Raw genomic sequence first — 47129 nt, forward strand, 5'->3', positions numbered from 1 at the left:
GGGGGGGGGGGGGGGGGGGCGGGGGGGGGGGGGGGGGGGGGGGGGGGGGGGGGGGGGGGGGGGGGGCGCCCCCCCCCAGCGCGGTGCCCCAACTTCCCGCACCCAGGACGGCGACGCGCAAGCGCGGCTCAGTGGGATTGTTCATCGGGGCGCGGCGTGCTTATTGGCGGGTGGCGCTGGGGGGCAGGATGATGCCCGAGTCGCTACCGGCGCCATTGCCGTTGGCGGCGCCTTGCTGCTGTTGCAGCTCGGCCAGGCGTTGCTCGTACAGGGCCTGGAAGTTCACTTCCGTCAGGTGCAGCGGCGGCATCGAGGTGCGGGTGATCGCGTCGGCGATGTTGGCGCGCAGGTACGGGTACAGCATCGTCGGGCAGACAATGCCCAGCAGCGGATCCAGCTGCTCTTCCGGGATGTTGGCGGCTTCGAAGATGCCGGCTTGCGTGCCTTCGACCAGGTACACGACCTTGTCGTTGATGCGGGTGGTGACGGTGACGGTGACCGTGGTCTCGAACACGGTTTCGGCCAGACGCTGGCCGCCCACGGTGATGCTCACTTCAACCTGGGGCGCTTCTTGCTCCAGGAAGACGTGGGGCGCGTTCGGCATTTCCAGCGAAAGGTCTTTCAGGTAGACGCGTTGCAGATTGAACGAGGGCGCGTCGTTGCCGCCTTCTTGCTGGGTGTTTTGGTCTTGATCAGCCATGAGTGTTTCCGTTGGTGGGAGGGGGCAAAAATGAGGCGATTAGCCGTTGAGCAAGGGGGCAAGGCCACCCGAGCGGTCCAGGGCCATCAAGTCGTCGCAACCGCCGACATGGGTATCGCCGATGAAGATCTGCGGCACGGTGCGCCGGCCGGTACGTTCGATCATGACATCGCGCTGGGACGGGTCCCGGTCGATCTGGATGATCTCCAGGTCGGTCACGCCGCGTTGCTCGAGCAGCGCCTTGGCGCGCGCGCAATAAGGACAATAGTCCTTGCTGTACATGACAACTTTATTCATAGGCGCTCCTGCGATTCGGTAGGGAAAGGGAAGGGGACGGGCGCCCCGGTTCAACCCTTCTGGGTGACCGGCAGGCTGGCGGTCGACCAGGCGCGCATGCCGCCATCCAGCGGCACCACGTCGGCGAAGCCTTGCGCACGCAGCTTGGCGGCGGCGCGGGCGGAATCACGGCCATTGTCGCAAACCACGACCAGCGGCTTGTTCTTGGGCAGCGAGGCGGCCTTCTGTTCGATGTCGGCGGCCGGCACGTTGCGGGCCTGAGCGATGTGGCCGGCCTGGAATTGCTCGGCGGGGCGCACGTCGACCCAGACGGCGTTGCGCTGGTTGACCATCTGGATGGCTTCGCCGGTGCTGACGGCCGAGCCGGTACGTCCCTTGCGCAGGGCCGGAATGGCCAGCATCACGCCGGAGATGACGGCGACGGCGACGATGAAGACGTTGTTTTTATCGAGCAAGAATTGCAGAAGATCCACGGGGCATCCTGAAGTACGGCGACAAGCCTGGTAGGGGCGAACCCTTGGCCTTCCCTTAGGTGCCGCGCCAGGGAAATGGACGGGTGCGCCGGGGCAAAATCAAGGGCAAAATCACTCAATTATAAAATGAGCGCATTCTTTAACCATCCCTTAACTTTAACCCGCGCGGAAAGCGTGCCAAACCATGCATAAACTTGTTCTGATGCGCCACGGCGAAAGCCAGTGGAATCTGGAAAACCGCTTCACCGGCTGGACGGACGTCGACCTGACCGAAACCGGCCGTGAACAGGCCCGCAAGGCCGGTGAATTGCTGAAGAAAGAGGGTTACACCTTCGATCTGGCCTATTCGTCGCTGCTCAAGCGCGCCATCCGCACCCTGTGGATCGCGCTGGACGCCATGGACGCCATGTACACCCCGGTGGGCGTGAACTGGCGCCTGAACGAACGCCACTACGGCGCCCTGCAGGGCTTGAACAAGGCTGAAACCGCCGCCCAGTACGGCGACGAGCAGGTGCTGATCTGGCGCCGCGCTTACGCCATCGCCCCGGAACCGCTGTCGCTGGACGACAAGCGCCATCCGCGTTTCGACAGCCGCTACGCCAAGATCCCGGCCGACCAGCTGCCGGCCACCGAGTGCCTGAAAGACACCGTGGAACGCGTGCTGCCGTTCTGGAACGATTCCATCGCCCCGGCCATCCGCGCCGGCCGCAAGGTTCTGGTCGCCGCCCACGGCAACAGCTTGCGCGCCCTGATCAAGCACCTGGACAATGTGTCCGATGACGACATCGTCAACCTGAACATTCCTACCGGCCAGCCGCTGGTCTACGAATTGGATGATGACCTGCGTCCGATCCGCCACTATTATCTGGGCGATGCCGCCGAGATCGAGGCGGCCATGGCAGCGGTAGCCGCCCAGGGTAAGGCTAAGAAGGACTGATATTTCTATGCGTCGCACGGCAGGGGTGTTGTTGGCGGTCATGTTGACCGGTGGGGTGCTATCGGCTCGCGCTGCGCCCAACGACCTTGCCGGACGCCAGTCCGACGCCGAACGTCAGCAGGCCGCCTTGCGGGACCGCATCGAAAACCTGCAAAAGGATATCGACGGCCGCGAGGCTGCCCGAAAGGAAGCGGCCGACGCGCTCAAGCAGTCGGAATCCTCCATTTCCAAGATCAACCTGCGCTTGCGGGAGCTGGCCGAGGCCAACCGCCAGGCGCAGGCCGACCTGACCGGCCTGGAAAAGCAGATCGGCGCGCAAGAGGTGGTGCTGGCAAAGCGCCGCGCGGAGCTCGCCGACCAGTTGCGCACCCAGTACACCAGCGGCTTGTCGCCCTGGACGGCGCTGCTGTCCGGCGACGATCCTCAGGTGCTGGGCCGCAATCTGGGCTATCTGGACTACGTGTCCCAGGCCCGTGCCAACGCCGTGCAGGCGCTACGGGCCGACATTGAACGCCTGGCGGCGCTGCAGACCCGCGCCGACGCGCGTCGCAGCGAGATTGAAAAAGTCGTGGCCGAAACGTCCGAGCAGAAGACCGCGCTCGTCGGCCAGCAGAAGGAACGCGCTACGCTGCTGGCGCAGCTGGAAGGGCAGATCGCCGCCCAGCGCGCCGAAGCCAACAAGCTAGGCCGGGACGACCAGCGCCTGTCGCGCCTGATTACCGACCTGGACGCGGCGATCGCCAAGCAGATCGAAGAGGCGCGTAAAGCCGAAGAGGCGCGCAAGAAAGCCGAGGAAGCCCGCCGGGTGGAAGAAGCCCGGCGCGCCGCCGAAGAGGCCAAAAAGCGCGCCGAGGCGCAACGCCGCGCGGACGACGCCCGCAAGAAGGCCGAGGCGGACCGCAAGCTGGCGGCCGACGACGCCGCCCGGCGTGACCGCGACAGCCGCGATGCGCGCGAAGCCGCCCAGGCCCGCGAACAGGTGGAAGCGGCGTCGCGCCAAAACCGCGGCCCGGTCGCCGTGGCCGACCCGGATGCCGCCGGATTACGTCCGGCTGAACAGCGGCACACCCGCCTGACCGACCCGGCCGACACGCCGGCCCCGGCAAAACCCGCGGATCCCCCCAAAAAGGCGGAACCAGTCGAAGCCGAAACCACTCCAACCCGCAGTGCATCGGCCCAGCAGGCCTCCCGTGCCACCCCGCTTGGCGGCGGCAACGGCTTGAAGCATGGCCTGGCCATGCCGGTGCGCGGGCAGGTGCAGGGCCGTTTCGGGGTAGACCGCCCGGATGGCGGCGTCTGGCGGGGCGTGGTGCTGCGCGCGCCGGAAGGCACCCCCGTCAAGGTGGTGGCGCCAGGCACGGTCGTTTACGCGGAATGGCTGCGCGGCTTCGGCAACCTCATCATTGTGGATCATGGCCAGCAATACCTGACCGTCTATGCTTACAACCAAAGTCTGCTCAAGCGAGTGGGAGATTCGGTGACAGGTGGCGATACTATTGCTACGGTAGGGGCAACCGGCGGCCAAGTGGAATCCGGCCTATACTTTGAAATTCGCCATCGTGGCGCTCCTGTGGATCCGGCCCAGTGGCTGGCCCAGTAAGGGGCATTGGCAAAATTGTCGTTGGTAAAAAACCGTTGGTGAATTACCAAACCCCATCGGCGAAAACAAAATTCGGGAAGTGTGCATGGGCACTCGTAAGTTTCGCGGTTTCGGTCTGATTGCCATCGGCGCGGTGGCTGGCGTATTGCTTAGTGTTGGCGTGACAGCCGTCGCCCAGCGCGGCAGTCCCTTGCCCCTGGACGAGCTCAGGCAACTGACCAGTGTTTTCGCGGCCATCAAGAACAACTATGTCGAAGCGGTCGACGACAAGACCCTGATCGACAATGCCATTTCGGGCATGGTCTCCAACCTGGATCCGCATTCCGCCTATCTGGATGCCGACGCCTTCCGCGAAATGCAGACGGCCACGCAAGGCGAGTTCGGCGGCCTGGGCATCGAGGTCGGCGCGGAAGACGGCTTCGTGAAGGTGATCTCGCCGATCGAAGGCACGCCCGCCGCGCGCGCTGGCGTCATGGCCGGCGACCTCATCATCAAGATCGACGACACGCCCACCAAGGGCATGACGCTGAACGACGCGGTCAAGCTCATGCGCGGCGCACCCAAGTCGCCGATCACGCTGACCATCATGCGCGCCGACCGTCCCCAGCCCATCGTGCTGAAGATCGTCCGCGACATCATCAAGGTGCGCAGCGTGCGCAGCAAGATGCTGGACAACGGCGTGGGCTACATCCGCGTCGCGCAGTTCCAGGAAAAAACCGGTTCGGACCTTGCCAAGGAACTGAAGGAATTGGGCGCCAAAGAGCCGCTCAAGGGCCTGGTTCTGGATCTGCGCAATGACCCGGGCGGCCTGTTGACCAGCGCCATCGGCGTGTCCGGCGCCTTCCTGCCGGCCGACGCCCTGGTGGTGTCCACCGACGGCCGCACGCCCGATGCTCGCCACAAGTACCTGGCCACGCCGTCGGAATACGCCCGCGGTGAAAGCAACTACCTGGCGGGCCTGCCGGCCTGGACCAAGACGGTGCCGATGGTGGTGCTGGTGAACGTCGGTTCGGCCTCGGCTTCCGAGATCGTGGCCGGCGCGCTGCAGGACCACAAGCGCGCCAAGGTGCTGGGCAACCGCACGTTCGGCAAGGGCTCGGTGCAGGTCATCCTGCCGCTGTCGGAAAGCACCGCGGTCAAGCTGACCACGTCGCGCTACTTCACCCCCAACGGCCGTTCCATCCAGGCCACGGGCATCGAACCGGACTACGTCGTTGCCGATACGGCCGACGGCGACCTGTTCCGCCTGCCGCGCGAAGCCGACCTGCAACGCCACCTGTCCAACCCGGGCACGTCGAACGAAGTGAAGTCCAATTCTGACCAGGACAACGTCGACGTTCCGACCAAGGTGTTCGAATTCGGCGGCAAGGACGACTTCCAGCTGCAGCAAGCGCTGAACGTGCTGGCCGGCAAGCCGGTGCAAAAGGGTTCGGCCCGCGCGCAAGCCAAGGCTGACGCCAAGGCCGGCGGCGGCACGCCCACGCGCATGAAGATCACGCCGACCGGAGTCGAGCCCAGCAAGGACAAATGAACGACGAGCAACTGCTGCGCTACGCCCGCCACATCCTGCTCGACGAGCTTGGAATCGAAGGGCAGGAAAAACTGCTGGCGGCGCGTGTGCTCATCGTGGGGGCGGGTGGACTGGGTTCACCCGCTGCGCTCTACCTGGCCACCGCCGGCGTGGGCGACATCACCCTGGCTGACGACGACGTAGTCGAGCTCAGCAACCTGCAACGCCAGATCCTGCACACCACCGCCAGCGTCGGCCGCCCCAAGGCCGAGTCCGGGCGCGACATGCTGGCAGCGTTCAACCCGCAAGCGCAGGTCCATGCCCGCGTCGAGCGCCTGAAAGACCAGGCGCTGTCCGACGCCGTCGCCGCAGCCGACCTGGTGCTGGACTGCACCGACAACTTCACCACCCGCCACGCCATCAATCGCGCCTGTGTGCAGCATCGCAAGCCGCTGGTGTCCGGCGCGGCGATCCGCTTTGACGGGCAGGTCAGCGTCTATGACCTGCGCGACGACAACTCGCCCTGTTACCACTGCCTGTTCCCGGAAGCCGACGACGTCGAGGAAGCCAACTGCGCCACGATGGGTGTGTTCGCGCCGGTGGTCGGCATCATCGGCAGCATGCAGGCGGCCGAAGCGCTCAAGCTGTTGTCCGGCGTGGGCGAAAGCCTGTCCGGGCGCCTGCTGTGGCTGGACGTGCGCACCATGCAATGGCGCAGCGTCAACGTCCAGCGCGACCCGGAATGCGCGGTCTGCGGCCATCGCGGGCACTGACCCAGCCGTCTCACGCCAAGCGAAAATTCGTCTCACGCCGTGGCCTTATTGCCCTCGGGGACAATATTAAAGGCTTGAAATACCTGCTATAACGCCAGCCAGCCTACTTAATTCTGGTGATGGCGATGGACGTGACGGTGTGGAAACAGGACTGAAGTTCAGCTTGCCCCGGTGGCGCCTGACGCGGTGGTTGACGCACGCCGGGCAAGACACGCCTCCCGATATCCGCGCGGCGCTGATCGCCAGCCTGTTCGGCACGCTTCCCATCTTTGCCGGCGGGGTCATCAATACCCTGATGATTTCCGGCGTGGTCACCTGGCGTCGCCCTGAACCCCTGTACATCTCGTGGCTGGTACTCGAGCTGGTGCTGGCCATCATCCGGGTCACGATCCTGCGGTCCGCCTTGCGCGCCGCGCCCAAAGGCGGCAACACCCATACCGATCTCTACATCCTGCTGGCGCTGCTGTGGGCGTTCAGCGTGGGCTACGGCGTGTTCATCACCTTCCTCAATGGGGATTGGCTGGCCGCCACGCTGGCGGGCGTGTCCTGCGGCGCGATGGCCGGCGGCATCTGCTTTCGTAACTACGGCGCGCCCCGGCTGGTCGGCGCCATGATCTTCCTGAGCCTGGGGCCCATGTGCCTGGGCGCCTTGTTCACGGGCGAATACGTCACGGCCATCGTCTTCATCCAGATCCCGTTCTATCTGGTCAGCATGAGCATCGCCTCGCATCGCTTGAACCGCATCCTGGTGTCCACCATGCTGGCCGAGCGCGACAGCGAGCGCCGCGCCAGCGAAGACGCGCTGACGGGCCTGGCCAACCGCAGCGGCCTGCAGGTGGCGTTGGAGCGGGTGTGCGCCAGTGCGCGCGGGCACGACAGCCACGCCGCGCTGCTGTACATGGACATGGACGATTTCAAGCGGATCAACGACACCTATGGCCATGCCGCGGGTGACCAGGTGCTGACCACCATCGCCCAGCGCATGCGCGGCATGCTGCGGGTGGATGACGTGGCGGCCCGGATCGGGGGCGACGAATTCATCGTGCTGGTGACCGGCATCGACGCCACGGCGGCGCTGCGCTTGGGTGAACACTTGCTGCGCGACGCCTCCCAGCCGATTGCGCTGGCGGACGGCACGCGGGTCAGCGTGGGCCTGTCGATCGGTATTTCGATCATTTCGGCGGCCAATCGCAGCCCGCAGGCCGCCCTGGATTCGGCGGACGCCGCCTTGTACCGCGCCAAGGCGCGGGGCGGCCGCTGCTGCGAGATCGTCGGGGGCGCCGAAGTCGAAGACGCCACGCTTTCCAGCGGCAACGGAGAGCCTGCCACGGCTTGATAGGCGCGGCCGGGCAGGTCATCAGTGGCTTTTTTGGCCTAAAGTTATCAGATAACCTGAAAAGTAGCCCTATAATCGATCCATGCTGACCAAGACCCTGACCCTGACCGAACAGGTCGCCCGCCAGATCGCGACAGACATCGCCGACGGCGTGCATCCCGTGGGCGCCAAATTGCCGCCTGGTCGTATCCTGGCCGAGCAGTACGGCGTCAGCGCCGCCGTGATCCGCGAAGCGACCGAACGCCTGCGCGCCCAAGGGATGATCCAAAGCCGCCAGGGTTCCGGCAGCACGGTGGTGTCGCGCACGGGCGCCCAGGGCTTCCAGGTGTCCAGCGGCATCGGCGTGGACCGCGCCCAGCTGGCCAACGTCTACGAATTGCGGATGGAACTGGAGGGCGGCGCGGCCGCGTTGGCGGCCCTGCGCCGTAACGCCACCGATCTTGCCGCCATGGCCGAGGCGCTGGCCGCCCTGGAGGCCCATCTTGAACATCCCGAACAAGGGGTGGAACACGACGTGGCGTTCCACCTGGCCATTGCCGCGGCGACGCACAACAGCACTTATCAAGAACTGCTGCAGTACCTGAACCTGCAACTGCGGCTGGCGGTACGCACTGCGCGGTCCAACAGCCGTTTGCAGGACGGCCTGACCGCGACCGTGCATCAGGAGCACGTCGCCGTCTTCGAGGCCATCCGCGCCGGCAATCCCGAACAGGCCCGCCAGGCGGCGGTCTTCCATTTGCAGCAGGCGGCCAGCCGCCTGCAACTCGATCCCCTCTTTTCCGCGGCAACGCAGACACCATGAGCGCATCCGATTTCACTCAACGCCTGACCCAGGCCCTGGGCCCTGACACCGTCTACACCGCCGACGCGGACATCGCGCCCTGGCTGTCCGACTGGCGCGGCCTGTACAACGGCCACGCCCAGGCAGTCGTGCGTCCGCGCACCACCGCCGACGTTGCCGCCTGCCTGGCCTTGTGCCAGCAAGAGGGCGTGCCGGTGGTGCCGCGCGGCGGCAATACCGGCCTGTGCGGTGGCGCCACGCCGGATGGCAGCGCGAAAAACGTGGTGCTTAGCCTGGACCGCATGAACGCCGTGCGTTCCATCGACACGGTAGCCAACACGATGGTGGCTGAAGCCGGCGCCATCCTGGGCAACCTGCGCCGCGCGGCGCAGGACGCCGGACGCCTGCTGCCGTTGAGCCTGGCGGCGGAAGACTCCAGCCAGATCGGCGGCAACGTCGCCACCAACGCCGGCGGCGTGAACGTGGTGCGCTACGGCATGGCGCGCGAACTGGTGCTGGGCCTGGAGGCGGTGTTGCCCACGGGCGAGATCTTCAACGGCCTGCGTACGCTGCGCAAAGACAACACCGGCTACGACCTGAAGCAGTTGCTGATCGGCTCCGAAGGCACGCTGGGCGTGATCACGGCAGTGGCGTTGCGCCTGTTTCCGCGTACCGATGTGCGTTCGGTGGTGCTGACGGCGGTGGAGTCGCCCGCGCAGGCGCTGCAGTTGTTCGAGATCCTGTTCGAACAATGCGGCGCGCGGCTGCAGGCGTTCGAATACTTTTCGGGCGACTGCCTGGACCTGGTGCTGACGCATGCGGAAGGCGTGCAAGAGCCGTTCGATCAGCGCTACCCGGCCTATGTGCTGGTGGAGCTGGCTGATACGGCGGACGAGGCGGGCCTGACGACGCTGCTGGAAAACGTGATCGGCACGGCGCTGGAACGCGGCCTGTGCCTGGATGCTGCGGTGTCGGCGTCGTTGTCGCAACTGCAAACGCTGTGGAAGTTGCGCGAAGAAATCTCGGAAGCCCAACGCGCCGACGGCCCGCACTTGAAGCACGACGTGTCGCTGCCGATCGAGCGCATCCCGGATTTCATGGTGTCGGCAGAAGCGCGCGTGCGCGCGCTGTACCCGGATATCCGCCCGTTCATCTTCGGCCACTTCGGCGACGGCAACTTGCACTACAACCTGTCACGCCCGGCAGGCGCCGATCGCGACTGGGTGGCGGTGAATGGCGCGGCGATCACGGATGCGGTTCTTGATGAAGTGAATCGCTATGGCGGCAGCATTTCCGCGGAACACGGGATCGGGCAGCTGAAGCGGGAACATTTCCTACATAGCAAAGATGCCGTGGAGTTACGGTTGATGCGTGAGATCAAGAAGGTGATGGATCCGGCGGGGATCATGAATCCGGGGAAGTTGCTGTAGGGGTGTTGTCGGTTGCTGCTTGGGGGTTCGTCGCGTTGTCGTGGCTTCGTGGGACGCTCGTCGTCGGGGTCGGGTGGGTGGCGCGCGCCCGCGATTGCGGTCCGGAGCCTTCGCTCCGGACGGCCCCGTCGTCATCTTCGTCCAGGCCTGCGGCCTTCCCTTCAGATTCCCTCGGGCGCATCAAGGTTGCGCGCCACCCACCCGACCCCGGCGACGAGCTGCGCCGTCTGAGTTCGATGCGCTGCTGGAGCGCTGTTTACTGACGAGATTTTCGGGGCCCGCCGAATGCGTCCGCGCGGGCGGCCGCATTCGGCATACGCGTCGTTGATGCGTCGGGGTGGTAGTCGCTTGCGCGCGGGGGGCGAGTGGTTTTCTATTGGCCCCGCGGTGGGGGGGGTGGAGCGACGGGTGGCGCACGGCGGATAGCTGTTTGCTTGTCCAGACCTGTACGCGCGCAACCCATCGTGTCGGCATGCGTCGATGATGGGTTACGTGCGGCATGCCTTGCGTGTACTTGCGTAAACCGGAACGCACTCCACCCATCCTACAGAGCATGATCCGCATCCTTGCACCCACACGCGAAGCGAAACACGCGACGGCGCAAGACGATGCGTAAGCGCCCGAAGGCCGCCCGCGCGCCACCCGTCTAAATGGGAGGCCGGTGATGGGATCCGGCGATGTGTCGTTCCTCTGACGAATTGCTCGTCAATCGTAGGATGGGTGGAGCGCGGCAAATGCGGCATAAGAATCAGGACGCATGCCGCGCGCAACCCATCGTGTCGGCATGCATCGATGATGGGTTACGTGCGGCATGCCTTGCGTGTACTTGCGTAAACCGGAACGCACTCCACCCATCCTACGGAACATGATTCGCATCCTTGCACTCACACGCGAAGCGGAACACGCGACGACGCAAGACGATGCGTAAGCGCCCGAAGGCCGCTCGCGCGGCCGGCCGGGAGCGGGCACCGCAAGATCTTCCACCACGCCCCGCCGTGGAGAAGAACCTTAAGCACGCCGATCTCCCCAGCCGCCATGAGATTTCGGCTAGTGGAGTCCGGTGTGTTGGGGGTCTGGGGTGCGAGGGGCGTCGATAAGCCCGAGGGAATCTGAAGGAGCTGCCGCAGGCAGTGACGAAGATGACGACGGGGCAGTCCGGAGCGAAGGCTCCGGACCGCAATCGTTGCCCCTCGTACCCCAGACCCCCAACGCGACGGACGCCTAAAGAACTCGACCCCCGCCGCACGCCATCACCAACAAAAACCCTACTGCCGCTGATAAACCTCAGTCCCCTTCTTAACGAACTCCACTGACTTCTCCTGCATTCCCTTCTGCAACGCATCCTTCTCACTGACCCCTTGCGCCGCCGCGTAATCCCGCACGTCCTGCGTGATCTTCATGCTGCAGAAATGCGGTCCGCACATCGAGCAGAAGTGCGCCACCTTCATGGAGTCCTTCGGCAGCGTCTCGTCGTGGAACTCCTTGGCGGTGTCCGGATCCAGGCCCAGGTTGAACTGGTCGTCCCAGCGGAATTCGAAGCGCGCTTTTGACAGGGCGTTGTCGCGGATCGCGGCGCCGGGGTGGCCCTTGGCCAGGTCGGCGGCGTGGGCGGCGATCTTGTACGTGATGATGCCGTCCTTCACGTCCTTCTTGTTCGGCAGGCCCAAGTGCTCCTTCGGCGTCACATAACAGAGCATCGCCGTGCCGTACCAGCCGATCAGCGCGGCGCCGATGCCGGAGGTGATGTGGTCGTACCCGGGGGCGATGTCGGTCGTCAGGGGGCCCAGCGTGTAGAACGGCGCCTCGTGGCAGTGTTCCAGCTGCAGCTCCATGTTTTCCTTGATCATCTGCATCGGCACGTGGCCGGGGCCTTCGATCATCACCTGCACGTCGTGCTTCCAGGCGACCTGCGTCAGTTCGCCCAGCGTCTTCAGTTCGGCGAACTGGGCTTCGTCGTTGGCGTCGTAACCCGAGCCCGGGCGCAGGCCGTCGCCCAGCGAGAAGCTGACGTCGTAGGCCTTCATGATGTCGCAGATGTCTTCGAAGCGCTCGTACAGGAAGCTTTCCTTATGGTGCGCCAGGCACCACTTGGCCATGATCGAGCCGCCGCGCGAGACGATGCCGGTCATGCGGTCGGCCGTCATCGGAATGAACGGCAGGCGCACGCCGGCGTGGATCGTGAAGTAGTCCACGCCCTGTTCGGCCTGTTCGATCAGCGTGTCGCGGAAGATCTCCCACGTCAGGTCCTCGGCCTTGCCATCCACCTTTTCCAGCGCCTGGTATATCGGCACCGTTCCAATCGGCACGGGTGAGTTGCGGATGATCCATTCGCGCGTTTCGTGGATGTGGCGGCCGGTGGACAAGTCCATCACCGTGTCGCCGCCCCAGCGGATGGCCCAGGTCATCTTCTCCACTTCTTCGCCGATGCCGGAGCTGACGGCCGAGTTGCCGATGTTGGCGTTGATCTTCACCAGGAAGTTGCGGCCGATCGCCATGGGCTCGACTTCGGGGTGGTTGATGTTGGCGGGGATGATGGCGCGGCCGCGTGCGATCTCGTCGCGCACGAATTCCGGCGTGATGGCGGCGGGGATGGCGGCACCGAACGATTGGCCGGGGTGCTGGCGCAGCAGGCGCTTAACCATCTTTTCGCCGTCGGGGCCGCTGTCGCGCAGCGTTTGCAGATAGTGCTCGCGGCGCAGGCTTTCGCGGATCGCCACGTATTCCATCTCGGGCGTGACGATACCGCGGCGCGCATAGTGCATCTGCGATACGTTGGCGCCGGATTTGGCGCGGCGCGGCGGGCGCTGCAGGTCGAAGCGCATGGCCGTCAGCTTGGGATCGGTCAGGCGTTCGCGGCCGTAGTCGCTGGTCGGCCCCGACAGCACTTCCGTGTCGCCGCGTTCTTCGATCCAGGCGCGGCGCAGTTCGGGCAGGCCGCGGCGGATGTCGATCTTGACGTCGGGGTCGGTGTAGGGGCCGCTGCAGTCGTAGACCGTCAGTGGCGGGTTCTTTTCCCCGCCGAACATTGTCGGCGTGTCGTCCTGCTCGATCTCGCGAAAAGGGACGCGGATGTCGGGGCGCGAGCCCGTTTCATACACGCGGCGCGATTTGGGCAGCGGTGCGACGGCCGCCGCGTCGACTTCGGCGGTAGCGGCCAGGAATTTGGGATTGGCGTTCATGGAAAGCTCCAAGCGAGTTGTTGGAGCCGATCGGGAATGGACTTCCGCCAGGCGTGCGGGGACACGTGGCGGAAATACGGCTCCCAGCATCGGCATTATCCGTACTGGTACGAAGGGACTCTCTCAACACGTCCTGCCGGAAAGGCGGGACGAGTACCCCTGCGCGAAAGCGAAGTATAGAGCCACTGCGAGGAGGGCTGGTATTACTGCTTTACATTTGGATTCAGTCTGGGGCGACAGTGTCATTCAGGTTCGGTACACTTTTTCAATGAAATGCCCGGCAGGCAGTCGTCTTGTCGGGACCAGCCCACTTAAGAAGGAATCGAGCATGCAACTGACCCTACGCAAATTGGCGCCCGCCCTGGTTGTTGTGACGTTGGCGCTAGCAGGTTGCAAGACCGCCCCGACGAAGTCGTCCGGTGCCGCGGCCACGCCCGAAGCCGGCCAGCAGGCAACGCAGCCGGCCACCGCCTCGTCGGTGGACTTCTACCTGGCGCAGCAGCAGCCCGCGCCGGGCTTGCGCGAAATCGCGCTGCCTGACGGCAAGCTCTACATGCAGCAGACGCCCGTGCTGACGCGCGCTGACCTGACCGACGCCGCCGCGCTGGTGGATCGCCAAGGCCAAAACTTCGTGGGCCTGCGCTTCTCGGAAGCCGGTGCACGCAAGCTGACGGACGTCAGCACCAAGAACGTCGGCAACCGCCTGGCCCTGGTGATCGATCAGGAACTGGTCGCGGCCCCCAGCATCGCTGAACCGCTGAACCGCGGCGTGCTGGCATTTGGCGTGGCATCGGCCCAGGCCGCCTCTGAAATCGCTGCCAAGATCCGTGGCGATGCCGCACCGGCTCCGGCCGCAAACGGTACGGCGCCCGCGCCCAAGCCCTGATCTTCAGGCGGGCCTGCCCCGCTTACGCAAGACATAAAAAAATCCGCATCGAACGATGCGGATTTTTTTTGCCCGTGACAGGCGTAGGTATTCGGGGCAGGGCGATGCGGCGATCAGCCCGGCTTGCGTCCGCGTGGCTTGACGGCGCGGCGGGCGTGCGCGGTTTCGATGAAAGTCAGCGTCAGCGCTTCGAGTTGCACGCGGTCTTCGGGTGACAGCCCGTCGAACAGCGACGGCGCGATATTGGGATAAGGCCAGGGCGCATGCGGACGGCGCCGCTTGGGCAGGCGCGGCATGGTCTCGGCAACGCCGGCCGGCGGAAGCGTATCGGACAGGTCATAGCCTTCCATGGGCAGTTCCATGGGGCCCTTGCCGGTTTCAAGCCATTCCGCTTCGATTTTCAGAATCTGGGCTAGCTTGCGTACGGACCGGCTGGAGTGCCGAAGCCCGCTTTCGTAACTGGCGATTGCACTTTGCGAAATCCGCGCCAGACGCGCGAGCGTCTTCTGCGTGTGGCCACGCAGAAGACGGGCTTGCTTCAATCGGTCTGAAAATGTCTTCACGCATCGATTGAAGCTTGCTCGTCATCCACTTTGGTGGCTATAAGAATCACTAAAGTAATAATTCTAGAGGTATGTGGGCATGCAGGAACGGGGCAATGTGTTCGTCGTGCAACTTGATGAAATGACGAACAATAATTTCGTCGCTGCCTTGCGTGAATTCCAATGGCAGGTCAGCGCGTTCGAATCGCCGGCCGAACTCTTGGAGCGCCTGCAGACGGAGGATGCCGATGCGATGGTGCTGCGTGGCCGGGGCAAACGGATGCCGCAGCTGATTGCCGCGTTGCGTCGTGCGGCGCCGGATGCAGTAGTGGTGTGGCAGGCGCCCGCTGCCACGCCGCGCGAACGTGTCGAGGCCCTGGAGGCCGGCGTGGATGCCTATAGCTCTGTGCGTATGGAAGCGCCCGAGTGGGATGCGTTGCTGCGCAATGTGCGCCGACGGTTGCTGCCGCCGGCGACCGACGGGCCGGCGTGGCGCGTGCTTGGACGCGAACGGATGCTGTCCGGGCCCGCCGGTGAACGGCTGCCGCTTACCGTGACCGAGCGTGCTTTTTTTATCCGCCTGTTGAATGCGCCCGGCCAATGCCTGCGGCGCGAACGGTTCTTTCCAGGCAACCCGCAAGAGGGTGCGCGTAGCGTCGATGTGTTGGTGTCGCGGCTGCGCAGCAAGGCGCGCCGCCTTGATATCGACCTGCCGGTACTCGCCGTTCGCGGGTGGGGCTACATCTTCCTGCAGCACGACCCGGGCACGACGCGGCAGGGTGGCTGGAACCCTGCGCGAAACGCCGTGTATGGAAAGCCCTTAGAGCACGACCAGGTTGTCCCGGTGCATCAGCTCGGGTTCGGTCATGCTGCCCAGGATGCGGGCGATCTGGGATGACGGCTGGCGCAGGATGCGCCGCGTATCCACCGACGAATAGTTGATCAGGCCGCGGGCGCATTCGCGCCCCTGGCTGTCCACGCATGCGACGACGTCGCCGCGGCCGAACTCCCCTTCCACTTCCGTCACGCCGATCGGCAGCAGGCTCTTGCCTTCGCGCAGCAGCGCCTGCACGGCGCCGTCATCCAGCACGACGCGACCGCGCAGCCGCAGGTGGTCGGCCAGCCATTGCTTGCGGGCGGACCACACGGGCAGCACGGCGCGCAATTCGCTGCCGATGCATTCACCCTGGGCCAGGCGCGTCAGCACGTTGCGTTCGCGGCCCGAGGCGATGACGGTGTGCGCGCCGCTGTGGGCCGCGCGTTTGGCCGCCAGCACCTTGGTCAGCATGCCGCCGGTGCCGATGCCGCTGCCGGCGCCGCCGGCCATGGCTTCCAAGGACGGGTCGCCGGCTTGCGCATGCGACATGAACTTGGCTTGGGGGTTCTTGCGGGGATCGGAGTCGTACAGGCCGCGCTGATCGGTCAGGATGATCAGCGTGTCGGCCTCGATCAGGTTGGTGACCAGTGCGCCCAACGTGTCGTTGTCGCCCAGCCGGATCTCGTCCGTGACGACGGTGTCGTTTTCGTTGACGATCGGCACCACGCCCAGGCGCAGCAGCGCGAACAGCGTGCTGCGAGCGTTGAGATAGCGGTGGCGGTCGGCCAGGTCTTCGTGGGTCAGCAGGATCTGCGCGGTGCGCAGGCCGTACTCGGCGAATGCCGCTTCGTAGGCCTGGCACAGGCCCATTTGGCCTACGGCCGCAGCCGCCTGCAGTTCGTGCATGACGGAGGGGCGCTTGCGCCAACCCAGCCGCGCCATGCCTTCCGCGATGGCGCCGCTGGAGACCAGCACGATCTGCTTGCCCTGCTTGTGCAGGGCGGCGATCTGCGCGGCCCAGTGCGCGACGGCGGCGCGGTCCAGGCCTCGGCCTTCGTTGGTGACCAGCGACGAGCCGACTTTGGCGACGAGGCGCTGGGCGTGGGTGACGACGGAAACGGCGGGTGTTTCAGCAGACATGATGGGCGCCGGCTGCGGCGAAAAAAGACGTAATCGTAAGGACTGCGATTATGGCTTATTCGTCGCCGGCGCGCGGCGCGGCGGGCTTGTCGGCATCCGACCGGGTGTCGTCAAAGCGGGGGTCCGGCGCCACGTAGGTGCCCTCAGCCTGGTCGCGCGACACGTATTCCTTTTCGCGCTCGGCGTCCAGGTAGTCTTGCAGCGCGTACAGCAGGTCTTGCGTGCCTTCGCCCGTCAGGCCGGAAATGGCGAACACGGGGCCCTTCCAGTCGTAGAGCTCCAGGAAGCGGCGCTTGGTGTCTTCGGGGTCCGGCACCATGTCCAGCTTGTTCAGAACAAGCCAGCGCGGCTTTTCCGCCAGTTCCGGGTCGTAGCGGCGCAGTTCTTCAACGATGGCGCGCGCGTCGATCACGGCCTGCTCGACGGGGTCGGCGTCCGGATCCGGCGTGGACACGTCCACCAGGTGCAGCAGCACGCGGGTGCGCGCCAGGTGGCGCAGGAACAAGTGGCCCAGGCCCGCGCCTTCGGAGGCGCCTTCGATCAGGCCCGGAATGTCGGCCACGACGAAGCTGCGCGACGGCGAGGTGCGCACGACGCCCAGGTTGGGGTGCAGCGTGGTGAACGGGTAGTCCGCGATCTTCGGCTTCGCATTCGAGATGCGGGTGATCAGCGTGGACTTGCCGGCGTTCGGCAGGCCCAGGAGGCCCACGTCCGCCAGCACCTTCAGTTCCATGCGCAGGTAGCGGTGTTCGCCTTCCTTGCCGGGCGTCCACTGGCGGGGCGCGCGGTTCAGGCTGGACTTGAAATGGATGTTGCCCATGCCGCCCTGGCCGCCGGCGGCCAGCACGACTTTCTGCTCGTGCGTGTCCAGGTCGAACAGGACTTCGCCGGTTTCGGCGTCATGGATGACCGTGCCCACGGGCACGCGCAAGGTGATGTCCGGGGCGGCTGCGCCGTACTGGTCGGAGCCGCGGCCGTTCTCGCCGCCTTTGGCACGGTGCAGGCGCGCGTAGCGGAAGTCGATCAGCGTGTTGATGTTGCGGTCGGCTACCGCATAGATGGTGCCGCCGCGTCCGCCGTCGCCGCCGTCCGGGCCGCCTTTGGGGATGAATTTTTCGCGGCGAAAGCTCGCCACGCCATTGCCGCCTTTGCCGGCGACCACTTCAATGGTGGCTTCGTCTACGAATTTCATGGTGTTTGCGCGTGTAGTGGGTAATGGGGCAGGCGCCCAGGGGGCGCCGCCAGGAGGCATTGGAAAGCTTACTCGCCAATTGCCCTAAAACAAAAAAGCCCCCCACGCTGCACACACTTCGTGTGCTTGCTACCCCCCAAGGGGGCCGCATTTTGTCTTGGGGCGGCCCGGCGACAAAAAAGCCCTGCCGCATGCGACAGGGCTTTTGCCGTTCGGCAACGCGGTAAACCGCGTTGCGCTGACCGTGCTTGTCCGATTACTCGGCAGCGATGATCGAAACGGTCTGCTTGTTCAATGCGCCCTTGAAGCCGAATTGAACCTTGCCGTCGACCAGCGCGAACAGGGTGTGGTCCTTGCCCATGCCGACGTTCACGCCAGCGTGGAAGCGAGTACCGCGCTGACGCACGATGATCGAACCAGCGGGAATCAGTTCACCGCCGAAGGTCTTGACGCCCAGACGCTTTGATTCTGAGTCGCGTCCGTTTCGCGTAGAGCCGCCGCCCTTTTTCTGTGCCATGTTTAGCTCCTGCTAAGTGGTACCGAGTCGCTTCTTAAGCCGTGATGGCTTCGATGCGGATTTCGGTGTAGTTCTGACGGTGGCCCTGACGCTTCTGATAGTGCTTGCGACGGCGCATCTTGAAGATCTTGACCTTGTCGTGGCGGCCTTGCGCAAGAACCGTTGCCTTGACCACAGCGCCGGAGACGAGGGGCGTGCCAACTTTCAGTTGGTCGCCTTCGCCCACGGACAGCACTTGGTCCAGGGTGATTTCTTGCCCAATGTCTGCCGGTATCTGTTCTATCTTGAGTTTTTCGCCAGCGGCAACGCGATACTGCTTGCCACCGGTTTTTACGACCGCGTACATGGGGTGTTCCTTAAATAGGTAAATGGGTCTATCCGCGCGACCCGCCCTGCTGGGTGGGATTGCCGCCCTGGAAAGATCGCTTTCATGTCTTGATGCCAGAACCTGGCAAGAAGGAAAGCGCCTATGTGCTTTCAAGCTTAGTGCTTGGAAAGTACCCAGAGGGTTTACGCGAACAACCGACGTAATTCGGGCATTGCTGACCGAATCCAGGATATTAGCCCGGGACTTTTCAAAAGTCAAAAAGCCGTTGCAGGCTAAGGGCTTAGGTGTGGCGCCCAGGCTTCAAGCCGCGGGAATCACCCGCAACGCGATGTCGCGCGCCACTTGGCGGATGCCTTCCATCACGTCGCGCCGGTGGGCGTCGTCCAGGCGGTCGGTGGGGATCGATGTGCTGACCGCCACCCGCTTGCCCAAAGGCGTGACCCCGATGTAGGCCGCGTAGCAGACCAGGCCCGTCGCCACTTCCTCAAGATCCTGGCCCAGCCCCATCTGGCGCACCAGATCCAGTTCCTGGTAGAGCGCCTCCCGGGTGGCCAACGTGCGGTCGGTGACGCGCGGCAACTCAGCCGGCACACAGGCGGCCAGGGCGTCGGCGTCCAGGTTGGCCAGCAGCGCCTTGCCCAGGGCGCAGGCGTGGGCGGGCAGGCGCATGCCCAGTTCCGACACCAGCCGGACGGGGCGGCGGGCGTCTTCGCGGGCGATATAGACCACGTCGAAGCCGTCCAGCACGGCCAGTTGCACCACCTCGTTGCAGCGGGCGACGAAATCGCTGGCGGCCGCGTGGAAGGCGGCTTGCAGGCCGTCGTGGCGCAGGTAGGCAAAGCCCAGCGCCATCAGTTCGATGCCCACGATATAGCCGCCGTCCTTGCGTTCGATCCAGCGGCGGTGCTCCAGGCAGTCCAGCAGCAGGTACAGCGTGCTTTTGGCCAATTGGCAGGCTTGGGCCAGATCGGCAGCCTTGACCGGAGTGCGGCTGCTGGCGAGCACCCGCAGGATTTCATGCGCACGCCGGATGGCGGGGACGTCATATTCAGTGGCCATTGATCCCTTTTGTCCAATGAGTTGGACTCTTATTCATAATGTTGGACATGATAAATGAATTCCCCTAGACTCGTCGCACATCACTTGAATGCCGCACAGAAGGCATAAAGCGAGGAGACAAATGAACGAAGGAAACACACTGCCTTCCGATCTGCCGCGGGCGCTGCTCGTGGGTCGGGTTTGGCGTCCGGGGCCGGTCAACGGTCCCAGCGTGGTGGTGGTGCGCAACGGCGAGGTCTTCGACATCACCGCTGTGACGCCCACCGTGTCGGATCTGCTGGATCGTCCTGACCGCGTGGTGCTGGCGCGCAGCGCGCAAGGGGAATCGCTGGGCGATGTGCGGGACCTGATGGCCGCCTCCCTGCGGAACAGCGACGGGCCGCGCCTGCTGGCCCCTTGCGATCTGCAGCCGATCAAGGCGGCCGGCGTCACGTTCGCCATCAGCCTGCTGGAACGCATGATCGAGGAAGAAGCCGGCGGCGACGCCAGCCGCGCCGATGAGATCCGGGTGCGGATGCAGGCGCTGATCGGGTCGGACCTGTCGCGGCTGCGGCCCGGTTCCGCAGAGGCGGCCAAGCTGAAGACCGAACTGGTCGAACGTGGCCAGTGGTCGCAGTATCTGGAAGTCGGCATCGGCCCTGATGCCGAAGTCTTCTCGAAGACGCCGGCCATGGCGTCAGTCGGGTTTGGCGCGCAGATCGGCGTGCTGCCCGAATCGCAGTGGAACAACCCCGAACCCGAAATCGTGCTGGCCGTGGACAGCCGCGGCGAGGTCGTGGGTGCCACGTTGGGCAACGACGTCAACCTGCGCGACATCGAAGGCCGCAGCGCCTTGCTGCTGACCAAGGCCAAGGACAACAACGGATCCTGCGCCATCGGCCCCTTCATCCGGCTGTTCGACGGCGACTTCAATATGGATAGCGTGCGCCAGGCCGACGTCTCGCTGCGCATCGAGGGCACGGACGGCTTCGAGCTGGATGGCGTGAGCCACATGCGCGAAATCAGCCGCGACCCGCTGGATCTGGTGCGCCAGGCCTGCGGCGCGCACCACCAGTATCCCGACGGCTTCATGCTGTTCCTGGGCACGATGTTCTCGCCCAGCCAGGATCGCAAGGGCCCGGGCACGGGATTCACGCACAAGCTGGGCGACCGCGTCGTGATTGCCTCCGAGCGCATCGGCGCCTTGGTCAACGAGGTGCAGTTGTCCACCGAGATCGCGCCCTGGACCTTCGGGGTGCGCGCGCTGTACGGCAATCTGGCCGAGCGGGGCCTGTACCCGGAAGGGCCGGCGGCATGAGCGGCGTCCTGTGCGTGGGCGTCGCCGTGTACGACCAGATCTTCGCGCTGGGCCAGTTCCCCGCGCGGCCGACCAAGATTTTCGCCAATGACTTTTCCGCCTGCGTCGGCGGCCCTGCCGCCAACGGGTCCATCACCGTGGCGCGCCAGGGCGGCCGCGCCACCTTGTGGGCGCGGGTGGGCGGCGACATGCAGGGCGACCGCATCGTGGCCGAGCTGTCGGGCAACGGCGTGGACGCCAGCCGCGTGCGCCGCGTGGCGGGCGCGCGGTCGGGCACGTCCGCCGTGGGCGTGACACCCGACGGCGAACGCATGCTGTGGGTGTTTGCCGACCCGGCGCTGGATGCCGATGCCGCCTGGCTGCCGCTCAATGATGTGGCCCGGCACGAGGCCGTGCTGGCGGACGTGCGCTGGCCGGCGGCATCACGCGCCGTGTTGGCGGCGGCCCGCCAGGCCGGCGTGCCGTCGGTGCTGGACGCCGACCTGACGTCCGACCCGCAGGCATTGGCCGACCTGGTGCCGCTGGCCACCCATGTGCTGTTTTCCGAACCGGCGCTGGCCCAGGCCGTGGGCGATCTGCCGGCGGAGCAGGGCCTGCGCGCCGTATTCGGGCGCGGCGGCCATGTGGTCGTTGGCGTGACCCGGGGCGAGCAGGGCTGCGCCTGGGTCGACGCCGAGGGCTATCACGAAGAACCCGGCGTCAAGGTGCGCGTGCTGGACACCCTGGCCGCCGGCGATGTGTTTCACGGCGCGTACGCGCTGGCCCTGGCCCAGGGGCGGGACGCGCGCGAATGCGCCCGCTACGCCAACCTGGTCGCCGCCGCCAAGTGCGCGCGCTGGGGCGGCGGGGCCAGCATTCCCACCGTCGCCGAATTGGAAGCATTTGCCCATCATCACCGCGCCGAAGGCGCATGCAAGGAGTATTCATGAGCGGTTCGTTGTCGGCCGGAAAGTTCCGTGCCCTGCGTCGTCTGGCGGATGCCAACGGCAGATTCAAGATGATGGCGGCGGACCAGCGTCCGCCGATCATCAAGGCCATCAATCAAAAGCTGGGCGCCGACAGCGCCACCTACGAGCGGGTGGGCAGCGTGAAGCGTTCGCTGGTCAAGGCGCTGGGCGGGCAGAGCAGCGCCGTGCTGATCGATCCTGACTACGGCTACAGCCAATCGTTCGATGCGCTGCCGGCCGCGCCCGGCCTGCTATTGACGCTGGAAGACTTCGCCTTCGAAGAATCACCCGAGGGCAGGAAGACTTTCGTCATGCGCGACTGGAGCGTCGAGAAGATCAAACGCGCTGGCGCCGACGGCGTGAAGCTCCTGCTGTGGTACCGGCCGGATGTCTCGGCCGAGGTGCGCGCGCATCAGCACAAGCTGGTGGAGGAAGTGGGCCAGGCGTGCAAGCAATATGACCTGGCGTTCCTGCTGGAACTGCTGGTGTACCCGTTTGCGGGCGCCGCCGACCACACGACCGACTACATCGAGCACAAGGACAAGCGCCCCGAGCTGGTGCTGCAAAGCGTGCGCGACTTTGCCGACCCCAAGTACGGCGTGGATATCTACAAGCTGGAAAGCCCGCTGGCGGCCAACCACCTGCCCGAACCCGAGGCCGGCGGCGACGCGGTCGCCGGTGCGCAGGAATGGTTCAACCGCATGGGGCAACTGATCGACAAGCCCTGGGTGATGTTGTCGGCTGGCGCCGGCATGGAAGAGTTCCGCCGTGTGCTGCATTACGCCTTCAAGGCGGGCGCCAGCGGCTTCCTGGCGGGTCGCGCCATCTGGTGGCAGGCGTTCCTGAATCAGTACCCCGACCTGGCGGCCATGGAGGGCCAGTTGGGCAAGGAGGGCGTGGGCTATATGGAACAGATCAACCGCATGACGGACCAGATGGCCACGCCCTGGCACAACGCGCCGCTGTATGGCGAACAAGGGCCGGCGCTGGAGGCGGGCGGCTTTACGTTCCCGTCCGCGTATCCCGCCATCGCCAAACGCGCCTGATCATCCAGGCCCATCGTACTGAATAACAAGACACGCAAGGAAACAGCAATGATTGATGATCTGAAAGGCCGCCGCATCCTCGTCACCGGCTCCAGCACCGGCATCGGCGCCGCCGTCGCCGTGGGGTACGCCCGCCTGGGCGCGGCCGTGGCCGTGCATTACAACGCCAGCCGTGAACAGGCCGAGGCCGTGGCCGCGCATATCAAGGCCGCAGGCGGCGTCTGCCACCTGGTGGGCGGCGACGTCAGCAAGTCGGCCGAAGCGACCCGCGTGGTCGACGAGGCCGCTGAAAAGCTCGGCGGGCTGGACGTACTGGTTAACAACGCCGGCGCGTTGGTCAAGCGCGTCCCGCTGGACCAGATCGACGACGACACCTATGACGCCGTGCTGGACCTGAACGTACGCTCGGTTGTGATGGCCTCGCAAGCCGCTGCACGCCACATGCGCGAGGCCGGACGCGGCAGCATCATCAACACCAGTTCGGTGGCCGCGCGCAACGGCGGCGGTCCCGGCGCGCTGCTGTACGCGGGCGCCAAGGCCTTTGTCCTGAACGCCACGCGCAACCTTGCCAAGGAATTGGCCGGTTCCAAGATCCGCGTCAACGGGGTGTCGCCCGGCGTGATCTCCACGCCGTTCCATGAGCGCTACTCCACCCCGGAAATCCTGGAGAACATGCGCAAGACGATACCCATGGCCTATATCGGCGAGCCCGAGGAATGCGTGGGCGCCTACGTGTTTTTCGCCTCCGACAAGATGAGCGGCTACATCACCGGCCAGGTGCTGGAAGTCAACGGCGGGCAATTCATGGCGTAGGCGATACCGGCGGGACAGGCGGGGACGCGCTCGATAGACGGCGCGCCCCGCCGGCGTGACCGCGCATGGCGCGTGGCGTGCTGGATTGCCGCAAAGATCGGCGACAGAATAGAAAGAGAGACATGAACTACGACTTCGATTTCAGCTTTCTGGGGCAGTACTGGCCCATGCTGATGGAAGGCGCGTTGATGACGGCGGAGCTGTCCGTCCTCGCGACGATCCTGGGTTTTCTTCTGGGCACGCTGTGCGCGGTGGGCAGCACCTCGCGTTCGGCGTGGCTGCGTGCGCTGGTGGCGGTGTACGTGGAAGTGATCCGCAACACGCCGCTGCTGGTGCAGCTGTTCGTGGTGTTCTTCGGCCTGGCCTCCATCGGTTTGAAATTCTCGGTGACCGCGTCCGCGGTGATCGGGCTGACCATCAATATCGGTGCCTATTCCAGCGAGATCATCCGCGCCGGCATCGAGTCCATTCACAAGGGGCAGGCGGAAGCCGCCGATTGCCTGGGCCTGGCGCGCTGGCAGGTAGTGCTGAAGGTGATCCTGCCGCCGGCGATCGAAAAGGTCTATCCCGCGCTGGCCAGCCAGTATGTGCTGCTGATGCTGGGCACCAGCATCGCGTCGCAGATCTCTGCCGAAGAACTGACCGGTATCGCCAGCCGCATCCAGTCCGACACCTTCCGGTCCTTTGAGGTGTTCCTGGTGGTGGCGGTGATCTACCTGGCGCTGTCGTTCGTGATGCGCGGCCTGTTCTGGGCGGTGGGGCAACTGGTGTTCCCCCGCCTGCGCCGTCTGGGCACGAGCCTCTAGGAGCGCGGCATGGGGATTTCATCCGCGCATTTCGCCGCCTTGCTCAACGGCATGATGTGGACGGTGGGCCTGTCGCTCATCGGCTTCATCATCGGGGGTTCGCTGGGGTTCGTCGTGGCCCTGGGTCGCATTTCACGCAGCGCGCCCGTGGCCTGGCTGGCCAGCTGCTACGTCAAGCTGATTCAAGGCACGCCGCTGCTGATCGTGATGTTCGTCCTGTACTTCGGCCTGCCTATCGTGGGCCTTGAAGTGCCGCCCATCGTGGCCGCATCCATCGGCATCACCCTGTTTTCCGCCGCCTATCTGGGCGAGATCTGGCGCGGCTGCCTGCAGGCCGTGTCGCGTACCCAGTGGGAGGCGGCCGATTGCCTGGCGCTGTCGCGCACCCAGCGCCTGTGGCTGGTGGTATTGCCGCAGGCCTTGCGCATCGCCACCCCGCCCACGGTCGGGTTCATGGTGCAGATCATCAAGAACACGTCGATCGCGTCCGTCATCGGGATGGCCGAGATGACGTACATCGGCAAGATGATCAACAACTCGACGTTTCAGCCGTTTACGACCTACATGATCATCGCGGCGCTGTACTTCTGCCTGTGCTTCCCGCTGTCGTGGTGGAGCCGCCGCCTGGAAAGGAGATTGAATGTCGCCCATCGTTAGTTTCCAGAACGTCCACAAGCGCTTTGGCGAAACGCCGGTGCTCAATGGCGTGAATTTCGACGTCGCGAAAGGGCAGGTGGTTGCCCTGATCGGCAAAAGCGGGTCGGGCAAGAGCACGGCGCTGCGCTGCATCGACCGGCTTGAATCCATCGACCAAGGCGAAATCGTCGTCTGCGGCCATCGCGTCAGTGACCAGGGCACCGACCTGCGGCGCCTGCGCCAGGACGTGGGCATCGTGTTCCAGAGCTACAACCTGTTCCCGCATCTGACCGTCGAGCAGAACATCACGCTGGCGCCGCGCTGGGTCAAGAAGACCGACCGCAAGACGGCGCGCGAGCTGGCGCGCAAGGTGCTGGCGCAGGTCGGGCTGGAAGAAAAGATCTCGGCTTACCCCGAGCAATTGTCCGGCGGACAGCAGCAGCGGGTGGCGATCGCGCGGTCGCTGGCGATGCAGCCCCAGGTGATGCTGTTCGACGAAGTCACCTCCGCGCTGGATCCCGAGTTGACGGGTGAAGTGCTGAAAACCATTGAGGAACTGGCGCGCCAGGGCATGACGATGCTGCTGGTGACGCACGAAATGGCGTTTGCCGCGCGCATCGCCGATCAGGTCATCTTCATGCACAAGGGCCAGATCCACGAGTCGGGGTCGCGCGAGATCCTGCGCCAACCTGCCACGCCGGAGTTGAGGAGCTTCGTCGGGTCGGGGCTGTAAACCATTCAAACGCAGCACCCGCGGCCTGGCGTCGGGCCGCGCACAACAACGAGATGTCGATTATTCGACCAGGAGACAAGCATGTCCTTCAAGCTGAAAAACCTGTTGTTCGGGGTGACCGCGGGCCTGGCCCTGGCGGTGGCCGCGCAGTCCGCGGTGGCGGACACGCTGGACACGATCCAGCAACGCAAGAAAATCCTGGTGGCCATCGACGTGGGCAATCCACCCCACGGCATGATGGACGCCAACTTCAAGCCCGTGGGTTCCGACGTGGAAACGGCCCGCCTGCTGGCCAAGGACATGGGCGTGGAACTGGAAATCGTCCAGGTCACGGCGCCCAACCGCGTGCAGTACCTGCTGTCCAAGAAGGCCGACATTGTCGTGTCGGCCCTGTCCATCACCGATGAACGCAAGAAAGTGATCGACTACAGCACGCCGTACGCCGAGCTGCAATCCATTGTGGCCGCGCCTGCTGCCATGGACATCAAGTCCTATGCGGACCTGTCGGGCAAATCGGTGGCGGTGACCCGCGGCACGGTCAACGACCAGGAGCTGACGCGCGGCGTGGCCAGCGTGCCCAACGTCAAAGTGGTGCGCTTTGACGACGACCCCACCTCGACTGCCGCCATCAGCAGCGGCCAGTTGCAGGTGTATGCGTCGTCCATGCCTTTGATCACCCAACTGAAAAAGACCGATCCCAAGGCGGATCTGCAAACCAAGTTCGTCATGAAGTCCTTCCCGCTGGCCATTGCGCTGCGCAAGCAGGAACCCAAGTTGCAGGCCTGGCTGGATGACTGGGTCAAGAAGAACCTGGCCAACGGCAATTTGGTCGAGATCTACAAGCGTTATCACGGGGTGGACATCGATCCGGGCAAGCTGGCGGCCGAATAAGGGGACAGGCAGGCGGAACGCCGCTGGGGGCGGGGGCTGCCCCCGCCTGCTGCCCGTAACACCCCGTATAATCGCTGGTCGAATCCCCCGCCGCACGTGGCGGGCCCAGCGGTAAGAGCCCCCACGCGGCTCGTTTCACTTGTCGGATACGTCTTGAATCTCCCCGCGCTTATTGCCCCCATTGCTGACGATATGAAGGCTGTCGACGCGGTCATCCGCGAGCGGCTGAATTCCGATGTGGTCCTGATCCGCACGATTGGCGACTACATCATTGGCGCGGGCGGCAAGCGCATGCGCCCGGCCATGGTGCTGATGGTGGCGCGCGCCTTGGGGTACGAAGGGACGCACCACCAACTGCTGGCCGCCGTCGTGGAATTCATCCACACCGCCACCTTGCTGCATGACGATGTGGTCGACGAATCCGACCTGCGCCGCGGCCGGGACACCGCCAACGCCGTGTTCGGCAACGCCGCCAGCGTTCTGGTGGGCGACTACCTGTATTCCCGTTCGTTCGAGATGATGGTCGAGGCCGACTCGATGCGCATCATGAGCATCCTGTCGCAGGCCACCACGGTGATCGCCGAGGGCGAGGTGCTGCAGCTCTTGAATGTGCACGACCCGGATGTTTCGCAAGAGCGCTACCTGCAAGTGGTGCGCTACAAGACCGCCAAGCTGTTCGAAGCCGCCGCCCAAGTCGGCGCCATCCTGGCGGGCGCGACGCCCGAACAGGAAGCCGCCGCGGCCGCCTACGGCCGTCACGTCGGCACGGCCTTCCAGCTGGTGGACGACGTGCTGGATTACAGCGGCGACGCCGCCGCCCTGGGCAAGAACGTGGGCGACGACCTGCGCGAAGGCAAACCGACGCTGCCGCTGATCCGCGTGATGGAGGTGGGCACGCCCGAGCAGCAGCAACTGATCCGCGACGCCATCAAGACGGGCGACGCCGACTTCGCGGCCGTGGCCGCCGCCATCCAGGCGACCGACGCGCTGGAACACGCGCGTCTGGCCGCCGTCGCTGAAGCCGATCGGGCCCGCGAAGCCCTGTCCGCCTACCCCGCTTCCCCTTTCTTGAATTCTCTGCTAGAATTCTGCGCTTTCGCGGTGAATAGAGATCGCTAGCGCGGAAACCTGATTCGGGGAATTGAAAAGCGAGGGTTGAAAACCCGATTTAAACCCGATTTTCAAAAAAACTGAATTTAGGTTCTAATAGCGGTCGCTGTTGATAGTGAAAAAACAGCAAGATGTTTGGTTGCACTGAGCGTAGCCGAGCAAGCAAGTAGGCAGAGATGCCTAAATAGTAAGACTCGGGGCGTAGCTCAGCCTGGTAGAGTACTGCGTTCGGGACGCAGGAGTCGGAGGTTCGAATCCTCTCGCCCCGACCACTTGATGTGGTCGAATTTTTGAAAGTGTTTCCCGACACTTTTAGCTAAAAGCCGGTATCGCGCAAGCGGGCCGGCTTTTTTGCGTTTGCTCTCTTCCTGCGCGAGCAGGATGAACGTCGTATCGATCGCGACACCGGCTTCCTGAGCCATCAGCATAGCAGTCCGGTAATCCGGCAAGTGCGTGCCTTTCACATAACGATCCAGGCGCTTACTCACTTGGGAACACGGGTTCCGCGCCTGCCTCTTCCAGAAGGTCGGCCAGCTCGTCGGCGCCTTTTTCGGTAGCCCAGGCCCAGGCGTTCCAGCCTTCGTTGTCGCGTACGTCTGCTTGGGCACCGTGGGCGAGCAGCAGCCGCGCAATATTCAGATTGCCGCGCGCCGCGGCAGCCATCAACGGCGTGCCGCCGTCATCCATGACGGCGTCTACGTCAGCGCCCGCCTCCAGCAGCAAGGCGACCACGGCTTCTCGGTCCCAGCTTGCTGCTTGATGTAGCGCGGTCAGCCCGTGGCCGGCGCGGCAGGACAGGTTGGCGCCGTGGGCGAGCAGGACGCGGACGGCATCGGCCGCGCCATCTGTGGCGGCGCAGAACAGCGCGGTGCCGCCGAAGTCGTTGAGGGTGTTCACGGACGCGCCCAGCAGAAGCGCCTGTTCGATGGCCGTGGTGTCGTTCTTGCTTGCCGCGTGCAGGAGTTGTTGGTCTGGAGTCATAAGGTAGGTGGGTGTCGGGGAAGGCAGGTACGCGAACGTTACACGGTGCGGTGTGACCGTGGCGCAAGTCGGCCTGATTCGACGCGTTGACGGCCGGGCCCGTGTCAGTGCTGGCGGCCAGCGATCCGGGGATGACGGTCGGCCTCTGGTCGTTCGGGATCGACGGTATGCCGGTCGCGGCGCTGGTTTCCCGGCAATCAGACCGCCCAATCCTCCAGGCGAAGGCCGGGTACGCGGGCGAACTCGCGGGTATTGTTCGTCACGAGGACGAAGCCTTGAGACCGGGCGTGAGCCGCAATCATTGCGTCGTAAGGAACGATGGGCGTGCCAATTTTTGCCAGTTCCGCCCGGAGCTGGCCGGTGTGGGCGGCAGCGGCGCGATCGTAGTCGAGGACTTCAAGGCGAGCCAGGAAACCCTCAACGACGGCTTGATTGCGCGCGGGTGCGGCTGATTTCTCCGCACCGTAGATGAGCTCCATTGCGGTGATCGTGCTTACGCACAATTGTCCTTGCCGCAGATTGAAGGCTTGCCGCACCGCATCCGGCTTGCTCTTGATCGTGAAAATGCAGATGTTCGTATCGAGCATGAACTTCAGCATCAGAAGCCCTCGCGTGTCTGATCGCCAGGCTGCTCGCGGTCGACCAGATAGTCGGTGGTCACAGATTCGCCGTCGAACCATGTGTCCCAACTTTCGCCGGAGGGCACCAGCAGACGTGCGCGACCGATTGCGATGATGTCGACCCGCGTGACGTCAGGCGGCAACGCGACGGCCTTAGGCAGGCGCACTGCCTGGCTGCGGTTGCTCTTGAAAACAGATCCTTGGTCCACGGTATTCTCCTTGGGATATACGCTTGGAATATACATTGTAAGGTTGGCAACCGCCTGTACGCAATGAAGCCGATAGAGGGTCCACTTGGCATTCAGCAGCCCTCGGTTTACTTTCGACGCTTATCAGCGACCGGAGCCATGCCGTGGCAGAAAACCCTCCCGCGAGGTCCATCAAGGCCGCGAAGCGTCCCAGCGCGCAGCCTGCTGAACCCGTCCTGCTGTCTGGCGGCAACCCGCAAATTCCGAAAGGCGAAGGCGATGGTCCGGTGCAAGCCTATATTGCGGCCATGCCGGGCTGGAAGCGCGATCTGGGCCGTCGGCTTGATGCGCTGATCGTGAAGGCCATTCCTGACGTGCATAAAGCCGTCAAATGGAATTCGCCGTTTTACGGTTTGAAGGGCGAGGGCTGGTTTCTCAGCCTTCATTGCTTCACCAAATACGTCAAAGTCGCCTTCTTCCGCGGGCAGTCGCTGCAGCCTGTGCCGCCCGGAGCCTCCAAGAGCCAGGACACGCGGTATCTGGATATCCGTGAAGACGATGTGCTGGACGAGGCTCAATTTACCGATTGGGTCAGGCAGGCCAGCCAGTTGCCGGGCGAACGGATGTAAGAGGGCAAAGCAGGATCGGTGTGGGTGCGTAGTGGGCCCTCCGTGGACCGTTATCGCCGGCGCGTACGAAACACTCGCAACAATAAATTACGCCCTTCGTGATGGGTCGTCAGCGCCCGCATGGCACTGTCCGTGGCCCCGGCATGGGCGCAGCCCGCGCCAGGGCTTGATTCCAGCGGGGCGTCCCTTCGCGCAGGCAAGCGGGGGCATGTCTAAAGGTGCGCGTGACGGCCGGCCGGGCCATGTTTCTGTGCGCGATCCGGTGGTTGCGGCGTCATTCCAAATCAGTAGGATGCGCGATCACGCATCTGACTCCGCCTCATCCAAGGACCGATCCCATGACGCTGCCGCGACCGCGAGTTGCCCTGTCCACCCTGATGCTTGCGCTCGCCTTGTCGGGGTGCGTGACCGTGCCGGATTCGCACGGTGAGGGCACCATGGATGATCCGCGCTACGCGCAGCTGCTGGACTTGATCGATAAGGCGCTGAAGTCGAACATGGCGGTGGTGCTGGTGGCCGACGTGATGCCGCATGCCACGCTGAACGACGCGGAGTCCATGATGAAATGGACCGGCAATGTGATCTTCACGCATGAGCAGATGCCGAACATCACCTTCGGCCGCAAGTTCCAGAACAATGCGCTGCAACGCGACAAGGACGCTACGTATCTGTTCAAGGCGTTCGAGGTGCATATCTTGCCTCCCGGCAAATATCTGCTGACGGGTGGCGACGATTACAAGCTGAATGCCTTGCTGGACCAGGTGGGCGCGCGCAGCGGTCCGGCAGGCTCGGGCCGTGGCGCCAAGGGCACCGCGTATCTGTCGCCGGAGCTCTATCGCGAATACTACAAAGAGACCAACTGGCATGAAGGCACCACTGGCACCCAGCTCAAGACGCGCACGGTATGTACGGCGGTGCATCGGGGCACGGGCGCCTGCGTCAGCTGGGGCGAAGAGCAATACACCGAGACCACGCAGGGCTCTCGCGCCGGCTATTACGAGCAAACGGATTCGCGAGACATTCCCGCAATCAAGGTGGCGTCGCGCCTTGCGCCGAAGCTGGCGCTGGGCAGCTTCACGCTCAAGGGTGGCCAGTTTGTGCTGAGTCAGCGCGTGCACATGAAGACGCCCAGCTACCAGTACAAGCAGTCGGGTTGCCGCGCGGTCGATCCGAAGAAGATCGAGTGCCCCCTCGAAGACTTCACCGTCTACACGCGCCCGGCGCCCATGGACTTCACCCAGAAGCTCATCGCGCAGCGCGACCTGAGCGATGCGCACCGGCAACTGCTGTCCACCTTGCAACCCATGCAGATCACGCCGTTGGGCAAGCAGGGCATGGAAGACCCGATCTGGGGTGTGCCGCTGTCGATAGGCAGCGGGAAGTAAGCTGTCGACCGTCTTTATTATCTAGAGAACTTCACACCGTGATCCGTCATCTGGTCCTTGCAGCATCGTTGGCCCTCGCAAGCAGCGCTGCGGCGGCTGCGCCTTCATTTAACTGCGCCAAAGCGGCCACGCCGGTCGAAAAGTCCCTTTGCGGAAATTCCGTGCTGGGCGGCCAGGATGCGGCTATCGCGCAGCAATACAACGCGGTGCGCGGCAAGCTTGACGCCGATGCGGCCAAATCGCTGACTGCCGACCAGCGTTATTTCCTGAGCGTGCGCGACAGGGTCTATGCCGAACCTTTTTCGGGCAGCACGCCGTTCAAAGAGATCGCCACCAGCATGGATCACCGCCTGCGGTTCCTGAAGGCCATCAACCCGCAGCCGCCTGCCGGCTTTGTCGGCAAGTGGAAAAACATCGAAGGTGAAATCGAGATCACGCAGACCGCCGACGGCAAGCTGTTCGTGGCGGCCAACTCGGCCCAACCCTACAACGGCCGTTGGGTCTGCGATTTGAGCGGCAACGCGGTCGTCTCGGGTGACACCCTGAACGTCACCTATCAGGACGGTGCGCCATGGGTGCTCGCGCTGACGCGCCGCGGCGCCGTCCTGGTGGTTCGCGAAGTGCCGCCGGCCGGTGGCAAAGACGACGGCTTCGGTCCGCCTTTTTGCGGCATGAACGGCAGCCTGTCCGGCGACTGGTTCGCGGTCCGCTGACCCCGGGCCGGGGCGCCTACTTGGCCGCGACCAGCGGGCAGCCGCCCTGGTTCAGCGGGCGGAACGCGTTCTCGCCCGGGATGGTGCGCAGGATCTTGTAGTAGTCCCAGCGCGCTTTGGATTCCGAGGGCTTCTTCACTTCGACGAGGTACATGTCGTGCACCAGCCGGCCGTCTTCGCGCAGGTAGGCGTTGCGGGCGAACATGTCGTCGATCTTCATGCCGCGGATTTGCTTCATGACGGCGTCGCCCTCCAGTGAGTTGCTTTCCTTCACGCCTTTCAGGAAGGTCAGCACGGAAGAGTAGACGCCGGCCTGCGCCATCGTGGGCACGCGCCCCTTCATGCGTTCCGCGTAGCGCTTGGTCCAGTCGCGCGTGCGCTCGTCCATGTCCCAGTAAAAGCCGGTGGTCAGGACCAGGCCCTGCGCCTGCTCCAGGCCCACGCCGTCGACGTCGGTGATGAACATGAGCAGGCCGGCCAGCTTCTGGCCGCCTTTGATCAGGCCGAATTCATTGGCCTGCTTGATGGCCATGGTGGTGTCGCCGGAGGAATTGGCCAGCGCCACGATCTCGGCCTTGGAAGCCTGGGCCTGCAGCAGGAACGAGGAAAAGTCGTTTGAGGCGCGGGGATGCTTGACCGCGCCCAGCGTCTGGCCGCCGGCCTGTTTGACGGCGTTTTCCGTGTCGGCCTGCAAGGCATGGCCGAATGCATAGTCGGCCGTCAGGAAGTACCACTTCTTGATGCCGGACTCCGTCAGTGCGCGGCCGGTGCCGTTGGCCAGCGCGTAGGTGTCGTAGGTCCATTGGGCGGTCGAGGCCGAGCAGGCTTTGCCCGTCAGGTCCGAGGTGCCGGCGGTCGACGCCAGGAACGCGATGTTGGACGTGCGCGTGATTTCCTGTACGGCCAGCGCGACCGAGGAGGTCGGCACGTCGACGATGGCCTTCACGTTGTCCTGGTCGATCCAGCGGCGCGCGGTGGCGGACCCGATGTCGGCCTTGTTCTGGTGATCGCTGGCGATGACTTCGATCTTGCGGTCCAGCACGGTGGACCCGAAGTCTTCGACGGCCATGCGGGCGGCTTCGACGGAGCCTTGGCCCGAGAGGTCGGCGTTCATGCCGGACAGGTCGGTCAGGACGCCGATGCGGATGGGCTTGTCGGACTGCGCATGCGCGGCCGGCAGCGCGAAGGCGCAGGCGACGAGCAGGGCGCTAAGCAGTGGTTTCATGTCTTTCCTCCAGGATGGGTGCCCGCTCTGAGGCGGGTCTAAAAGGCGGATCTAAACGGCAGTGGCGGGGGACAGCAGATGGCACAACAGGAATTGATCGGTCTGCGCGTGGGCGTAGGCGTTGGCGTCGAATTGGGCGTCGATGGCGCGTTTGGTCAGCCGCAGCGCCAGCGGCGGGCAGGCGGCGGCTTCCCGCGCCAGGTCCGTGGCGGTGCGCAGCACTTCGCCGGTGGGGGTGACGCGGTCGGCCAGCCCCCAGTCTTCGGCGGTGCCGGCATCCAGCCGCAAGTCGGTGAAGAGCGCACGCTTGGCGCGCGCCGGGCCGACCAGGCTGGCCAGGCGGGGCAGCCCGCCCCAGGCCAGCGGCAGCCCCAGGCGCACCTCCGGCAGGCGTAGAAACGCGTCGGCACCCAGCACGCGCCAGTCGCAAGCCAGCGCCAGCACGGCGCCGCCGCCGACCGCTGCGCCTTCGATGGCGGCGATGGTCACTTGAGGCAGCTCGCTCCAGGTGCGGCACAACGCCTCGCCGCGCGCCAACGCGCGCTGCGTCATCAAGGGATCGTCGTGGTTCCAGAGTGCGGGGTCTTTCAGGTCGATGCCCGCGCTGAAGACGGCGGGCGTGCCGGTCAGCACGACGGCGCGGATGCGGTCGTCGCGCGCCAGTTCGCCGGCGGCGTCGATCAAGGCGTCGATCGCCGCCAGATTCAGGGCGTTGGCCTTGCCGCCGCGGTCGTAGCGCACCACCGCCACGTCCTCGTCGCGCTCGATTGAAACCATGCTCATTCGCTGTCCTTGGCGTTTAGTTCGTGGATATACTACCAAGTATGTTGAAAGTCGCAAGACTTCGCCGGCTGTCTGGCAGGGGGTGTGCGGGTAAGTCCGCATTCGCCAGTCCTGGATGGCGGCGGAAAAGTCATGAAAAATAAAGCGAAATAACAAAACGAGGAGACGATTGATGAACGACGAGGCTCGGGCGGCCGTTCCCGAACGCCAAGCGTGCGTGCTGCGCTATTTGTTGGAGAGTCAGGCCAAAAAGATACCGGACAGAATCTTCGTCCGTTTTCATGGCGGCCCGACGTGGACCTATGCGCAGACGCTGGCCCAGGTTCGCCAGCGCGCGGCCACGCTGCGCCGCGAAGGCGTCAAGCAGGGGGATCGGGTGCTGTGCTGGATGGGCAACGGGCCGGAGCTGCTGGCCAGTTGGTTCGCCATCAATTACCTGGGAGCGGTGTACGTGCCGCTGAACACGGCGCTGCGCGGCCGGCCCCTGGAGCACGTGCTGGAGAACGCCCAGGCTTCGCTGATGCTGGCGCATCGGGCACTGGTCGAGCGCTTGCAGGCGCTGTCGCCCGGCGCGCTGACCCGCGTGCTGCTGACGGGCGAGGGCGAGGCGCCGCCCGCCGCGCCGCCCGGCGTGTCGTTCGCGGCGCTGGTGGACGGGGCGGGGGAACCCGCGGCGGATCTGCTGGCGACCGAGGCGCCGATCGAACCCTGGGACATGCAGTCCATCATGTACACGTCCGGGACCACGGGTCTGTCCAAGGGTGTTGTCACGTCCTACGTGCAGCTCTACACCATGGGGCCGGACGCCTTCGATTGCATCACCCCGGATGATCGCTGCATGATCGCGGGCCCGATTTTCCACTGCGGCAGCACGCTGTACGTGTATGCGATGCTGGCCTACGGCGGATCGATCGCCATGGTGCCGGAGTTCCGTACTGCCGAGTTCTGGGACGCGATCCGCGATACCGAGAGCACGGTGGTGCTGTTGCTGGGCGTCATGGCCAACTTCCTGCTCAAGCAACCGCCGTCGCCGCGCGACCGCGAGCACACCCTGAAGAAGGCGTTCATCGTGCCGTTCGGGGAAGACGCCCCGGCATTCCAGGCGCGTTTCGGCGTGGACTTGTACACGGTCTACAACATGACTGAAATCGCCAGCCCCTTGAGCGCCGGCCCTGGGCTGACCGAAGCGGGCCGCTGCGGCAAGCCGCGGCCGTGGTTCGAGCTGCGCGTGGGCGACGCGCAGGACCGCGCGGTGCCGGACGGCCAGGTGGGCGAACTGTTGATCCGGTCGCATCGGCCTTGGGCGTTGTTCAGCGGCTATTACCGCAATCCCGACGCCACCGCCGCATCAATGCGCAATGGCTGGTTCCATACGGGCGACGCGTTCCGGCGCGACGCAGCGGGCACGTTCTTCTTCGTGGACCGCTTGAAGGACGTGATCCGCCGGCGGGGCGAGAACATCTCGTCGTTCGAGCTGGAGGGCGAGATCTGCGCGCATCCTGCCGTGCGCGAGGCCGTGGCCGTGGCGGTGCCCAGCGAGCACGGGGAGGACGAAGTGCTGGCGGTGGTGACGGCCGTGGAGGGCGCGCAGGTGGAGCCCGGCGCGTTGATCGGCTGGCTGGCCGAGCGCGTGCCGCACTACATGGTGCCGCGCTATGTAAGGGTGGTCGAGGAGTTGCCGAAGACCGCCAGCGGCAAGCTGCAAAAGCACGTGCTGCGCAGCGAGGGGCTGGCCGACGGTACGTGGGACCGGGAGGCGGCGGGCATACGACTGCGCCGCGAACGGCTGGCGTGAAGGGGGGGCGGCCTCTGCCCCGAGATGGGGCGGAGGCCGCCGCCTTCAGGTGCGGGCGCCCAGGCCGGCGATGATGGTGTGGACGACCTTGTTGGCCAGGATTTCGCGGTCGTCGCGCGTTTCGCCCAGGCGCGGCCGGTACCAGACGGCCAGCCAATTGATGGCGCCCAGCGCCGCCTTGACCGCGACCGAGACGTCGTCAATGGCCAGCGATCCGTCTTCCACGCCTTCGTAGGCCACACGCTTGAACAGCGCTTCGAAGTCGTCGCGGATGGTCATGAGTTCGGCCAGCGTCTGGCGCTGGGCCGGTGTGGTGGCGCCCAGGCGGTGCATATGCACGCCCTGCACCACGACCGTTTCGAACGCCAGGTTCTCCATCATCGACAGCGCATGGTGCTTGAGCATCAGCGCCAGCCGGTGCGCGGCGGTGCCTTTTTCCTTCATCACCGGGCGCACCGCTTCGAAATTGCGCCGCATGCCTTCGCGGTGCACGTCGAAAAACAGATCGGTCTTGGACCGGTAGTAGTGATAGACCCGGCCCTTGGTGGCCCCCAGCCGGCGCGCGACGTCGTCGATGCTGGAGGCGTGGAACCCTTGCTCCATGAAGCACTCGGCCGCCGCGGTCAGCAGTTCGATATTGCCCATGCCGTCATCGCGTGCAGCCGTCACCGTAGGTTCCCCATTCATGCGCCTTTCTCCATCCATGCGTTGCGGCAAAGCGCCAGTTTAGCCAATTGCCTGTCTCCACACCGCGTGGCGGGCGGGTTTGCACGGACTCGCGGGACGGTCCGACCGGCTGTACAAATCAGAAAATCGAAGTTTATACTACTCGGTATGTTTTCGCGTCCCGGTGCGCCCATGTGGCGGTCCGCGACGCGCCCGTTTCTCGCCATCCCTTTGCTGCCCATGACCACAGACCTTGTTCAAGCCCCTTCCAGCCCTCAAGCCCTGGCCGACCAGGTGTCGCAGGAAATCGGCGTGTCGGAGTGGGTGACCATTTCGCAGGCGCAGGTGGACCTGTTCGCCGACGCCACGGGCGACCACCAGTTCATCCATGTGGATCCGGCACGCGCCGCCCGTGAAAGCGCCTTCGGCGGGCCGATCGCGCATGGTTTTTTGTCGTTGTCGTTACTGACCGCGCTGAGCCAGAAGGTGTTGCCGACCTTCGAGGGCGCCATCGGCATCAATTACGGCTTCGACAAGGTCCGTTTCCTGACGCCGGTGCCGGTGGGCGCGCGGGTGCGCGGCCGATTCGTGCTGAGCGAGTTCACGCCGCGCAACGCGCGTGAGTTCACCACCCGGTATGCCGTCACCGTCGAGATCGAGGGCGCCGCGCGTCCCGCGCTGGTGGCCGACTGGATCACCATGACCATTCTTCAAGGATGAACCTCATGAGCATTCGCTTCGATGAACGCGTCGCCATCGTGACCGGCGCCGGCCAGGGGCTGGGCCGCAGCCATGCGCTGCAGTTGGCCGCGCGCGGCTGCCGCGTGGTGGTCAACGACTTCGGGGGCGCGGCGCAGGCCGTGGCCGACGAGATCCTGGCCGCGGGCGGCCAGGCCATCGCCGATGGCGGCAACGTTTGCGATAGCGCTGCCGTGGACGCCATGGTGGCGCGGGCGATGGATGCCTGGGGCCGCGTCGATATCCTGATCAACAATGCCGGCATCCTGCGCGACAAGACCTTCGCCAAGATGAGCGCCGACGATTTCAACGCAGTGATCGACGTGCATCTGCTGGGCTCGGCCAACTGCGCGCGTGCCGTGTGGCCGATCATGCGCGAGCAGCGCTACGGCCGTATCCTGATGACCACGTCCACGTCGGGCATGTACGGCAATTTCGGCCAGTCCAACTACGGCGCCGCGAAAGCGGGTGTGGTCGGCCTGATGAACGTGCTGCACCTGGAAGGCCAGAAGCATGGCATTCACGTCAATGCGCTGGTGCCCACCGCCGCCACGCGCATGACGGCCGAGATGTTCGATGCGGACGCGCTGCGGGCGCTGGACCCGGCCTATGTGACGCCCGCCGCCCTGTTCCTGGTGGCCGAGGCCGCGCCCAGCCGCACGGCGCTGCTGGCGGGCGCGGGGACCTATGCGCGCCTTGCCATCGTGGAAAGCGAAGGCGTCTATTTTCCCGAAGACGAACGCACGCCCGAAAGCATTGCCGCGCATTTCGACGAGATCGCCAGCCTGGCCCGCATGATCGAGCCGCCCGAGGGTCTGGCGCACGTCGCCCGAATTTTGAAGCGTGCGCAGGAGGCGGCATGAACGCCCATGCCCCGTCGCAATCCCCCCCGCAGCCGCCCCGCGCGGCGCCGCACGCCCGAAGCGACTATCCGCGCCTGCTGCCGATGACCACGCGTTTACGCGACATCGACGTCTATGGCCATATGAACAACGTGGTCTACAACGAATACTTCGATACGGCGGTCAACCAGACGCTGGTTGAACTGGGCGTGCTGGACCTGAACAAAAGCGACGTGATCGGCCTGGTGGTGCATAGCCAGACCTCGTACTTCCGTCCCGTGTCGTTTCCCGACCGCGTCGTATTGGGGTTGCGCGTGGGCCGCCTGGGCCGCACCAGCGTGACCTATGAGTTCGCTCTGTTCCGCGGCGAAGACGAGACTGCGGCCGCACAGGGCAGCTACACCCACGCGTATGTCGACCGCGCCAGCAACCAGCCTGTTGAATTGCCGCCCGTCTTGCGGCGCGCGCTGGAGCCGTTGTTGCGCGCGTCGGCGCCGGCCTGAACGGCCGCCCAGGAGCGATCGTGATCGACCACACCCTGCCCCGCGTCACGTACTCGAACATCCACACGGACTTCTCCGCCGTGCATGACCTGCTGGACAAGCGGCTGCCCGACTTCGAGTCGCGCATGCTGGGGTTGGATTACCGGCATCGCTTCGATGGACGCGCGGTGGCGGGCGAGCCCTTGCAGGAATCGTATTCGCCGATCGACCACTGGTTGCTGATCGGGCGTTTTCCCAGTGCGGGCGCCGACACGGTCGATCAGGCGATTGCCAGCGCGCGCCGCGCCCAACCAGCCTGGGCCGCGCAGGGGTGGGCGGCGCGCATCGCCGTGCTGCGCCGGTTGGCGATGGTGCTGTCTGAACGCAAGTACGACTTCGCCATGGCGACGATGATCGAAATCGGCAAGTCGCGGCTGGAAGCGCTGGGCGAAGCTGAGGAAGCCGTCGACCTGATCCGCTATTACTGCGATCAGGCCGAACGCAGCGACGGCTACCGGCAGCCACTGGCGCGCGCCTTCGACAATGAAAGCACGCACGACGTGTTGCGCCCCTATGGCGTGTTCGCGGTGATCGCGCCCTTCAACTTCCCGCTGGCGTTGTCCGTGAACATGGTGTGCGCGGCACTGCTGGCAGGGAATGCCGTGGTCTACAAGCCGTCGCCCCGCGCCGCGCTGACCGGCGCGTTGCTGTTGAGCGCCTGCGACGGTGCCGGCGTGCCGTCGGGCTGCGTGAATGGCGTATTCGGCGGGGCGCAGACGGGCGCGGTGCTGGCGCATCACGCGGGCGTCGATGGCTATGCGTTCACGGGCAGCCTTGAAGTGGGCATGGATTTGCTGCAGGCGGTGGCGGCGGGCCGCCATGCGCGGCCCGTCATCGCAGAGATGGGCGGGAAGAACCCGACCTACGTCACCGCCAGCGCCGATCTGGATACGGCCGTGCAAGGCGTGGTGCGTTCTGCCTTCGGGTTGCAAGGGCAAAAGTGTTCGGCGGGGTCCAAGGTCTATGCGGACGCCAGCATCCACGACGCCTTCCTGGACCGGCTTTGCGCCGCCACGGAGGACGTGTCCGTGGGCGACCCGCGCGAGCGTGGCGTCTTCATGGGGCCCGTGATCGACGAAGCAGCATGGCGGCGCTACCGCACGGCCTGCGAAGACGTCAGGGCGGCCGGCCGGCTATTGGCGGGCGGACGCCGCCTTAGCGCGGGCGAACTGGCCTATGGCCATTATGTGCGGCCCGCTGTCGCGGCCGGCTTGCCGGCCGACCACCGGCTGAACCGCAAGGAACTCTTCCTGCCCTTCGTCTCGGTGCTGCCGTTCACCGATTTCGACGTAGCGCTCGACGACGGCAATGCGGTGGACTACGGCCTGACTGCCGGCTGCTATGCGCAAGAGCAGGATGAGATCGACCGGTTCCTGAACCGGGCCCAGGCGGGTGCCTTGTATGTGAACCGGGCCAGCGGAGCGACCACGGGCGCCTGGCCGGGCATCCAGACGTTCTGCGGCTGGAAGGGTTCAGGCATGACCGGCAAGGGCGGCCTGGGGCCGTACTACGTCGCCCAATTCGCACGCGAACAAAGTCACACCGTCTGGCATCGCTAAGACACAGGAAACCATCATGAGAGAAGCCGTCATCGTTTCAACCGCCCGCACGCCCATCGGCCGGGCCTATCGCGGCGCGTTCAACGACACGACCGCGCCCACATTGGGCGGCCACGCGATCTCGCACGCCGTGGCGCGCGCGGGGGTGGCGCCGGGCGAGGTCGAGGACGTGATCCTGGGCGCCGCCTTGCAGCAAGGAACGACGCATATGAACGTGGCGCGCCAGGCGGCACTGCGCGCGGGCCTGCCCGCGCAGGTGGCCGCGATGACGCTGGATCGGCAATGCGCGTCAGGGCTGATGGCGATTGCCACGGCCGCGCGGCAAGTGACGCAGGAAGGCATGGATATCGTCGTGGCCGGAGGCCTGGAGTCGATCTCGCTGGTGCAGAACGACACGATGAACCGCCACCGCTGGTTCGATGAGGCGCTGATGCGCGAGCAACCCGAAATCTTCATGAGCATGCTGGAAACGGCCGAGATCGTGGCCAGCCGCTATGGCATTCCCCGCGCCGCGCAGGACGCGTATGCGTTGCGCTCGCAGCAACGTACGGCCGCCGCGCAGGCCGCCGGGCGCTTCGACGACGAGATCGTGCCGCTTGCCGCCGTCATGCTGGTGACGGACCGCGCAACAGGTCAGACGTCGGCCCAGTCGGTGACGTTGGCGCGCGACGAAGGCAATCGCCCGGATACCTCGCTGGACAGCCTGGCGAAGCTGCAGCCCGTCTTCAAGAACGGCCAGCGGTTGGAGGTCGGCCAGCACATCACCGCCGGCAATTCGTCGCAGCTCTCGGACGGTGCATCGGCCTGCGTGGTCATGGAAGCTGCCGAGGCGCGCCGGCGGGGCCTGAAGCCGCTGGGCACGTACCGCGGCATGGCGGTCGCCGGCTGCGGCCCCGAAGAAATGGGCATCGGGCCGGTGCATGCCGTGCCGCGCCTGTTGGCGCGGCACGGCTTGAAGGTCGACGATATCGGCCTGTGGGAACTGAACGAGGCCTTTGCCTGCCAGGTGCTGTATTGCCGCGATCAACTCGGCATTCCGGACGAGCGCCTGAACGTCAACGGCGGCGCCATTTCCATCGGCCATCCTTACGGGATGTCGGGCGCGCGCATGGCAGGGCACGCGCTGATCGAAGGCCGCCGGCGGGGCGTGCGCTATGCGGTGGTGACGATGTGCGTGGGCGGCGGCATGGGCGCCGCCGGCCTGTTCGAAATCACCCCATAAGGGGATGGCCGAAGGGCGTCATTTTGCGACGTTCTCGTCGTCCACGGTCAGCCCGCCGTCTTTCATGATGCCTTGCGCGATCTCTTCGGCGCTCTTGCCGGCAAAGCCGTGTTCGCCCGCCGTGATGCGGAAGCTGTCGCCTTCCAGCGGGCTTTGCAAGGTGGCGGACGTGAGCAGTACGCCGTTTGACCGCAGTTGAATGCGTTTTCCCACGCGGTTGCGGGTGAAGTCGGCCAGGGCCTTTTGGCTATCGGGTTTCAATGCCACGTCAACGACGCGGGCGCCGGTGTGCGGGTCGGTGCTGGGCGTGGCGCTGGCGGCTTGCAGCGTGACGGTTTCGGCGTGCGCGGCCAAGGGCAGCGACAAGGCCAGGGCGGCGGCGCAGGCCAGATGCTTCATCAAGGGCATGGCAGTTTCCTTTGGCGGGGACAATAGCTCCATCCTAGCCGAAGTGCGCCGCGCCGACGAGGTCAGGGCCGGCCGGGCGCACGCATGAGCGGCGCGCGCATCCATGGCATATCGGGCAACCCCTGTATCTGCGGCATGCCCGGCGCGGGCATGCCCAGGGGGTTGAGCGCGGCGTCTTGCAGCACGGTCATCCATTCGCGCGGGTCCATCGGTTCACCCATACGCGCGCGAACATCCAGCAGGTCGAGCGCGGCGCGGCGGTGGCCGGCTTCCGCGGCCTCGCGGAACAGACGTTCAGCCACGTTGTAGTTCTTGGGCACGCCCCGGCCCATGCCGGTCAGTTCGCCCAGGTACGTTTGCGCGGGGGCGAAGCCCTGGTCGGCAGCGCGTTGATACCACCGGGCCGCCACCTTGTAGTCCTGCTCCACGTGTTCGCCGTTTTCGGCGATGAGGCCCAAGGTGGTCATGGCGACCACGTCACCCGCTTTGGCGCGCGCTTGCAGCGAGGCCAGCCTGGGCTCGTCCAAGTACTTCGCGCCCCGTTCAATTTCAAATTCCCACGCGCTCATGCGCGCCTTGATCAAGTCGCGGCCCAGCGTGGGCGAGGGACCGCGGCCGGCTTGCCCGGGCCTGCCACCCGGCACGGCGGGCGTCTGGCCGTCGGCCAGTGTGGTGAAGGTGACCGTGCCGACCAGGCTGCTGGCGTAGTGCGGAATCTGCCGGTAGGCGGTGGCGACTTGCACATCGCCCGTCAGCTGCTTGAAGAAATTCTCGACCGGGGCGGACGCGGGCAGGGAGTCCAGGCCTTGCGCGAAGTAATACGCGTACGGGCTATGGCGCGGCCCTTCGTTGCCAAAGCCGTCTTCGGCCGTGGCGCCAGGCTGCGTCGAAAACGCGATCAGTTCGCCGCCCGCCGGCACGGTGTGAACCAGGCCCGCCGAGGGGGCGCCGCGCGTGAGATTCGTGCGGCACGCGTCCAGCACCATCAGCCTGGCGCGCACGCCGGACCGGCGCAGCGCCTGCGACACCCGCTTGATGCTCAGCGAGCTTTGCTGTGCGGTGCGGATGCGGACTTCGCCCAGGGGCAACGCCAGGTCCACGCCAAACAGATAGTTCACATCGTCCACGGCCACCGCATGGCCGGCAAAGTACACCAGCGCCAGATCAGCGTCTTTCGCGCGTGTGGCGAACTCGTCGACGGCGGTTTCCATTTGGGCGGTGGTCAGGTCGGTAAGCAGCGTGACGTCGAACTGCCGCTTGCGCAGCGACTCGGCGATCAGGCGAGCGTCGTTGACCGGGTTGACCAGCGCGTTGGCGGGCACCGCGTAGCGGGCGTTGCCGATGACCAGCGCGTAGCGACGCTTGGCAGCGGTGGGCGCGGGCGGAGCCGATGGAACGGACGTCGCCGACGGCGCTGCGGGGGGCGATGGCGCCGTGGCCGGGTTGGCCATCACGCCCGCGTGGAGCGGCAACAGACCCGCGCCCAACATGGCGGCAAGCAGCCGCCGGCGGGTCAAGGGCATCGCCTCGGACATTGCAACCGGAAACGGATTCGTCTTCATGCCTGGCCTCATTGACGGGGGCAAACGCCGGCCGGGCCGGGGGTAGCGGACAGCACGCCCAGCGCGTGGGCGGCGTCTTGCAACGAGGATTCGCGCGCGGCGCTCAGCACGTATCGGCCGTCGGCGTCGGGGCCGTCCACAATCGACACGTCGTACTGGGACAAGGTGTTGCGCAGCTGTTTGGCGGTGAGCGCGTCGGGCAGGTCCACCACCAGGCGCGGGCAGGAACCGCCGCCGCGCGTCAGCACGCCGTCGGACGCGGGCAAATCCGGCGACACACCCAGCGGCGCTTGCTGCACCACCATGACCGACAGCATGATCGCCAACGCCCAGCCCAGCGGCATCAGCGGACTGGCGGGCGTGGGCCATAGCCATTGCCACAGCCGGCGGGCGCGGGACGGCAAGGGCTGCGCGGGGGGCGGGCGTTCGGCCAGCGCGCGCAGGAACGCGGAATCGCGGTCGGCCCGGCCGATGTCGTTATGGGCCAGTTGGCGCGCCTGGGCCAGGTTGCGCCATTCGTCGACCTCGGCTTGCAGTGCGGGGTCGCGCGCCATGTCGGTTTCGAAGGCGCGGCGGGCGTCGCCGTCGAGCTCGCCCGACAAATAGGACAGCACTCGGTCTTCAGACATGATCAGTCCATTCCTTTGCGCGTGCATTCGGCCACGAGCTTGCGTGCGGCGTGCAGGCGGCTTTTGACGGTAGGCACGTGCAGGTCCTGTTGCTTGGCGATTTGCTCCATGGGTATCTCGTCCAGATACAGGAACATCGTGGCGCGCAGGGTGTCGCTGAGTTTGTTCAGGCAATCGCGCATCCGCTTGACGAGCGACAGGTGCTCGTACGCGTGTGCGGGGTCGGCGAAGGGGGAGGGGTCGCCCACGTCTTCGGCGTCGTCGAAGACGTTGTCGTCCTGTCCGCCGTCGCCTTCCGGCCCGGTCCACTGCACTTCAAGCCGCGTGCGCCGATGCATCTGGATCAGTTCGTGCAGCGAGCCCCGATACAGGTAGCCGCCCAGCTTGCTGACCGCGAGTTCGTGCGCGGCCCACCCGCCGGCCGGCTGGCCGTGCTGGAAGCCTTCGTCCTTGAACGTGCGCGTTTGCAGGAACTTCATGAGCGCGTTATTGAAGGCGTCTACCACGCCTTCGGGCGAGGTGTTGAAGAATTTCTTGCGCAGCTTCAACGTGATGTGCTGCTCGGCCTTGTTGCGAAATTCCAGCGCATAGCGGGGATCGGCATGCATGATGCGCAGCAGCGCGTCGACGTTGTTGATGACGTAGCGCTTGGGGTCGAGCGTGTTCATGGTTCAGATTCTTGGTGTCGAACTGGACGCGGAACGTCAGCCCATCGGCGGAAAATGCCGCAGCCCTCCGGGGCGAGGGCTGCGGCACCTTAGCCGCGCAGGGGCGGAAAATCAAGCGCGGCGGCGCAGCACGGCAATGCCGCGGACGGTGAAGGCCACGACGATGGCCAACGACAGGTAAAAGCCGAAACCGAAGCTCAGGCTGCTCCACAGCGACGACGCCATGTCGCCGGCCATGTTGCGGCTGGCGCGGGAGTTGCCCATGAAGCCGGCGAACTGGCGGGTGGCGTCCATGATTTCGCGCACTTGCGAGACCACGCCGGCCAATACGATCAGCCACAAGGCCAGCGGCACGAAATAGCCGAACCGGGCGGCGCGGTGTGGCAGCAGGGACGGCAGCAACGGGCCGACGACCGCCAGCAGCCACAACAGTGCGTAGATGCCGGCGCCCGTGCCGTGCGCGCCCTGGATATTGCCGCCGTTCTGCATGCGCAGCATGTCATAGAAGCTGAGGCTGGCGTTCGAGCCCATGATGCGCACCGTGATCACCGAAAACACCGTGGTGGCCAGCAGGAACAGCAGCGCGCCTGCAGCGTCGCCCCGATTGACGCGCTGGGCGGCGGTGGACGCCCAGCGGGCGCCGTGGGTCTTGGCCTGGTTCAATACGTCGCGTGCCTCTTTGCCTTGCATGGTCTTTCCTTTTTGGTTCGGGCGGGGATGCCTGTATCTGTTGCTATGCGCGGCGCACGAAAAGGTTCGATTTATTTTTCGAAGAAATTTTTCGAACCTTTCCCGGCTTGGTGCGTAGCAGGGGACAAGGGCGCGGATTTTCCCGTCGCCATCCATCCACACGGAGAGTCGAAATATGTCCAACCCCACCCCGCTGACCGCCCTGTACCAGACCGTAGTGCAAGAAGAACTGGGCCTGGTCGCCCGTATTGATGAAGATGGCGACGTGCTGTTTCGCTACCCCGACCTGGGCACCATGTTCTTCAGCCTGAGCGAGTCGGATCCGGAATTCCTGCGCCTGGTCTACCCGAGCTTCGTGGACGCGGATGAACTGGGCCTGACCCGTGCGCAACTGCTGGAAGTGGTCAATGCGGTGAACAACCGCTGCAAGGCGGTCAAGCTGAGCCTGCAGCAAGACCGCGGTCCGAAGCCTGGACGCGTGTCGGCATCCGTAGAGAGCTTTGTCGCCCCGTCCGATACGCTGCCCGCCGAAGTGCTCTTGCGCGCCATCGTGACGCGTTGCGTGTCGGCCATCCGCCACTGCGCTGGCGAACTGGTGAAAGACGCGCTGGAACTCAAGCAGGCCGCTGCGGGTTGAGAAGCGCGCCGGCCGCGCGGAATTGAAACAACCCTGGCCCTGCGCTGTAACTTTGAGATACATTGCAGGGCTTTGACGGAAATTGCGCCTTGCCGCTGCGCGATTTCCGGCCACCATCATGATGTCGATGCGCCCGCTCTTACTCCGTTCCCTGATCTTTCGCCTTGTGACCATGCTGTTGTTGCTGGGAGGGTTGAGCGCATGCGCGGTCAAGACCAATTCCCGTGGCGGGCTGGTCTATGGCGTCGACACCGCCGCCCTCTTCGGTACCGAAATCGGCCAGTTCCCGTTGCAGGATGGCGGGCAGGGCACGCTGCGCCGCGAGGGCAAGAACTTCTCGGTCAAGCTGTCGGGCAACCAGCGCGTGGTGCCCTTGAACAACGTGGACTCGGCCCGCGTCGCGCGCACCGAGAACGTGGGCCCGCGCACCGTGGTCGTCATCGAGACGCAACGGCGCAATTGCGACTACCGCTACACGGTGCTGGCGATCGAGGGGTCGGACGTGTTGTCGTGGGACCTGGGCAATTGCCGCGACCGGCCGGCGGTGCTGGTGCAGGACGACCGCAGCGCCATGACCTTCGATTTTCCGAAGGGATCCAACATTGAGCGGTTCGTCTACACGCAGGACGGCCGCATGCGCCGGGGTGACGTCAAGGCGGTGGCCGGCCTGAATCCGCGCGCCAAGCCCTTTGCTGACGAATCGTTATACCCGCCGGGGTACCTGGACTCGCTGCGCCTGTACGGCGTCTACCCGCCGCCTGCGGCCCCGGCTGCAAAGACCGGCAAATCCGGCAAGCCGGGCAAAACGCCCAAGCCCGGACGGCCCGCCATGCCGGACGCGCCCGCCAGGACGGCGCCCGCCGACAACCCG

Annotated in this window: 50 protein-coding genes and 1 tRNA gene; 30 read left to right on the plus strand and 21 right to left on the minus strand. The window is 65.3% G+C overall.

Going from position 1 to position 47129, the window contains the following annotated elements; all coding sequences use genetic code 11:
- Window positions 1-160: 160 nt before the first annotated feature.
- From secB to AC27VE_RS25620, 3 genes are read right to left on the minus strand one after another with little or no spacing between them, the layout of a single operon-like run.
- On the minus strand, window positions 161-700 hold the full coding sequence (gene secB / locus AC27VE_RS25610) for a protein-export chaperone SecB (RefSeq protein WP_006224675.1): 540 nt from the start codon (window positions 698-700) through the stop codon (window positions 161-163).
- A gap of 39 nt (window positions 701-739) precedes the next feature.
- Window positions 740-997: a glutaredoxin 3 gene (gene grxC / locus AC27VE_RS25615; protein ID WP_088588734.1), complete on the minus strand. Its 258-nt coding sequence runs from the start codon at window positions 995-997 to the stop codon at window positions 740-742.
- Between the two features lie 50 nt (window positions 998-1047).
- A complete protein-coding gene (locus tag AC27VE_RS25620) occupies window positions 1048-1470 on the minus strand; it encodes a rhodanese-like domain-containing protein (protein ID WP_488705350.1) in 423 nt (140 codons plus the stop codon).
- A 184-nt stretch (window positions 1471-1654) separates the two neighbouring features.
- Between AC27VE_RS25620 and gpmA the strand changes: the two genes are divergently transcribed.
- The 7 genes from gpmA to AC27VE_RS25655 all read left to right on the plus strand — a co-directional run bounded on the left by gpmA (window position 1655) and on the right by AC27VE_RS25655 (window position 9837).
- Entirely contained in the window at window positions 1655-2407 is a 753-nt protein-coding gene (gene gpmA, locus AC27VE_RS25625) for a 2,3-diphosphoglycerate-dependent phosphoglycerate mutase (RefSeq protein WP_006224672.1), read from the plus strand.
- 7 nt (window positions 2408-2414) lie between these two features.
- Window positions 2415-4007, plus strand: coding sequence for a murein hydrolase activator EnvC family protein (locus tag AC27VE_RS25630; protein ID WP_488705351.1), 1593 nt, complete (start codon window positions 2415-2417; stop codon window positions 4005-4007).
- A gap of 85 nt (window positions 4008-4092) precedes the next feature.
- A complete protein-coding gene (locus AC27VE_RS25635) occupies window positions 4093-5538 on the plus strand; it encodes a S41 family peptidase (RefSeq protein ID WP_006224670.1) in 1446 nt (481 codons plus the stop codon).
- Entirely contained in the window at window positions 5535-6290 is a 756-nt protein-coding gene (locus AC27VE_RS25640; protein WP_488705352.1) for a HesA/MoeB/ThiF family protein, read from the plus strand. The genes AC27VE_RS25635 and AC27VE_RS25640 overlap by 4 nt, the downstream gene beginning before the upstream one ends.
- 139 nt (window positions 6291-6429) lie before the next feature.
- Entirely contained in the window at window positions 6430-7626 is a 1197-nt protein-coding gene (locus AC27VE_RS25645) for a GGDEF domain-containing protein (protein ID WP_488705353.1), read from the plus strand.
- An 82-nt stretch (window positions 7627-7708) separates the two neighbouring features.
- A complete protein-coding gene (locus tag AC27VE_RS25650) occupies window positions 7709-8428 on the plus strand; it encodes a FadR/GntR family transcriptional regulator (protein WP_488705354.1) in 720 nt (239 codons plus the stop codon).
- On the plus strand, window positions 8425-9837 hold the full coding sequence (locus tag AC27VE_RS25655) for an FAD-binding oxidoreductase (protein WP_427958425.1): 1413 nt from the start codon (window positions 8425-8427) through the stop codon (window positions 9835-9837). Before AC27VE_RS25650 ends, AC27VE_RS25655 begins: the two co-directional genes overlap by 4 nt.
- A gap of 1265 nt (window positions 9838-11102) precedes the next feature.
- On the opposite strand, the gene thiC is transcribed toward AC27VE_RS25655, so the two are convergent.
- Window positions 11103-13016: a phosphomethylpyrimidine synthase ThiC gene (gene thiC, locus AC27VE_RS25660; RefSeq protein WP_488705355.1), complete on the minus strand. Its 1914-nt coding sequence runs from the start codon at window positions 13014-13016 to the stop codon at window positions 11103-11105.
- Window positions 13017-13344: 328 nt separating this feature from the next.
- Between thiC and AC27VE_RS25665 the strand changes: the two genes are divergently transcribed.
- The gene (locus AC27VE_RS25665; protein WP_006224664.1) at window positions 13345-13902 is read left to right on the plus strand and encodes a SecDF P1 head subdomain-containing protein; all 558 of its coding nucleotides are present in this window, start codon (window positions 13345-13347) and stop codon (window positions 13900-13902) included.
- A gap of 113 nt (window positions 13903-14015) precedes the next feature.
- On the opposite strand, the gene AC27VE_RS25670 is transcribed toward AC27VE_RS25665, so the two are convergent.
- Window positions 14016-14444 (minus strand): helix-turn-helix domain-containing protein, encoded by a 429-nt coding sequence (locus tag AC27VE_RS25670; protein WP_088588739.1) that lies wholly within the window; start codon window positions 14442-14444, stop codon window positions 14016-14018.
- Window positions 14445-14544: 100 nt separating this feature from the next.
- Between AC27VE_RS25670 and AC27VE_RS25675 the strand changes: the two genes are divergently transcribed.
- Window positions 14545-15342 (plus strand): transcriptional regulator, encoded by a 798-nt coding sequence (locus tag AC27VE_RS25675; protein WP_488705356.1) that lies wholly within the window; start codon window positions 14545-14547, stop codon window positions 15340-15342.
- Here the strand turns inward: AC27VE_RS25675 and proB are convergent.
- From proB to AC27VE_RS25700, 5 genes are all read right to left on the minus strand, one after another.
- Entirely contained in the window at window positions 15265-16401 is a 1137-nt protein-coding gene (gene proB, locus AC27VE_RS25680; protein WP_488705357.1) for a glutamate 5-kinase, read from the minus strand. The two genes, AC27VE_RS25675 and proB, sit on opposite strands and share 78 nt — an antisense overlap.
- 55 nt (window positions 16402-16456) lie before the next feature.
- Window positions 16457-17593 (minus strand): GTPase ObgE, encoded by a 1137-nt coding sequence (gene obgE / locus AC27VE_RS25685; protein WP_088588741.1) that lies wholly within the window; start codon window positions 17591-17593, stop codon window positions 16457-16459.
- 256 nt (window positions 17594-17849) lie between these two features.
- Window positions 17850-18110: a 50S ribosomal protein L27 gene (gene rpmA / locus AC27VE_RS25690; protein ID WP_006224659.1), complete on the minus strand. Its 261-nt coding sequence runs from the start codon at window positions 18108-18110 to the stop codon at window positions 17850-17852.
- A gap of 34 nt (window positions 18111-18144) precedes the next feature.
- Window positions 18145-18456, minus strand: coding sequence for a 50S ribosomal protein L21 (gene rplU, locus AC27VE_RS25695; protein WP_006216228.1), 312 nt, complete (start codon window positions 18454-18456; stop codon window positions 18145-18147).
- A 282-nt stretch (window positions 18457-18738) separates the two neighbouring features.
- Entirely contained in the window at window positions 18739-19497 is a 759-nt protein-coding gene (locus AC27VE_RS25700; protein WP_488705358.1) for an IclR family transcriptional regulator, read from the minus strand.
- 121 nt (window positions 19498-19618) lie between these two features.
- On the opposite strand from AC27VE_RS25700, the gene AC27VE_RS25705 reads away from it, so the two are divergent.
- The 10 genes from AC27VE_RS25705 to AC27VE_RS25750 all read left to right on the plus strand — a co-directional run bounded on the left by AC27VE_RS25705 (window position 19619) and on the right by AC27VE_RS25750 (window position 28048).
- Window positions 19619-20794, plus strand: coding sequence for a fumarylacetoacetate hydrolase family protein (locus tag AC27VE_RS25705; protein ID WP_006224657.1), 1176 nt, complete (start codon window positions 19619-19621; stop codon window positions 20792-20794).
- Window positions 20791-21723, plus strand: a complete 933-nt coding sequence (locus AC27VE_RS25710) for a PfkB family carbohydrate kinase (protein WP_488705359.1) — start codon at window positions 20791-20793, stop codon at window positions 21721-21723. Before AC27VE_RS25705 ends, AC27VE_RS25710 begins: the two co-directional genes overlap by 4 nt.
- Window positions 21720-22787, plus strand: coding sequence for a tagatose 1,6-diphosphate aldolase (locus tag AC27VE_RS25715; RefSeq protein ID WP_488705360.1), 1068 nt, complete (start codon window positions 21720-21722; stop codon window positions 22785-22787). Before AC27VE_RS25710 ends, AC27VE_RS25715 begins: the two co-directional genes overlap by 4 nt.
- A gap of 48 nt (window positions 22788-22835) precedes the next feature.
- Entirely contained in the window at window positions 22836-23600 is a 765-nt protein-coding gene (locus AC27VE_RS25720; RefSeq protein WP_006224654.1) for an SDR family NAD(P)-dependent oxidoreductase, read from the plus strand.
- A 122-nt stretch (window positions 23601-23722) separates the two neighbouring features.
- Window positions 23723-24406, plus strand: coding sequence for an amino acid ABC transporter permease (locus tag AC27VE_RS25725; RefSeq protein ID WP_006224653.1), 684 nt, complete (start codon window positions 23723-23725; stop codon window positions 24404-24406).
- 9 nt (window positions 24407-24415) lie between these two features.
- Window positions 24416-25063, plus strand: a complete 648-nt coding sequence (locus tag AC27VE_RS25730) for an amino acid ABC transporter permease (RefSeq protein ID WP_006224652.1) — start codon at window positions 24416-24418, stop codon at window positions 25061-25063.
- Entirely contained in the window at window positions 25047-25775 is a 729-nt protein-coding gene (locus AC27VE_RS25735) for an amino acid ABC transporter ATP-binding protein (protein WP_006224651.1), read from the plus strand. Before AC27VE_RS25730 ends, AC27VE_RS25735 begins: the two co-directional genes overlap by 17 nt.
- An 81-nt stretch (window positions 25776-25856) precedes the next feature.
- A complete protein-coding gene (locus AC27VE_RS25740; protein WP_006224650.1) occupies window positions 25857-26666 on the plus strand; it encodes a transporter substrate-binding domain-containing protein in 810 nt (269 codons plus the stop codon).
- Window positions 26667-26819: 153 nt separating this feature from the next.
- Window positions 26820-27785, plus strand: a complete 966-nt coding sequence (gene ispB, locus AC27VE_RS25745; RefSeq protein ID WP_088588744.1) for an octaprenyl diphosphate synthase — start codon at window positions 26820-26822, stop codon at window positions 27783-27785.
- 186 nt (window positions 27786-27971) lie between these two features.
- Window positions 27972-28048, plus strand: a tRNA-Pro gene (locus tag AC27VE_RS25750).
- Between the two features lie 208 nt (window positions 28049-28256).
- Here AC27VE_RS25750 and AC27VE_RS25755 read toward each other — a convergent pair.
- The 3 genes from AC27VE_RS25755 to vapB form a co-directional block, all read right to left on the minus strand.
- The gene (locus tag AC27VE_RS25755; protein ID WP_488705361.1) at window positions 28257-28757 is read right to left on the minus strand and encodes an ankyrin repeat domain-containing protein; all 501 of its coding nucleotides are present in this window, start codon (window positions 28755-28757) and stop codon (window positions 28257-28259) included.
- 197 nt (window positions 28758-28954) lie between these two features.
- Entirely contained in the window at window positions 28955-29356 is a 402-nt protein-coding gene (gene vapC / locus AC27VE_RS25760; protein WP_488705362.1) for a type II toxin-antitoxin system tRNA(fMet)-specific endonuclease VapC, read from the minus strand.
- Window positions 29356-29586: a type II toxin-antitoxin system VapB family antitoxin gene (gene vapB, locus AC27VE_RS25765; protein ID WP_006227461.1), complete on the minus strand. Its 231-nt coding sequence runs from the start codon at window positions 29584-29586 to the stop codon at window positions 29356-29358. Before vapB ends, vapC begins: the two co-directional genes overlap by 1 nt.
- Window positions 29587-29756: 170 nt before the next feature.
- Between vapB and AC27VE_RS25770 the strand changes: the two genes are divergently transcribed.
- The 3 genes from AC27VE_RS25770 to AC27VE_RS25780 all read left to right on the plus strand — a co-directional run bounded on the left by AC27VE_RS25770 (window position 29757) and on the right by AC27VE_RS25780 (window position 32292).
- A complete protein-coding gene (locus tag AC27VE_RS25770) occupies window positions 29757-30194 on the plus strand; it encodes a DUF1801 domain-containing protein (RefSeq protein ID WP_035214118.1) in 438 nt (145 codons plus the stop codon).
- Window positions 30195-30532: 338 nt separating this feature from the next.
- Window positions 30533-31579 (plus strand): hypothetical protein, encoded by a 1047-nt coding sequence (locus AC27VE_RS25775; protein ID WP_088588802.1) that lies wholly within the window; start codon window positions 30533-30535, stop codon window positions 31577-31579.
- Between the two features lie 161 nt (window positions 31580-31740).
- Complete coding sequence (locus tag AC27VE_RS25780) at window positions 31741-32292, plus strand: lysozyme inhibitor LprI family protein (RefSeq protein ID WP_488705363.1); 552 nt, start codon at window positions 31741-31743, stop codon at window positions 32290-32292.
- A gap of 16 nt (window positions 32293-32308) precedes the next feature.
- Here AC27VE_RS25780 and AC27VE_RS25785 read toward each other — a convergent pair whose 3' ends face one another.
- Entirely contained in the window at window positions 32309-33517 is a 1209-nt protein-coding gene (locus AC27VE_RS25785) for an ABC transporter substrate-binding protein (RefSeq protein ID WP_488705364.1), read from the minus strand.
- Between the two features lie 51 nt (window positions 33518-33568).
- Window positions 33569-34300, minus strand: a complete 732-nt coding sequence (locus AC27VE_RS25790; protein WP_488705365.1) for an enoyl-CoA hydratase/isomerase family protein — start codon at window positions 34298-34300, stop codon at window positions 33569-33571.
- A 172-nt stretch (window positions 34301-34472) separates the two neighbouring features.
- Between AC27VE_RS25790 and AC27VE_RS25795 the strand changes: the two genes are divergently transcribed.
- The gene (locus tag AC27VE_RS25795; protein ID WP_488705366.1) at window positions 34473-36095 is read left to right on the plus strand and encodes an AMP-binding protein; all 1623 of its coding nucleotides are present in this window, start codon (window positions 34473-34475) and stop codon (window positions 36093-36095) included.
- Between the two features lie 45 nt (window positions 36096-36140).
- On the opposite strand, the gene AC27VE_RS25800 is transcribed toward AC27VE_RS25795, so the two are convergent.
- Window positions 36141-36782, minus strand: a complete 642-nt coding sequence (locus AC27VE_RS25800) for a TetR/AcrR family transcriptional regulator (RefSeq protein WP_315139978.1) — start codon at window positions 36780-36782, stop codon at window positions 36141-36143.
- 219 nt (window positions 36783-37001) lie between these two features.
- Between AC27VE_RS25800 and AC27VE_RS25805 the strand changes: the two genes are divergently transcribed.
- From AC27VE_RS25805 to AC27VE_RS25825, 5 genes are read left to right on the plus strand one after another with little or no spacing between them, the layout of a single operon-like run.
- Window positions 37002-37481, plus strand: coding sequence for a MaoC family dehydratase (locus AC27VE_RS25805; RefSeq protein WP_035213629.1), 480 nt, complete (start codon window positions 37002-37004; stop codon window positions 37479-37481).
- Window positions 37482-37486: 5 nt separating this feature from the next.
- Window positions 37487-38362 (plus strand): SDR family NAD(P)-dependent oxidoreductase, encoded by an 876-nt coding sequence (locus tag AC27VE_RS25810; protein WP_006225910.1) that lies wholly within the window; start codon window positions 37487-37489, stop codon window positions 38360-38362.
- Window positions 38359-38844, plus strand: a complete 486-nt coding sequence (locus tag AC27VE_RS25815) for an acyl-CoA thioesterase (RefSeq protein WP_006225911.1) — start codon at window positions 38359-38361, stop codon at window positions 38842-38844. The genes AC27VE_RS25810 and AC27VE_RS25815 overlap by 4 nt, the downstream gene beginning before the upstream one ends.
- A gap of 20 nt (window positions 38845-38864) precedes the next feature.
- Window positions 38865-40442, plus strand: a complete 1578-nt coding sequence (locus AC27VE_RS25820; protein WP_488705367.1) for an aldehyde dehydrogenase family protein — start codon at window positions 38865-38867, stop codon at window positions 40440-40442.
- Window positions 40443-40458: 16 nt separating this feature from the next.
- A complete protein-coding gene (locus tag AC27VE_RS25825) occupies window positions 40459-41664 on the plus strand; it encodes an acetyl-CoA C-acyltransferase (RefSeq protein ID WP_088588810.1) in 1206 nt (401 codons plus the stop codon).
- An 18-nt stretch (window positions 41665-41682) separates the two neighbouring features.
- Here the strand turns inward: AC27VE_RS25825 and AC27VE_RS25830 are convergent, their stop codons facing one another.
- The 5 genes from AC27VE_RS25830 to AC27VE_RS25850 form a co-directional block, all read right to left on the minus strand.
- Window positions 41683-42072, minus strand: a complete 390-nt coding sequence (locus AC27VE_RS25830) for a SecDF P1 head subdomain-containing protein (RefSeq protein ID WP_488705368.1) — start codon at window positions 42070-42072, stop codon at window positions 41683-41685.
- A gap of 62 nt (window positions 42073-42134) precedes the next feature.
- Window positions 42135-43634, minus strand: a complete 1500-nt coding sequence (locus AC27VE_RS25835; RefSeq protein ID WP_488705369.1) for a caspase family protein — start codon at window positions 43632-43634, stop codon at window positions 42135-42137.
- Window positions 43635-43642: 8 nt separating this feature from the next.
- Window positions 43643-44263 carry a hypothetical protein gene (locus AC27VE_RS25840; protein ID WP_488705370.1) on the minus strand — a complete coding sequence of 207 codons (621 nt, stop codon included), beginning with the start codon at window positions 44261-44263 and terminating at the stop codon, window positions 43643-43645.
- A 2-nt stretch (window positions 44264-44265) separates the two neighbouring features.
- Complete coding sequence (locus tag AC27VE_RS25845; protein ID WP_488705371.1) at window positions 44266-44931, minus strand: RNA polymerase sigma factor; 666 nt, start codon at window positions 44929-44931, stop codon at window positions 44266-44268.
- A gap of 111 nt (window positions 44932-45042) precedes the next feature.
- The gene (locus tag AC27VE_RS25850; RefSeq protein WP_427960622.1) at window positions 45043-45621 is read right to left on the minus strand and encodes a hypothetical protein; all 579 of its coding nucleotides are present in this window, start codon (window positions 45619-45621) and stop codon (window positions 45043-45045) included.
- A 175-nt stretch (window positions 45622-45796) separates the two neighbouring features.
- On the opposite strand from AC27VE_RS25850, the gene AC27VE_RS25855 reads away from it, so the two are divergent.
- Entirely contained in the window at window positions 45797-46258 is a 462-nt protein-coding gene (locus AC27VE_RS25855) for a hypothetical protein (RefSeq protein ID WP_088588816.1), read from the plus strand.
- Window positions 46259-46430: 172 nt separating this feature from the next.
- Window positions 46431-47129, plus strand: a 699-nt coding sequence (locus AC27VE_RS25860) for a hypothetical protein (protein WP_488705372.1), incomplete at its 3' end; no start/stop codon positions are given.

Source organism: Achromobacter sp. 18P8.1.1 (assembly GCF_057799415.1).

What these genes read in the sequence shown, in the direction of transcription:
- AC27VE_RS25650 (WP_488705354.1), top strand. Translation starts at nt 7,709, where the DNA reads ATGCTGACCAAGACCCTGACCCTGACCGAACAGGTCGCCCGCCAGATC.
- AC27VE_RS25700 (WP_488705358.1), bottom strand. Translation starts at nt 19,497, where the DNA reads ATGGCCACTGAATATGACGTCCCCGCCATCCGGCGTGCGCATGAAATC.
- AC27VE_RS25825 (WP_088588810.1), top strand. Translation starts at nt 40,459, where the DNA reads ATGAGAGAAGCCGTCATCGTTTCAACCGCCCGCACGCCCATCGGCCGG.
- AC27VE_RS25800 (WP_315139978.1), bottom strand. Translation starts at nt 36,782, where the DNA reads ATGAATGGGGAACCTACGGTGACGGCTGCACGCGATGACGGCATGGGC.
- secB (WP_006224675.1), bottom strand. Translation starts at nt 700, where the DNA reads ATGGCTGATCAAGACCAAAACACCCAGCAAGAAGGCGGCAACGACGCG.
- AC27VE_RS25710 (WP_488705359.1), top strand. Translation starts at nt 20,791, where the DNA reads ATGAGCGGCGTCCTGTGCGTGGGCGTCGCCGTGTACGACCAGATCTTC.
- AC27VE_RS25630 (WP_488705351.1), top strand. Translation starts at nt 2,415, where the DNA reads ATGCGTCGCACGGCAGGGGTGTTGTTGGCGGTCATGTTGACCGGTGGG.
- vapC (WP_488705362.1), bottom strand. Translation starts at nt 29,356, where the DNA reads ATGCTGAAGTTCATGCTCGATACGAACATCTGCATTTTCACGATCAAG.
- AC27VE_RS25705 (WP_006224657.1), top strand. Translation starts at nt 19,619, where the DNA reads ATGAACGAAGGAAACACACTGCCTTCCGATCTGCCGCGGGCGCTGCTC.
- AC27VE_RS25815 (WP_006225911.1), top strand. Translation starts at nt 38,359, where the DNA reads ATGAACGCCCATGCCCCGTCGCAATCCCCCCCGCAGCCGCCCCGCGCG.
- rpmA (WP_006224659.1), bottom strand. Translation starts at nt 18,110, where the DNA reads ATGGCACAGAAAAAGGGCGGCGGCTCTACGCGAAACGGACGCGACTCA.
- AC27VE_RS25775 (WP_088588802.1), top strand. Translation starts at nt 30,533, where the DNA reads ATGACGCTGCCGCGACCGCGAGTTGCCCTGTCCACCCTGATGCTTGCG.
- AC27VE_RS25790 (WP_488705365.1), bottom strand. Translation starts at nt 34,300, where the DNA reads ATGAGCATGGTTTCAATCGAGCGCGACGAGGACGTGGCGGTGGTGCGC.
- AC27VE_RS25850 (WP_427960622.1), bottom strand. Translation starts at nt 45,621, where the DNA reads ATGCAAGGCAAAGAGGCACGCGACGTATTGAACCAGGCCAAGACCCAC.
- AC27VE_RS25755 (WP_488705361.1), bottom strand. Translation starts at nt 28,757, where the DNA reads ATGACTCCAGACCAACAACTCCTGCACGCGGCAAGCAAGAACGACACC.
- rplU (WP_006216228.1), bottom strand. Translation starts at nt 18,456, where the DNA reads ATGTACGCGGTCGTAAAAACCGGTGGCAAGCAGTATCGCGTTGCCGCT.
- gpmA (WP_006224672.1), top strand. Translation starts at nt 1,655, where the DNA reads ATGCATAAACTTGTTCTGATGCGCCACGGCGAAAGCCAGTGGAATCTG.
- AC27VE_RS25785 (WP_488705364.1), bottom strand. Translation starts at nt 33,517, where the DNA reads ATGAAACCACTGCTTAGCGCCCTGCTCGTCGCCTGCGCCTTCGCGCTG.
- AC27VE_RS25805 (WP_035213629.1), top strand. Translation starts at nt 37,002, where the DNA reads ATGACCACAGACCTTGTTCAAGCCCCTTCCAGCCCTCAAGCCCTGGCC.
- AC27VE_RS25655 (WP_427958425.1), top strand. Translation starts at nt 8,425, where the DNA reads ATGAGCGCATCCGATTTCACTCAACGCCTGACCCAGGCCCTGGGCCCT.
- AC27VE_RS25675 (WP_488705356.1), top strand. Translation starts at nt 14,545, where the DNA reads ATGCAGGAACGGGGCAATGTGTTCGTCGTGCAACTTGATGAAATGACG.
- obgE (WP_088588741.1), bottom strand. Translation starts at nt 17,593, where the DNA reads ATGAAATTCGTAGACGAAGCCACCATTGAAGTGGTCGCCGGCAAAGGC.
- AC27VE_RS25855 (WP_088588816.1), top strand. Translation starts at nt 45,797, where the DNA reads ATGTCCAACCCCACCCCGCTGACCGCCCTGTACCAGACCGTAGTGCAA.
- AC27VE_RS25730 (WP_006224652.1), top strand. Translation starts at nt 24,416, where the DNA reads ATGGGGATTTCATCCGCGCATTTCGCCGCCTTGCTCAACGGCATGATG.
- AC27VE_RS25830 (WP_488705368.1), bottom strand. Translation starts at nt 42,072, where the DNA reads ATGCCCTTGATGAAGCATCTGGCCTGCGCCGCCGCCCTGGCCTTGTCG.
- AC27VE_RS25795 (WP_488705366.1), top strand. Translation starts at nt 34,473, where the DNA reads ATGAACGACGAGGCTCGGGCGGCCGTTCCCGAACGCCAAGCGTGCGTG.
- AC27VE_RS25635 (WP_006224670.1), top strand. Translation starts at nt 4,093, where the DNA reads ATGGGCACTCGTAAGTTTCGCGGTTTCGGTCTGATTGCCATCGGCGCG.
- AC27VE_RS25720 (WP_006224654.1), top strand. Translation starts at nt 22,836, where the DNA reads ATGATTGATGATCTGAAAGGCCGCCGCATCCTCGTCACCGGCTCCAGC.
- AC27VE_RS25810 (WP_006225910.1), top strand. Translation starts at nt 37,487, where the DNA reads ATGAGCATTCGCTTCGATGAACGCGTCGCCATCGTGACCGGCGCCGGC.
- AC27VE_RS25740 (WP_006224650.1), top strand. Translation starts at nt 25,857, where the DNA reads ATGTCCTTCAAGCTGAAAAACCTGTTGTTCGGGGTGACCGCGGGCCTG.
- AC27VE_RS25715 (WP_488705360.1), top strand. Translation starts at nt 21,720, where the DNA reads ATGAGCGGTTCGTTGTCGGCCGGAAAGTTCCGTGCCCTGCGTCGTCTG.
- AC27VE_RS25665 (WP_006224664.1), top strand. Translation starts at nt 13,345, where the DNA reads ATGCAACTGACCCTACGCAAATTGGCGCCCGCCCTGGTTGTTGTGACG.
- proB (WP_488705357.1), bottom strand. Translation starts at nt 16,401, where the DNA reads ATGTCTGCTGAAACACCCGCCGTTTCCGTCGTCACCCACGCCCAGCGC.
- thiC (WP_488705355.1), bottom strand. Translation starts at nt 13,016, where the DNA reads ATGAACGCCAATCCCAAATTCCTGGCCGCTACCGCCGAAGTCGACGCG.
- AC27VE_RS25835 (WP_488705369.1), bottom strand. Translation starts at nt 43,634, where the DNA reads ATGAAGACGAATCCGTTTCCGGTTGCAATGTCCGAGGCGATGCCCTTG.
- grxC (WP_088588734.1), bottom strand. Translation starts at nt 997, where the DNA reads ATGAATAAAGTTGTCATGTACAGCAAGGACTATTGTCCTTATTGCGCG.
- AC27VE_RS25840 (WP_488705370.1), bottom strand. Translation starts at nt 44,263, where the DNA reads ATGTCTGAAGACCGAGTGCTGTCCTATTTGTCGGGCGAGCTCGACGGC.
- AC27VE_RS25845 (WP_488705371.1), bottom strand. Translation starts at nt 44,931, where the DNA reads ATGAACACGCTCGACCCCAAGCGCTACGTCATCAACAACGTCGACGCG.
- AC27VE_RS25640 (WP_488705352.1), top strand. Translation starts at nt 5,535, where the DNA reads ATGAACGACGAGCAACTGCTGCGCTACGCCCGCCACATCCTGCTCGAC.
- AC27VE_RS25735 (WP_006224651.1), top strand. Translation starts at nt 25,047, where the DNA reads ATGTCGCCCATCGTTAGTTTCCAGAACGTCCACAAGCGCTTTGGCGAA.
- AC27VE_RS25725 (WP_006224653.1), top strand. Translation starts at nt 23,723, where the DNA reads ATGAACTACGACTTCGATTTCAGCTTTCTGGGGCAGTACTGGCCCATG.